The organism is Micromonospora sp. NPDC004551 (genome assembly GCF_040609975.1).
Taxonomy (GTDB): Bacteria; Actinomycetota; Actinomycetes; order Mycobacteriales; family Micromonosporaceae; genus Micromonospora.
The window spans coordinates 1-54,849 of sequence record NZ_JBEXLM010000034.1; the positions used below are offsets into that span (position 1 = coordinate 1).

The 54,849-nt window shown below is 73.7% G+C and carries 57 protein-coding genes (1 of these 57 only partly in view); 36 read left to right on the plus strand and 21 right to left on the minus strand.

The window, feature by feature from the left end; translation table 11 throughout:
- The first annotated feature begins 126 nt into the window (after window positions 1-126).
- The 6 genes from ABZW14_RS28985 to mca are packed head-to-tail and all read left to right on the plus strand — an operon-like array spanning window position 127 to window position 4,853.
- Window positions 127-1,350, plus strand: coding sequence for a sensor domain-containing protein (locus ABZW14_RS28985; RefSeq protein ID WP_355352516.1), 1,224 nt, complete (start codon window positions 127-129; stop codon window positions 1,348-1,350).
- On the plus strand, window positions 1,338-1,982 hold the full coding sequence (locus tag ABZW14_RS28990) for a response regulator transcription factor (protein ID WP_355352519.1): 645 nt from the start codon (window positions 1,338-1,340) through the stop codon (window positions 1,980-1,982). Before ABZW14_RS28985 ends, ABZW14_RS28990 begins: the two co-directional genes overlap by 13 nt.
- Window positions 1,983-2,006: 24 nt before the next feature.
- Entirely contained in the window at window positions 2,007-2,801 is a 795-nt protein-coding gene (locus tag ABZW14_RS28995; RefSeq protein ID WP_355352522.1) for an EI24 domain-containing protein, read from the plus strand.
- A 1-nt stretch (window position 2,802) separates the two neighbouring features.
- On the plus strand, window positions 2,803-3,318 hold the full coding sequence (locus ABZW14_RS29000; protein ID WP_355352525.1) for an O-acetyl-ADP-ribose deacetylase: 516 nt from the start codon (window positions 2,803-2,805) through the stop codon (window positions 3,316-3,318).
- Between the two features lie 49 nt (window positions 3,319-3,367).
- Window positions 3,368-3,985, plus strand: a complete 618-nt coding sequence (locus ABZW14_RS29005; protein WP_355352528.1) for a helix-turn-helix domain-containing protein — start codon at window positions 3,368-3,370, stop codon at window positions 3,983-3,985.
- Window positions 3,986-3,998: 13 nt separating this feature from the next.
- Complete coding sequence (mca, locus tag ABZW14_RS29010) at window positions 3,999-4,853, plus strand: mycothiol conjugate amidase Mca (RefSeq protein ID WP_355352531.1); 855 nt, start codon at window positions 3,999-4,001, stop codon at window positions 4,851-4,853.
- Here mca and ABZW14_RS29015 read toward each other — a convergent pair.
- The 6 genes from ABZW14_RS29015 to ABZW14_RS29040 all read right to left on the minus strand — a co-directional run bounded on the left by ABZW14_RS29015 (window position 4,846) and on the right by ABZW14_RS29040 (window position 11,116).
- A complete protein-coding gene (locus ABZW14_RS29015; protein WP_355352534.1) occupies window positions 4,846-5,745 on the minus strand; it encodes a GNAT family N-acetyltransferase in 900 nt (299 codons plus the stop codon). The two genes, mca and ABZW14_RS29015, sit on opposite strands and share 8 nt — an antisense overlap.
- Window positions 5,746-5,815: 70 nt before the next feature.
- The gene (locus ABZW14_RS29020) at window positions 5,816-6,823 is read right to left on the minus strand and encodes a LacI family DNA-binding transcriptional regulator (protein WP_355352537.1); all 1,008 of its coding nucleotides are present in this window, start codon (window positions 6,821-6,823) and stop codon (window positions 5,816-5,818) included.
- A 130-nt stretch (window positions 6,824-6,953) separates the two neighbouring features.
- Window positions 6,954-7,787: a carbohydrate ABC transporter permease gene (locus tag ABZW14_RS29025; RefSeq protein ID WP_355352540.1), complete on the minus strand. Its 834-nt coding sequence runs from the start codon at window positions 7,785-7,787 to the stop codon at window positions 6,954-6,956.
- Window positions 7,784-8,773 (minus strand): sugar ABC transporter permease, encoded by a 990-nt coding sequence (locus ABZW14_RS29030; protein ID WP_355352543.1) that lies wholly within the window; start codon window positions 8,771-8,773, stop codon window positions 7,784-7,786. The genes ABZW14_RS29025 and ABZW14_RS29030 overlap by 4 nt, the downstream gene beginning before the upstream one ends.
- A gap of 70 nt (window positions 8,774-8,843) precedes the next feature.
- Entirely contained in the window at window positions 8,844-10,154 is a 1,311-nt protein-coding gene (locus ABZW14_RS29035; RefSeq protein WP_355352546.1) for an extracellular solute-binding protein, read from the minus strand.
- A 206-nt stretch (window positions 10,155-10,360) separates the two neighbouring features.
- Window positions 10,361-11,116 carry a maleylpyruvate isomerase family mycothiol-dependent enzyme gene (locus tag ABZW14_RS29040; protein WP_355352548.1) on the minus strand — a complete coding sequence of 252 codons (756 nt, stop codon included), beginning with the start codon at window positions 11,114-11,116 and terminating at the stop codon, window positions 10,361-10,363.
- Window positions 11,117-11,243: 127 nt separating this feature from the next.
- On the opposite strand from ABZW14_RS29040, the gene ABZW14_RS29045 reads away from it, so the two are divergent.
- The gene (locus tag ABZW14_RS29045; protein WP_355352688.1) at window positions 11,244-12,278 is read left to right on the plus strand and encodes a UDP-N-acetylmuramate dehydrogenase; all 1,035 of its coding nucleotides are present in this window, start codon (window positions 11,244-11,246) and stop codon (window positions 12,276-12,278) included.
- Here ABZW14_RS29045 and ABZW14_RS29050 read toward each other — a convergent pair.
- Window positions 12,262-13,059 (minus strand): class I SAM-dependent methyltransferase, encoded by a 798-nt coding sequence (locus tag ABZW14_RS29050; protein ID WP_355352551.1) that lies wholly within the window; start codon window positions 13,057-13,059, stop codon window positions 12,262-12,264. The genes ABZW14_RS29045 and ABZW14_RS29050 overlap by 17 nt on opposite strands.
- Complete coding sequence (locus ABZW14_RS29055; protein ID WP_355352554.1) at window positions 13,059-13,823, minus strand: SDR family NAD(P)-dependent oxidoreductase; 765 nt, start codon at window positions 13,821-13,823, stop codon at window positions 13,059-13,061. Before ABZW14_RS29055 ends, ABZW14_RS29050 begins: the two co-directional genes overlap by 1 nt.
- A gap of 171 nt (window positions 13,824-13,994) precedes the next feature.
- On the opposite strand from ABZW14_RS29055, the gene mshA reads away from it, so the two are divergent.
- The 3 genes from mshA to ABZW14_RS29070 all read left to right on the plus strand — a co-directional run bounded on the left by mshA (window position 13,995) and on the right by ABZW14_RS29070 (window position 17,064).
- Window positions 13,995-15,356: a D-inositol-3-phosphate glycosyltransferase gene (mshA, locus tag ABZW14_RS29060; protein WP_355352557.1), complete on the plus strand. Its 1,362-nt coding sequence runs from the start codon at window positions 13,995-13,997 to the stop codon at window positions 15,354-15,356.
- A 48-nt stretch (window positions 15,357-15,404) separates the two neighbouring features.
- On the plus strand, window positions 15,405-15,938 hold the full coding sequence (locus tag ABZW14_RS29065; protein ID WP_355352560.1) for a YbjN domain-containing protein: 534 nt from the start codon (window positions 15,405-15,407) through the stop codon (window positions 15,936-15,938).
- Window positions 15,939-16,014: 76 nt separating this feature from the next.
- Window positions 16,015-17,064: a hypothetical protein gene (locus ABZW14_RS29070; RefSeq protein ID WP_355352563.1), complete on the plus strand. Its 1,050-nt coding sequence runs from the start codon at window positions 16,015-16,017 to the stop codon at window positions 17,062-17,064.
- A gap of 406 nt (window positions 17,065-17,470) precedes the next feature.
- Here ABZW14_RS29070 and ABZW14_RS29075 read toward each other — a convergent pair whose 3' ends face one another.
- Both ABZW14_RS29075 and ABZW14_RS29080 read right to left on the minus strand, forming a co-directional pair.
- A complete protein-coding gene (locus ABZW14_RS29075) occupies window positions 17,471-18,724 on the minus strand; it encodes an MFS transporter (RefSeq protein WP_355352566.1) in 1,254 nt (417 codons plus the stop codon).
- Window positions 18,725-18,828: 104 nt separating this feature from the next.
- Window positions 18,829-20,154 (minus strand): MFS transporter, encoded by a 1,326-nt coding sequence (locus ABZW14_RS29080; RefSeq protein WP_355352569.1) that lies wholly within the window; start codon window positions 20,152-20,154, stop codon window positions 18,829-18,831.
- A 151-nt stretch (window positions 20,155-20,305) separates the two neighbouring features.
- On the opposite strand from ABZW14_RS29080, the gene ABZW14_RS29085 reads away from it, so the two are divergent.
- Window positions 20,306-21,073: a phosphoglyceromutase gene (locus ABZW14_RS29085; protein ID WP_355352572.1), complete on the plus strand. Its 768-nt coding sequence runs from the start codon at window positions 20,306-20,308 to the stop codon at window positions 21,071-21,073.
- A 49-nt stretch (window positions 21,074-21,122) separates the two neighbouring features.
- Here the strand turns inward: ABZW14_RS29085 and phoU are convergent, their stop codons facing one another.
- A complete protein-coding gene (gene phoU, locus ABZW14_RS29090) occupies window positions 21,123-21,776 on the minus strand; it encodes a phosphate signaling complex protein PhoU (protein WP_355352575.1) in 654 nt (217 codons plus the stop codon).
- A 210-nt stretch (window positions 21,777-21,986) separates the two neighbouring features.
- On the opposite strand from phoU, the gene ABZW14_RS29095 reads away from it, so the two are divergent.
- From ABZW14_RS29095 to ABZW14_RS29105, 3 genes are all read left to right on the plus strand, one after another.
- Window positions 21,987-23,279: an ATP-binding protein gene (locus ABZW14_RS29095; protein ID WP_355352578.1), complete on the plus strand. Its 1,293-nt coding sequence runs from the start codon at window positions 21,987-21,989 to the stop codon at window positions 23,277-23,279.
- A 23-nt stretch (window positions 23,280-23,302) separates the two neighbouring features.
- A complete protein-coding gene (locus tag ABZW14_RS29100) occupies window positions 23,303-23,986 on the plus strand; it encodes a response regulator transcription factor (protein ID WP_355352581.1) in 684 nt (227 codons plus the stop codon).
- 792 nt (window positions 23,987-24,778) lie between these two features.
- Window positions 24,779-25,354: a hypothetical protein gene (locus ABZW14_RS29105; RefSeq protein WP_355352584.1), complete on the plus strand. Its 576-nt coding sequence runs from the start codon at window positions 24,779-24,781 to the stop codon at window positions 25,352-25,354.
- Window positions 25,355-25,425: 71 nt separating this feature from the next.
- Here the strand turns inward: ABZW14_RS29105 and ABZW14_RS29110 are convergent, their stop codons facing one another.
- Both ABZW14_RS29110 and ABZW14_RS29115 read right to left on the minus strand, forming a co-directional pair.
- On the minus strand, window positions 25,426-26,100 hold the full coding sequence (locus ABZW14_RS29110) for a response regulator (protein ID WP_355352587.1): 675 nt from the start codon (window positions 26,098-26,100) through the stop codon (window positions 25,426-25,428).
- Window positions 26,097-27,743, minus strand: a complete 1,647-nt coding sequence (locus ABZW14_RS29115) for an ATP-binding protein (protein WP_355352590.1) — start codon at window positions 27,741-27,743, stop codon at window positions 26,097-26,099. Before ABZW14_RS29115 ends, ABZW14_RS29110 begins: the two co-directional genes overlap by 4 nt.
- A 99-nt stretch (window positions 27,744-27,842) precedes the next feature.
- On the opposite strand from ABZW14_RS29115, the gene ABZW14_RS29120 reads away from it, so the two are divergent.
- From ABZW14_RS29120 to rraA, 6 genes are read left to right on the plus strand one after another with little or no spacing between them, the layout of a single operon-like run.
- Window positions 27,843-28,850: a tripartite tricarboxylate transporter substrate binding protein gene (locus tag ABZW14_RS29120; protein ID WP_355352593.1), complete on the plus strand. Its 1,008-nt coding sequence runs from the start codon at window positions 27,843-27,845 to the stop codon at window positions 28,848-28,850.
- 5 nt (window positions 28,851-28,855) lie between these two features.
- Window positions 28,856-29,557 (plus strand): tripartite tricarboxylate transporter TctB family protein, encoded by a 702-nt coding sequence (locus ABZW14_RS29125; protein ID WP_355352595.1) that lies wholly within the window; start codon window positions 28,856-28,858, stop codon window positions 29,555-29,557.
- Complete coding sequence (locus ABZW14_RS29130; protein ID WP_355352598.1) at window positions 29,558-31,060, plus strand: tripartite tricarboxylate transporter permease; 1,503 nt, start codon at window positions 29,558-29,560, stop codon at window positions 31,058-31,060. It begins immediately after the preceding gene.
- The gene (locus tag ABZW14_RS29135) at window positions 31,057-31,449 is read left to right on the plus strand and encodes a universal stress protein (RefSeq protein ID WP_355352601.1); all 393 of its coding nucleotides are present in this window, start codon (window positions 31,057-31,059) and stop codon (window positions 31,447-31,449) included. Before ABZW14_RS29130 ends, ABZW14_RS29135 begins: the two co-directional genes overlap by 4 nt.
- Window positions 31,450-32,649 (plus strand): MFS transporter, encoded by a 1,200-nt coding sequence (locus ABZW14_RS29140; protein WP_355352604.1) that lies wholly within the window; start codon window positions 31,450-31,452, stop codon window positions 32,647-32,649.
- Window positions 32,650-32,667: 18 nt separating this feature from the next.
- Window positions 32,668-33,153, plus strand: a complete 486-nt coding sequence (rraA, locus tag ABZW14_RS29145; protein WP_355352607.1) for a ribonuclease E activity regulator RraA — start codon at window positions 32,668-32,670, stop codon at window positions 33,151-33,153.
- Here rraA and ABZW14_RS29150 read toward each other — a convergent pair.
- On the minus strand, window positions 33,150-33,959 hold the full coding sequence (locus ABZW14_RS29150; protein ID WP_355352610.1) for a hypothetical protein: 810 nt from the start codon (window positions 33,957-33,959) through the stop codon (window positions 33,150-33,152). The genes rraA and ABZW14_RS29150 overlap by 4 nt on opposite strands.
- Before the next feature lie 74 nt (window positions 33,960-34,033).
- Between ABZW14_RS29150 and ABZW14_RS29155 the strand changes: the two genes are divergently transcribed.
- A complete protein-coding gene (locus ABZW14_RS29155; protein WP_355352613.1) occupies window positions 34,034-34,978 on the plus strand; it encodes a Ppx/GppA phosphatase family protein in 945 nt (314 codons plus the stop codon).
- Between the two features lie 76 nt (window positions 34,979-35,054).
- The gene (locus tag ABZW14_RS29160) at window positions 35,055-35,861 is read left to right on the plus strand and encodes a sugar phosphate isomerase/epimerase (RefSeq protein WP_355352616.1); all 807 of its coding nucleotides are present in this window, start codon (window positions 35,055-35,057) and stop codon (window positions 35,859-35,861) included.
- A gap of 16 nt (window positions 35,862-35,877) precedes the next feature.
- Here the strand turns inward: ABZW14_RS29160 and ABZW14_RS29165 are convergent, their stop codons facing one another.
- The 3 genes from ABZW14_RS29165 to ABZW14_RS29175 are packed head-to-tail and all read right to left on the minus strand — an operon-like array spanning window position 35,878 to window position 37,913.
- On the minus strand, window positions 35,878-36,453 hold the full coding sequence (locus ABZW14_RS29165) for a CGNR zinc finger domain-containing protein (RefSeq protein WP_355352619.1): 576 nt from the start codon (window positions 36,451-36,453) through the stop codon (window positions 35,878-35,880).
- 19 nt (window positions 36,454-36,472) lie between these two features.
- The gene (locus ABZW14_RS29170; protein ID WP_355352622.1) at window positions 36,473-37,639 is read right to left on the minus strand and encodes a glutathionylspermidine synthase family protein; all 1,167 of its coding nucleotides are present in this window, start codon (window positions 37,637-37,639) and stop codon (window positions 36,473-36,475) included.
- A 1-nt stretch (window position 37,640) separates the two neighbouring features.
- Complete coding sequence (locus ABZW14_RS29175) at window positions 37,641-37,913, minus strand: hypothetical protein (protein WP_212831549.1); 273 nt, start codon at window positions 37,911-37,913, stop codon at window positions 37,641-37,643.
- A 118-nt stretch (window positions 37,914-38,031) separates the two neighbouring features.
- Here ABZW14_RS29175 and ABZW14_RS29180 point away from each other — a divergent pair, with 118 nt between their 5' ends.
- Window positions 38,032-38,952 (plus strand): proline dehydrogenase family protein, encoded by a 921-nt coding sequence (locus ABZW14_RS29180; RefSeq protein ID WP_355352625.1) that lies wholly within the window; start codon window positions 38,032-38,034, stop codon window positions 38,950-38,952.
- 1 nt (window position 38,953) lies between these two features.
- Here the strand turns inward: ABZW14_RS29180 and ABZW14_RS29185 are convergent, their stop codons facing one another.
- Window positions 38,954-39,358 (minus strand): VOC family protein, encoded by a 405-nt coding sequence (locus tag ABZW14_RS29185; protein ID WP_355352628.1) that lies wholly within the window; start codon window positions 39,356-39,358, stop codon window positions 38,954-38,956.
- Window positions 39,359-39,435: 77 nt separating this feature from the next.
- On the opposite strand from ABZW14_RS29185, the gene ABZW14_RS29190 reads away from it, so the two are divergent.
- The 11 genes from ABZW14_RS29190 to ABZW14_RS29240 all read left to right on the plus strand — a co-directional run bounded on the left by ABZW14_RS29190 (window position 39,436) and on the right by ABZW14_RS29240 (window position 49,479).
- Window positions 39,436-40,230, plus strand: a complete 795-nt coding sequence (locus tag ABZW14_RS29190; protein ID WP_355352631.1) for an alpha/beta hydrolase — start codon at window positions 39,436-39,438, stop codon at window positions 40,228-40,230.
- A complete protein-coding gene (locus ABZW14_RS29195; RefSeq protein WP_355352634.1) occupies window positions 40,223-40,792 on the plus strand; it encodes a TetR-like C-terminal domain-containing protein in 570 nt (189 codons plus the stop codon). The genes ABZW14_RS29190 and ABZW14_RS29195 overlap by 8 nt, the downstream gene beginning before the upstream one ends.
- Window positions 40,789-41,124, plus strand: coding sequence for a YrdB family protein (locus tag ABZW14_RS29200; protein WP_355352637.1), 336 nt, complete (start codon window positions 40,789-40,791; stop codon window positions 41,122-41,124). Before ABZW14_RS29195 ends, ABZW14_RS29200 begins: the two co-directional genes overlap by 4 nt.
- 142 nt (window positions 41,125-41,266) lie before the next feature.
- Window positions 41,267-42,901: a hypothetical protein gene (locus tag ABZW14_RS29205; RefSeq protein WP_355352640.1), complete on the plus strand. Its 1,635-nt coding sequence runs from the start codon at window positions 41,267-41,269 to the stop codon at window positions 42,899-42,901.
- 29 nt (window positions 42,902-42,930) lie between these two features.
- Window positions 42,931-44,325: an HlyD family efflux transporter periplasmic adaptor subunit gene (locus ABZW14_RS29210; RefSeq protein WP_355352643.1), complete on the plus strand. Its 1,395-nt coding sequence runs from the start codon at window positions 42,931-42,933 to the stop codon at window positions 44,323-44,325.
- On the plus strand, window positions 44,322-45,200 hold the full coding sequence (locus ABZW14_RS29215; RefSeq protein WP_355352646.1) for an ABC transporter ATP-binding protein: 879 nt from the start codon (window positions 44,322-44,324) through the stop codon (window positions 45,198-45,200). Before ABZW14_RS29210 ends, ABZW14_RS29215 begins: the two co-directional genes overlap by 4 nt.
- The gene (locus tag ABZW14_RS29220) at window positions 45,197-46,381 is read left to right on the plus strand and encodes an ABC transporter permease (RefSeq protein WP_355352649.1); all 1,185 of its coding nucleotides are present in this window, start codon (window positions 45,197-45,199) and stop codon (window positions 46,379-46,381) included. The genes ABZW14_RS29215 and ABZW14_RS29220 overlap by 4 nt, the downstream gene beginning before the upstream one ends.
- Window positions 46,382-46,569: 188 nt before the next feature.
- Window positions 46,570-46,779 (plus strand): helix-turn-helix domain-containing protein, encoded by a 210-nt coding sequence (locus ABZW14_RS29225; RefSeq protein WP_046564428.1) that lies wholly within the window; start codon window positions 46,570-46,572, stop codon window positions 46,777-46,779.
- 220 nt (window positions 46,780-46,999) lie between these two features.
- Entirely contained in the window at window positions 47,000-47,101 is a 102-nt protein-coding gene (locus ABZW14_RS29230) for an AURKAIP1/COX24 domain-containing protein (RefSeq protein ID WP_007465623.1), read from the plus strand.
- A 120-nt stretch (window positions 47,102-47,221) separates the two neighbouring features.
- Window positions 47,222-48,295: an NAD-dependent epimerase/dehydratase family protein gene (locus tag ABZW14_RS29235; protein WP_355352691.1), complete on the plus strand. Its 1,074-nt coding sequence runs from the start codon at window positions 47,222-47,224 to the stop codon at window positions 48,293-48,295.
- A gap of 326 nt (window positions 48,296-48,621) precedes the next feature.
- Window positions 48,622-49,479 (plus strand): lysophospholipid acyltransferase family protein, encoded by an 858-nt coding sequence (locus ABZW14_RS29240; RefSeq protein WP_355352694.1) that lies wholly within the window; start codon window positions 48,622-48,624, stop codon window positions 49,477-49,479.
- Between the two features lie 12 nt (window positions 49,480-49,491).
- Here the strand turns inward: ABZW14_RS29240 and ABZW14_RS29245 are convergent, their stop codons facing one another.
- The 3 genes from ABZW14_RS29245 to ABZW14_RS29255 all read right to left on the minus strand — a co-directional run bounded on the left by ABZW14_RS29245 (window position 49,492) and on the right by ABZW14_RS29255 (window position 52,595).
- Window positions 49,492-50,403, minus strand: coding sequence for an HAD-IB family hydrolase (locus tag ABZW14_RS29245; protein ID WP_355352652.1), 912 nt, complete (start codon window positions 50,401-50,403; stop codon window positions 49,492-49,494).
- A 77-nt stretch (window positions 50,404-50,480) separates the two neighbouring features.
- Entirely contained in the window at window positions 50,481-51,326 is an 846-nt protein-coding gene (locus tag ABZW14_RS29250; RefSeq protein ID WP_355352655.1) for a DUF5667 domain-containing protein, read from the minus strand.
- Between the two features lie 291 nt (window positions 51,327-51,617).
- Window positions 51,618-52,595 (minus strand): ECF subfamily RNA polymerase sigma factor, BldN family, encoded by a 978-nt coding sequence (locus tag ABZW14_RS29255; RefSeq protein WP_355352658.1) that lies wholly within the window; start codon window positions 52,593-52,595, stop codon window positions 51,618-51,620.
- Window positions 52,596-53,168: 573 nt separating this feature from the next.
- On the opposite strand from ABZW14_RS29255, the gene ABZW14_RS29260 reads away from it, so the two are divergent.
- Together ABZW14_RS29260 and ABZW14_RS29265 are read left to right on the plus strand one after the other, a co-directional pair.
- The gene (locus ABZW14_RS29260) at window positions 53,169-54,800 is read left to right on the plus strand and encodes an AMP-binding protein (protein ID WP_355352661.1); all 1,632 of its coding nucleotides are present in this window, start codon (window positions 53,169-53,171) and stop codon (window positions 54,798-54,800) included.
- Window positions 54,790-54,849, plus strand: the 5' end (the start) of a protein-coding gene (locus ABZW14_RS29265; RefSeq protein ID WP_355352664.1) for a glutaredoxin family protein. Its footprint extends 195 nt past the window's final position; 60 of the gene's 255 nt are visible here — the first part of the coding sequence; it begins with the start codon at window positions 54,790-54,792; its stop codon lies beyond the right edge, outside the window. Before ABZW14_RS29260 ends, ABZW14_RS29265 begins: the two co-directional genes overlap by 11 nt.

Below are 54,849 nucleotides of genomic sequence, written 5' to 3' on the forward strand. Positions count from 1 at the left end.
CCACCTTCTAATACACCCGAATAATAACACTCTTTCCCACCCCCCCGCACTACCTATCTGGTGATGTTGTGCTCCCGGGCCCCCCCCGGCACGCCGCGGGGGCCCCGGGCCGCTACGATCCGCCGCGTGACGACGGCGACCGCCCGGAGCGTGGCGTACCTGGCGGCCGGGCTCCTGGCCGGCGCCGCCGGATTCGCCTGGACCGTGGCGGCGCTGCTCACCGTCGGCCTGCTCTCGGTGACCCAGCTCGGCGGCCCGGTGTTCCTCGGCGCGGCCTGGGTGACCCGCCGGCTCGCCACCGCCGAGCGCCACCGGGCCGGCTGGGTCCTCGGCCGGCCGTTGGACGAGCCGTACGAGCCGGCCGCGCCCGGCACGGTGCGCGAGCGGGTCGCCGCCGTCGCCCGGCAGCCGGCCACCTGGCGGGACCTGGCGTGGCTGGTGGTGTGCTTTCCCGTCGGGCTGGTCACCGGGGTGGCGGGGACGGTGCTGGCCGTCGTGCCGGTGGCCGCCGTCCTCGCGCCCCTCTGGCTGTGGGCGGTGCCGAACGGGAACGCGCCGTGGCCGCTGCGGCCCCTGCTCACGACCACGCCGGGTCGGTTCGCGCTCACCGCGATCGGACTCCTGCTGCTTCCGGTGGCGGCCTGGCTGCTCCGGGTGCTGGCGCGGGGCGTGGCCTCCGGTGCGCGCGCCCTGCTGGCGCCCGGCGCGCACCTGCGTCTCGTCCGCGAGGCGGCCCGGCTCGCCGAGACCCGCGCGCGGGTCGTCGACGCGCAGGCCGCCGAGCTGCGGCGGATCGAGCGCGACCTGCACGACGGGGCGCAGGCCCGGATCGTGGCGGCCGGCATGACCCTGGCCCTGGCGGCCCGGAAACTGCGGGCCGGCGGCCCCGCCGTGTCTGACGTGGACCTGGCCCGGTCCCAGCTCGACGAGGCGCTGGCCGAACTCCGCCGGCTCGTCCGGGGGATCCACCCGCCGATCCTCACCGACCGGGGCCTGCACGCCGCCCTCGCCGCACTGGCCGCGGACAGCCCGCTCGACGTCCGGCTCAGCGGCGATCCGGACGCGCGCCACCCGGCCGCGGTGGAGTCGGCGGCCTACTTCGTGGTCGCCGAGGGGCTGGCGAACGCCGCCAAGCACGCCGACGCCGCCCGCTGCACGATCGTCCTCGCTCGCGGCACGGACACGCTGACGGTGAGCCTGACCGACGACGGAAAGGGCGGCGCCGACCTCGCCGGCAGCGGTCTGGACGGGCTGCGCCGCCGCGTCGAGGCGCTGGACGGCACGTTGACCCTCACCAGTCCACCGGGCGGTCCCACCGTCCTCCACGCGGAGCTGCCATGCGCATCGTGATCGCCGAAGACCTGCTGCTCCTCCGCGACGGGCTGGTGCGGCTGCTCACCGACACCGGGCACGAGGTGGTGGCCGCTGTCGACAACGCCGACGAACTGCTCGACGCCGTCGAGCGGCACCGGCCCGACCTGTCCCTGGTGGACGTCCGGCTGCCGCCCGGCTTCCGCGACGAGGGGTTGCGCGCCGCGCTCCGGCTGCGGGCCGACGGGCGGGACACCCGGGTGCTGATCCTGTCGCAGTACGTCGAGCGGGCGTACGCCGCCGAGCTCCTCGCCGACGGCCGGGGCGGGGTGGGCTACCTGCTCAAGGACCGGGTGACCGCGCTGGACGACTTCCTGGACGCGGTGGACCGGGTGGCGGCCGGCGGGACGGTGATGGATCCGGAGGTGGTGCGCCAGCTCTTCACGCGCAACAGCCGGCGGTCCGGCGTGGACGCGCTCACCCCGCGGGAACGCGAGGTGCTGGGGCTGATGGCACAGGGGATGTCGAACTCGGCGATCTGCGCGGCCCTCGTGCTCGCCCCGGTGAGCGTCGAGAAGCACATCACCAACATCTTCGCGAAGCTCGACCTGCCGCCCGCCGACGACGCGCACCGCCGGGTCCGGGCCGTGCTCGCGTATCTCAACGGGTGACCCACGGGACTAGGCTCTCCGATCGTGGACGCACCCCGCCTTGCCGCGCCCGTGACCGGCGCCGTCACCCGATTCCTCGGCGGCGCCGGCCTGCTGCTGCGCGGCCTCGGCCTCTACGTCCGCAGCCCCGGCCTGATGCTGCTCGGGATCGTGCCGGCGCTGATCTCCGGCCTGCTCTTCGTGGTCCTGTTCGCCACCCTGCTGTACTTCGTGGACGATCTGGCCGCGCTGGTCACCCCGTTCGCGGACGACTGGTCGGGGACCTGGCGCAGCCTGATCCGGGTGGCGGCCGGGCTGGCCGTCGTCGGACTGGCCGGCCTCCTCGGGGTGCTCACCTTCACGGCGGTCACCCTGGCCGTCGGCGACCCGTTCTACGAGAAGATCTCCGAGCGGGTGGAGGACCGGCTCGGCGGCACGCCCGGCGCGGTCGAGGTGCCGTTCTGGGCCTCGATGCGGCGCAGCATCCTCGACTCGCTGCGCCTGGTGGCCATCTCCGCGCTGGTGGGCGTACCCCTCTTCGTGGCCGGCTTCATCCCGCTGGTCGGGCAGACGGTGGTCCCGGTGGTCGGCGCCCTGGTGGGCGGCTGGTTCCTCGCCCTGGAACTGGTCGGTGCGCCGTTCTACCGGCGTGGCATGCGACTGCCGGAGCGGCGGTCGTTGCTCAGGGCGGACCGGCCGACCACCCTGGGCTTCGGGGTGGCGGTCTTCCTCTGCTTCCTGATCCCGCTGGGCGCGGTGCTGGTCATGCCGGCCGCCGTGGCCGGGGCCACCCTGCTGGCCCGCCGGTCGCTCGGGCAGTCCGTCGTCGAGGAGGGATGACATGGAGACGGTCCTGATCGAGGGGGACATCACCACACAGCAGGTCGACGTGATCGTCAACGCGGCCAACTCCTCGCTGCTCGGCGGCGGGGGTGTGGACGGCGCGATCCACCGCAGGGGCGGGCCGGCCATCCTGGAGGAGTGCCGGGCGCTGCGCGCCTCCCGCTACGGTCGGGGGCTGCCCACCGGCCAGGCGGTCGCCACCACGGGCGGCCACCTGCCGGCCCGCTGGGTGGTGCACACCGTCGGTCCGGTGTACTCCCCGCGCGAGGACCGGTCGGCGCTGCTGCGCGACTGCTACGCCAACAGCCTCCGGATCGCCGACGAGCTCGGCGCGGCGCGGGTGGCCTTCCCGCTGATCTCCGCCGGCATCTACGGCTGGCCGGTCGAGGACGCGGTGGCCCAGGCGCTGGCCGTGCTGCACGCGGCCACCCCGAGGTACGTCGTCGAGGCGCGGCTGGTGCTCTTCGGCGCCGACACCTACGCCGCCGCCGTCCGGGTCGCCGCGGCGGGCTGAGGAAATTTATGCTTGACCTAAACTTGGGTCGAGCACATATAGTGTCCGGGTGAGTGAGGGACTGCGCGACCGCAAGAAGCGGCTGACCCGGCAGGCGATCTCCGACGTGGCGACCCGGCTGTTCCTGGCCCGGGGCTACGAGCGGGTCACCATTGCCGAGATCGCCGAGGCGGCCGGGGTCGCGAAGATGACCGTGACGAACTACTTCCCGCGCAAGGAGGACCTGGCCCTCGACATCGCGGACGACTTCGTCGCGCTGCTGGCGGCGGCGGTCGCCGACCGGCCCGCCGGGGAACAGGTGCTGGCCGCGCTCCACCGGCGGTACGTGGAGGCGGTGGCCCGCCGGGACGCCCTGGTCGGCTTCGCGGGCGAGCCGTTCGTCCGGCTGATCGAGGACAGCCCCGCGCTCACCGCCCGGCTGCGGGAGCTGCACGAGCTGCGCGAACGAGCCCTGGCCGCCCGGCTCGCGGCCGAACGCGGGACCGGCGCGGAGGACCTGCCCGTACGGGTGCTCGCCGCGCAACTCGCCGGTGCCTACCGGGTGCTGTTCGACGAGGCGTTCCGGCTGATCCGGGCCGGGCACGGCGAGGACGAGGTGGCGGCGGTTCTCGCCGAGGCCGGCTGCCGGACGTTCGCGCAACTGGCCGCCGGCCTCGACCGGAGCTGACGAGAGGAGCCACATGTCCACCCCGTTGCGGCTGCTGGCCGTGCACGCCCACCCCGACGACGAATCCAGCAAGGGCGCCGCCACCCTGGCCCGGTACGCCGCCGAGGGGGTGGACGTGCTGGTCGCCACCTGCACCGGCGGGGAGCGCGGCGACATCCTCAACCCGGCCGCGGACCGGCCGGAGGTTCGCGCCGACCTGGGCCGGGCCCGCGCGGCGGAGATGGCCGCCGCCGCGGCCGTGCTCGGGGTGCGGCAGCGGTTCCTGGGCTTCGTCGACTCCGGACTGCCCGGCGACGGGGCCGAGCTGCCCGCCGACGCGTTCGCCCGGCTCCCGGTCGACGTGGCGGCGGCACCCCTGGTGGCGCTGGTCCGCGAGTTCCGCCCCCAGGTGATCGTCAGCTACGACCCCAGCGGCGGCTACCCGCACCCCGACCACCTGCTGACCCATCGGGTTGCCCGGCACACCTTCGCCGCCGCCGCCGATTCCGCCGCCTATCCGGGAAGCGGCCCGGCCTGGGCGGCGGCGAAGCTCTACTACCTGCTCTCGTTCGGCCGATCCTGGTTCCGGGTCCTGCACGACGCCACGCTCGCGGCCGGGCTGCCCTCGGCCATGGAGGAGGTGCTGCGGGAGCTGCCCGAGGACCTGCCCGAGCCCCGGGTGACGACCCGGGTCGAGTGCGCCGGATACTTCGCCACCCGCGACCGGGCGCTGCTGGCGCACACCACCCAGGCCGACCCGGCCCACCCGTTCTTCGCCCACTCCCGGGAGATCGAGCGGCGGGTCTGGCCGACCGAGGACTACGAGCTGGCCGAGGCCCGGGTGCCGGTCTCGCTGCCGGAGGACGACCTCTTCGCCGGCCTCAGGTGAGGTCGCGGACGCAGGACCACTGGCTGGCCACCGGCCGGTAGCCGAGCCGGGCGTTGACCGCCAGCATCGGTGCGTTCGCCTCGTCGTTCGAGGTGTACGCGGTGCGTACCCCGGAGGCCGCCGCCCGGTGCAGTGCGGCCTCCTTCGCCAGCCGGGCCAGTCCGCGCCCACGGTGCTCGGGGATCGTGCCGGTGAAGTCCGACCACATCCGGTCGCCGTCCCGCTTGACCAGACTGATGGCAACCGGCGTGCCGTCGACCTCGACCACCGTGCTGGCGTCCCGGTCCAGCCCCGGGTTGTCCCACACCTCGTGGTGCCAGAGGTCGTAGCCCAGCGCGTCCGTCGGGACGTCGCCCGGCTCGTCGACCGACGCCTCGGCGTCCACCCGGTGGATCCGGCGCGGGTCCACCTCGGTGGCCGTGAGCAGCCGCACGCCGGGCGGCGGCTCGGGCATCGGCGGGGTGGGCCGGAGGTCGAGCGCGGAGTAGCGCAGCTCGCGGCTGGGCGTGAAACCGTGCCGGCGGGCGAACGGCAGTGACTCCGGCTGGGATCCGGTGAGCAGCCGCTTCGTGCCGATGCGGCGCAGGTGGGCGAGCGCGGCGTTCAAGAGGGCCGTGCCGACTCCCCGGAGCCGGTGCTCCGGGTGGACGTGCAGGGTGGAGACCTCGCCGACGTTCGCCGCCGAGGTGTGGCTGTTCCGGTACGCCGACACCCAGCCGACCACCTGCCCGTCCGCCTCCGCCACCCAGGCCGCCCAGTCCTCCTCCGGCGGCGGCTGGGCGATCATGCGGCGGGTCGACTCGACGCCGCGCACCAGGTACGGGTGGACGGCGGTGCGCAGCGCCACCACACCGGGCGCGTCCTCGGGCCGGGCAGATCGGATCACAGTCATCCGGCGACCCTAGAGCCGACGCCCGCGGCCGGCGACGGGATTACCGCGCCCGTGGGGCGGGACCCGCCGCTCAGGCCGAGTCGCGGACGACCAGTTCGGTGGGGAGCAGCAGCGCCAGCTCGACCTGCTCGCCCGCGGCGATCCGGAGCAGCTGCCGGGTCATCGCCCGGCCCAGTTCCACTATCGGCTGCTTCACCGTGGTCAGCGGCGGCTCGGTGTACGCCGCCGTCTCGATGTCGTCGAACCCGATCACCGCGACGTCGTGCGGCACCCGCCGGCCGGCCTCGCGCAGGGTGCGCAGCGCGGCGTGCGCCATCAGGTCGGACGCGGCGAACACCGCGTCCAGCTCGGGATCGGCCGCGAGCAGTTGCCGCATGGCCGCCGTGCCGGACTCCCGGGTGAAGTCGCCGTACGCGATCAGCTCCGGCAGGCCGGCGGCGGCGACCGTCTCCCGGTAACCGATCAGCCGCTCGATGCCGGCGACCATGTCCTGCGGCCCGGCGATGGTGGCGATCCGCCGCCGACCGTTTGCGATCAGGTGGCGGACCGCCTCGGCCACCCCGCCGACATGGTCGACGTCGACGTACGGCACCTCGGCGCCGTCGAGCGGGCGACCGCTGCACACCACCGGGATGCCGAGCCGGGCCAGCCGGCCGGGAAGCGGGTCCTCGCCGTGCAGGGACGCGAACAGCACACCGTCGACGTGCCGCCCGGTCGTGTAGCGCTCGACCCGTTCGTGCCCGGCAGGCGAGCCCGCCAGCATGAGCACGAGCTGCTTGTCGGCCGCCTCCAGCTCCTGGGCCGCACCCCGGATGATCCCCGGGAAGACCTGGTCGTCGGAGAAGACCCGGGTGGCCGCCTCGGGCAGGACCAGCGCGACGGAGTCGGTGCGCTGGGTGACCAGGCTGCGGGCGGCGAGGTTCGGGACGTACCCCAGTTCCTCGACCGCTCGGCGGACCGCCTGCTGGATCGGCTCCGCGACGGTGGTGGAGCCGTTCACCACCCGCGAGACCGTCGCCCGGGACACCCCGGCCAGTCTGGCCACCGCCTCCAGGGTCGGCCGCTGCGCCGTCGTCATCCCCGTCACCACCACCTCGTCACAGCCCGTTCCGGGAGGCCACCTCCTGGTACCAGCCCTCGGCCCATTCGACGTTGTCCAGCAACGACCATACGAGATGGCCGCGCAGGTCGACGGCAGGGCCGCTCCGTCACGCCTTCACCGCGCCCTCCATGATCCCGCCGATGATCTGGCGGCCGAACGCGACGAACACCAGCAGCAGGGGCAGGGTGGCGATCGCGGTCCCGGTGAACACCTGCGACATGTCCTGGTAGTAGCCGTCGGACAGCGCCCGCAGCGACAGCTGCACGGTCGGGTTCTCCGGATCGTTGAGCACCGCGTACGGCCACAGGAAGTCGTTCCAGGTGGTCATGAACGTGAGCAGGCCGAGCACGGCGGCGGCCGGGCGCAGCGCGGGCAGCACCACGTTCCAGTAGATCCGCGCCGTGTTGCAGCCGTCCATCCGGGCCGCCTCGATCAACTCGGTACTGACCGCCTGGCCGGCGTACTGGCGCATCATGAACACGCCGAACCCGGTGACCAGCGCCGGCACGATGACCGCCGGCAGCCGGTCGTTCCAGTTCAGCTTCGTCATCAGCAGGTACAGCGGGATCACGCCGAGCTGGGTGGGCACCATCATGGTTGCCACGATGACCAGCAGCAGCGCGTTGCGCCCACGGAAGCGCAGCTTGGCGAAGGCGAACCCGGCCAGGGTCGAGAAGAAGACCACCGAGACGGTGACCGTGCCGGCCACGATCGCCGAGTTGACCAGGCCGGTGAGGAAGTACGCGTCGGTGTTGTCGAACAGCCGGGCGATGTTGGCGCCGAGGTTGCCGCCGGGGGTGACCGGGGGCGGGACCTGGCCCATGGCGTCGCTGGTCCGGCTGGCCACCACGAACATCCAGTAGATCGGGAAGATCGACATCAGGGCCGTGACGGCCAGCGCCAGGTAGGTAAGCCGGCCGGCCGACCAGAGGCGGTTCATCGGGAGTCCTCCTTGCGCGCGCCGCCGCCCAGCCGGCGGAGGAGCAGGACGTTGACCGCCGCGACCACCGCGATGAGGGCGAAGAGCAGCCAGGCGATGGCCGAGCCGTAGCCGAAGTTGTAGTGCGGCGCGAAGGCGTTCTCGAACATGTACATGGTCACCGTCTGCGACTCGCGCAGCGGCCCGCCGCGGATCGCGTTGGTGCCGGAGTTGAACAGCCGGGGCTCGGTGAAGAGCTGGAGGCCGCCGATGGTGGAGATGATGACCGCGAAGATGATCGTCGGCTTGAGCAGCGGCACGGTGATCGACCAGAACTGCCGGAACCGGTTCGCGCCGTCGATCGCGGCGGACTCGTAGAGGTCGCGCGGGATGGCCTGCATGGCGGCCAGGAAGATCAGCGCGTTGTAGCCGGTCCACCGCCAGTCGACCATGGCGGAGATGGCCACCCAGGAGGCGAGCCGGTTGGCCTTCCAGTCGACGGCGTCGACACCGACGTGGTCGAGCAGCCAGTTGACCATGCCGAAGTCGCGGCCGAAGAGCACCGCGAAGACGATCGCCACGGCGGCGGTCGAGGTGACGTTCGGGATCAGCACCGCCATCCGCCAGGTGGTCCGGGCCCGGAGCTGCCGGTTGAGCAGGTTGGCCAGCCAGAGGGCGAGCAGCAGCTGCGGGACCGTCGAGATGACGAAGATGCCGAGGGTGTTGACCACCGAGTGCCAGAAGTCGGGGTCGGCCAGCAGCTGGCTGTAGTTGTCGAACCCCACGAACGGGTGCTCGGCGCCGAGCAGGTCCCAGTCGTGCAGGGAGACCCAGAAGGTGTACGCCAGCGGGTAGATCCCGAAAACCCCGAAGAGCAGGAAGAACGGGGCGATGTAGAGGTAGGGCGAGTATCTCGTGTCGAACCGGCTGAGCCGGACGCCCCGCGAGGGGCGGTTGGTGCCGGGCGCCGGTGCGACCGGCGGGCGGGCGTCGAGCTGGACTGCCATGGCCCGGGACTCCTTTCCGCAGTGCGGGCGGCACCCGTGGACCGGGGACCGCCCGCACGCCTGGCTCGGGTTACTTGGCAGCGGCCTTCTCGGCGTTCGCGACCGCGTCGGTCCAGCCCTGCTGCGGGCTGCGCTTGCCCAGCTCCACCGTGCGGACGGCGTTCTCCACCTCGGTGCGTACGGCCTGGTTCTTCGGGCCCATGTAGACCGGCTTCAGGCTCTTGGCGCCCTCGGCGAAGATCCTGCCGACCGGGGCGGCCGAGAAGTACGCGTTGGTCGAGTCGACGATCGCGGGGTCCGCCAGCGCCTGCGGGGAGGACGGCAGGGGGCCCTTGGCCTTGAACGCGCCGATCTGGCCCTTGGCGCTGGTGAGGAACTTCGCCAGCTCGATCGCCTCGGCCTGGTGCTTGCTCTGCTTCGGCACCGCCAGGAAGGAGCCGCCCCAGTTGCCGCCGTTGCCGGGCACCTGGGCGATGTCCCACTTGCCCTTGGCGCCCGCACCGGCGTTGCCCTCGATGACGCCGGTCATCCAGGCCGGGCAGGCGATGGTCGCGAACTTCGACTGCTTGAACGCGGAGACCCACTCCTCCGACCACGATCCGTACCTGCCGGACAGGCCGGAGTCGATGATGTCCATGGTGGTGTCGTACGCCTGCCGCACCGCCGGGTTGCTGTCGACGACCAGCTTGTCGCTCGTGTCGTAGTAGCTGTAGCCGGTGGTGTTGCCGGCGGTCTGGAGCAGGATGGTGTTGAACGTGTTGGTCGCCGCGTCGAGGAACGAGGCGCCCGTGTTCTTCGCCTTGAACTGCTCGCCGACCCGGATGTAGTCCGCCCAGGTGGGCCAGAGCTTCGAGACCGCCTCGCGGTCGGTGGGCAGCCCGGCCTTGGCGAACAGGTCCTTGCGGTAGCACATGGCCATGCCGCCGACGTCGGTGCCGAGGCCGATGAGCTGCTTGCCGTCGGCGGTGAGCCCCTGGTTCCACTTCCAGTCCAGGAAGTTGCCCTTCAGGTCGGCGGCGCCGTGGTCGAGCAGGTTGACGAAGTTCTGCGGGTTGGCCTTGTACTCGACCAGCAGGCCCTCCTCGATGGCGACGATGTCGCCCGCACCCTTGCCCGCGGCGAGCCACTGGGTGAGCTTCGGCGAGTACTCGTCCAGGTTGCTGCCGGTGCCCCGCTCGACGATCTTCACGTCGGGGTGGGCGGCCATGTACTCCTTGTAGAGCTGCTCGTAGCCGAACTGGCCGAAGACATCGACGGTGAGCGTGACCGGGCCACCGGCGGCGGCCTCGTCGTCACCGCCCCCGCAGGCGGTGGCGCCCAGCAGCGCGGTGGTGGCGACCAGGGCCACCGCGGCCAGGCGGCGGCGCGTGAAGGTGACCATCTCTTATCTGACCCCTCTAGGTGTATCGGGTGGTGGCGGGCGGTTCCGGTACTCAGAGAGCGCTCTCACGACAGGGTGGTGGTAACCCCGGGCCATGTCAAGAGAGCGCTCTCACGGCGTCCGGAAAAGGGCGGAGAGTGCGTTCCGGTGGGAAACGCCGCTCTCCGCCCGATGTCCGCACGACCCCCCGGCGGGGTCAGCCCGGTTCAGCCCACGCGCAGCCCGTCGAGCAGGCGACGGTCGCCGGCCACCCCGAGGGCGTCGAAGCTGATCCGGCCCATCACCGCCAGCAGCAGATCACTGGCGGTGCCGGTGACCTGCGCGCGGGCGCGGTGCTCGTCGTGGTCGAGGATCGTCGCGGTGTCCAGCAGGGCGATGCCCTCGCCGCGCAGCCGCAGGTACCACTCCTGGGCGGCGTCGGTGGCGGTCAGCTGGACCACCCCGTGCCACTGGCCGGGCTGGATCCGCCGGCCCGCCGGCAGCCAGGTGTCCAGCACCTCGCTCACCCCGTCGGCCGCGAGCTTGGCCTCGATCGGCTCACCCGCGCCGATGGCGAGCTGGGCGTCCCAGCGGTGCACCGCGGTCTCGTGCGCCATCCGGCGCGGCCAGAAGGCCGCCTTCTTCGGCTGCGGGGCGAAGTTCCAGGCCGGGGCCTCCGGGTCGAGCGCCTCGAAGAGCGCCATGAGCCGCTCGTACTCCTGGCCGTACCACTGGGCCGGGGTCAGGCCGGCCGGCGGCTCCGGATCGTGCCGCTCTGGGCGGCTGGCCGTCCCGGCGGTCACCACCGTGCGCACCCACACGTAGACCCGGGCGAGGTGGTGGGCGAGGTCGGAGACCGTCCAGCCGGGACAGGACAGCACCGGTGTCTCGGGAGGCGCCTCCGCGACGGCGGCGGCGAAGGCGGGACCCTCCGTCCGCAACGCGCCGATCCAGAAGTCCTTCGTGCCGTGCAGTCTGCTCATCGCAATCCTCCCGGGGGTGACCGGGCCACCAGTGGGTGCCGCGGCTACCCCTCAGCCTAGGGTGAGAGGCGTGTCAGACGTCTACGCCGAACCGACGACCGGAGCCGACCCGATCGACCCGGCCACCCTGGCGCGCTACACCACGCTGCGCCTCGGCGGCCCGGCCGGTCGGCTGGAGATCGCCAGCAGCGCCGACGAGATCGTCCGGGCCGTCCAGGAGGCGGAGGCGCGGGAACAGGCCGTCCTGCTGCTGGCCGGCGGCAGCAACGTGGTGATCGGCGACCAGGGCTTCCCCGGCGCCGTCGTGCTGATCCGCTCCCGGGGCTTCCAGGTGGTCGCCGAGGACGCCGGGACGGTCACCGTACGCGTCGAGGCCGGCGAGCCCTGGGACGACCTGGTCGCGGCCACCGTCGAGCGCGGCTGGTCGGGGCTGGAGTGCCTCTCCGGCATCCCCGGCTCGGCCGGTGCCACCCCGATCCAGAACGTCGGCGCGTACGGGCAGGAGGTGGCCGAGACGATCACGGCCGTGGAGGCGTACGACCGGACCGAGGGAACCGTGGTCCGGATCCCGGCCGCCGACTGCGGGTTCGCCTACCGGGGCAGCATCTTCAAGTACAGCGACCGCTGGGTGGTGCTCTCGGTCGACTTCCGGCTCACCCGCTCCCCGCTCTCCGGCCCGGTGCGCTACGCCGAGTTGGCCCGGGCGCTCGGTGTCGAGGTGGGCGACCGGGTGCCGCTCGCGGAGGCGCGGGCCACCGTGCGGCGGCTGCGCGCCGGCAAGGGCATGGTGCTCGACGCGCAGGACCCGGACACCTGGTCGGTGGGCTCGTTCTTCACCAACCCGGTGCTGGAGCGGGAGGCGTATGAGGTGCTGCGGGAGCGCGCCGCCGACGTGGGCGAACCGCCGTCCTGGCCGTGCCCCGGGGACCGGGTCAAGGTGAGCGCCGCCTGGCTGATCGACAAGGCCGGCTTCGGCAAGGGCCACGCCGGCCCCGAGGGCGTAGCCATCTCCACCAAACACACCCTGGCCCTCACAAACCGGACCGGTAACGCCAGCACGGCAGCCCTGCTCGCCCTGGCCCGAGAGATCCGCACCGGCGTGGAAACCCGCTTCGCGGTAACCCTCCACCCCGAACCCGTCCTGATCAACTGCGCGATCTGACGGTGGGGGCGATCGCCGGCCAGGGGAGGGTCAGTTCGCCCAGGCGCCAGCGGCGGGGTCGGTCCTGGACCGGCCAGCCTGCCGCCTTCACCGCGGCCACGGTTCGCGTCCAGCGGTCGCGGGGGCCGAACGGGGCGTAGCCGGCCGTCGACTGCCAGGCGCCCTCCAGGGCCCGGATGAGGTCGTGGATCGGTTCGCCGGGAACGTTGCGGTGGATTAGCGCCTTGGGCAGCCGCTCGGCGAGCTGGGCCGGGCTCTCCAGGGTGGTGAGCTTCGCGGCCAGGGTCAGCGTGCGCGGGCCGGCCGCGTCGAGCAGCACCCAGCCGCCGAGCCGCCCCAGCTCGTCGCAGGTCCCCTCGACCAGCAGGCCACCCGGGGCGAGCCGGTCAGTGACCGTGCGCCAGGCGTCGGCCACCTCGCCCTCGTCGTACTGACGCAGCACGTTGAACGCGCGGACCAGGGCGGGACGCAGCCCGGCCAGCTCGAAGCCGCCCCGGGCGAAGGTGAGCCCGGGCGGGTCGGCGGCCGGCTGGGCGGCGGCCACGCGTACCGGATCGATCTCCAGCCCGACCACCCGGACGTCGGCGCGGACCGCGGCGGCGAGCCGGGCCCGCAGTTCGACGGCGGTGACCGGGGTGGCGCCGTAGCCGAGATCGACCACGAGGGGGTCGGCGGCGTCGCGCAGGGCGTCACCACAGGTCGCGGCGATCCAGTTGTCCACCCGCCGGAGCCGGTTCGGATTCGTCGTGCCCCGGGTGACGACCCCGAGCGGCCGGACCATCAGGAGGTCCGGTGCACCTTGTGCTGAGCGGCCTGGGCCAGCGGGCGGACCACGAGCTGGTCGATGTTGACGTGGTGCGGGCGGGTGGCGCACCAGGCGACGCAGTCGGCCACGTCCTCGGCGACCAGCGGCTCGGCCACGCCGGCGTAGACCGCGGCGGCCCGGTCGGCGTCGCCGCCGAACCGCACGAGGCCGAACTCCTCGGTCCTGACCATGCCCGGGTCGATCTCGATCACCCGGACCGGTCGGCCGCACAACTCCAGCCGGAGCGTGCCGGCCATCGCGGTCTGCGCGTGCTTGGCCGCCGTGTAGCCGCCGCCGCCCTCGTAGACGACGTGCCCGGCGGTGGAGCTGACGATCACGACGGTGCCGGCGCCGGAGGATTCCAGGGCAGGCAGCAGCGCCTTGGTGACCCGGAGGGTGCCGAGCACGTTAACGTCGTACATCCACTGCCAGTCGCCGAGGTCGGCGGACTCCACCGGGTCCAGGCCGCGCGCCCCGCCGGCGTTGTTCACGAGCAGGGTTACCGGACCCGGCGTGGCGGCGGCCGCGGCGGCCAGTCCGGCGACCGACTCGTCGGAGGTGACGTCGCACTCCACCGCCGTGGCCGCGCCGCCGGCCGCCTCGATCTCGGCGACCAGGCCGGCCAGCCGGTCGGTACGCCGCGCGGCGGCGAGCACGTGGAAACCCTCGGCGGCCAGCCGGCGGGCGGTGGCCGCGCCGATCCCGCTGGACGCCCCGGTGACGATGGCGACTGAGGTCATCCGGTCATTCTCACCCGGCGCCCCGCTCCGCGCGGTGATGAGGTCCGTCACGCCCGGGACCCGCCGAGACGCATTTCCGAAGCCCGATGGGGAAGATGACATCCGGCGCGGAGGTTGACCGAGAAGCGCCGGTCGTGCGGGACGGCATCAACCGTGACAGAGGGAGCGGACGTGGCGGAGTTGCACACCGGTGTCGGTCGTCAGCGAGGTGCCCTGCCGTGGCCGCGGCCACGCCGGATCGCCACCCTCTCCGTGCACACCTCGCCGCTGCACCAGCCCGGCACGGGCGACGCGGGCGGCATGAACGTCTACATCCTGGAGGTCGCCCGGCGGCTGGCCGAGGCCGACGTCGAGGTGGAGATCTTCACCCGGGCCACCTCCGGCGACCTGCCGCCGGTGGTCGAGATGGCGCCCGGGGTGAGCGTCCGGCACGTCACCGCCGGCCCCCTGGAGGGGCTGACCAAGGAGGAACTGCCCGGCCAGCTCTGCGCCTTCACGGCCGGGGTGCTCCGCGCCGAGGCGGCCCGCCCGCCGGGCCACTACGACCTGATCCACTCGCACTACTGGCTCTCCGGTCAGGTGGGCTGGCTGGCCAAGGAACGCTGGGGCGTGCCGCTGGTGCACACCGCGCACACGCTCGCCAAGGTCAAGAACGCCCAGCTCGCCGCTGGGGACCGGCCCGAGCCCAAGGCGCGCGTCATCGGCGAGGAACAGGTGGTCGCCGAGTCGGACCGGCTGGTAGCCAACACGCGGGCCGAGGCCCGCGACCTGATCGACCGGTACGACGCCGACCCGGCCCGGGTGGCCGTGGTGGAGCCCGGCGTGGACCTGGACCGGTTCCGCCCGGCCCGCGGCGACCGGGACGCCGCGATGCTGTCGGCCCGCCGCCGCCTCGGCCTGCCGGCCCACGGCTACGTGGTGGCCTTCGTCGGCCGGATCCAGCCGCTCAAGGCCCCGGACGTGCTGATCCGGGCGGTCGCCGCGCTGCGCGAGCGGGAGCCCGCGCTCGCCGACGAGGTGACCGTGGTGATCTGCGGTGGCCCGAGCGGCACCGGGCTGGACCGTCCCACCGCCCTCATCGAGCTGGCCGGCTCGCTCGGCGTCGCCGACCGGGTGCGGTTCCTCCCGCCGCAGACCGGCGACGACCTGCCCGCCCTGTACCGGGCGGCCGACCTGGTCGCGGTGCCCTCGCACAACGAGTCGTTCGGGCTGGTCGCGCTGGAGGCCCAGGCGTGCGGGACGCCGGTGCTGGCGGCCGCCGTGGGCGGGCTGGTCACCGCGGTCCGGGACGGCGTCAGCGGGGTGCTCATCGACGGCCACGACCCGGTCGACTGGGCCCGTACGCTCGCCCGCCTGCTGCCCGACCGGCTGCGCCGGGCCGCGCTGGGCCGGGGCGCCCAGCGGCACGCCCTCGACTTCTCCTGGCACCGCACCGTCTCCGGCCTGCTCGCCATCTACGGCGAGGCGATCGCCGAGCACCGGGTCCGGCTGGCCGGCCGGCTCGGTGACCCCGCGCTCACCTGCTCCTGGTGAGCCTCGCCGGCCCGGCGGCCTCCGCCGGGCGGCCGTAGAGTGGGTGCGATGAGCCGCAGGAGTGAGGTCGCCGCGCTGATCGAGGCCGTCTGCGCCGAGCGTGAGCTGGAGTGGGAGTCCACCGGCGAGACGTCGTACGCGGTCACCCTGCCGGGCACCCACAAGCTCAAGACGATCTGCAACCTGATCGTCGGCGAGCACGCCCTGCGGGTCGAGGCGTTCGTGATGCGCCAGCCCGACGAGCGCCGCGAGGAGCTGTGGGCCTGGCTGCTCCAGCGCAACGCCCGGATGTACGGGGTGTCCTTCTCCATCGACGCCGTCGGCGACGTCTACCTGACCGGGCGGGTCAACCTGGCCGGTGTGGACGAGGACGAACTGGACCGCCTGCTCGGGGCCGTGCTGACCTACGCCGACGAGTCCTTCGACAGCATGCTGGAGATCGGCTTCGGCACCGCCATCCGCCGGGAGTGGGAGTGGCGGGTCAAGCGGGGCGAGTCGACGGCCAATCTGGCGGCGTTCGCGCATCTCTTCGAGCCCTCGACCCCGGCCCGGTCGGCCGCCGGAGGTTCGGACCCGTCCTGACGGGTATGCCGCACCGCGCGGTGCGGCACTTGGGACCCACCGCGTGCCGAGGACGGACTGTCGAGGAGCGTGTCCCATGGCTCAGCGAAACAGCTCAAGTCGCGGCACGACTGCGACGAGGACCAAACGCCAGCCCGGCAACCAGACGGCGAACACGCCGGGCGTTTCCGAATCCGAGATCTCCCGGATGAAGGTCGACGACATCCGGGGCCAGTTGCGCCGGCGCGGGGTCTCCGGACTCTCCGCCATGCGCAAGCCGGACCTGGTGAAGACCCTGGTCCGGAGGCTGCGGTCGGAGCAGGGCGGGGCGGCTCGGAAGAGCACGGGCCCGGCCGGCCGGCCGTCGGCGACGAAGAAGACGGCTGCGGCGAAGAAGACGACCGCGGCGCGCAAGACCGCGCCGTCGCGGGCCAAGGCCGCGCCGTCCGCGAAGGCCACCGGCGCCCGCGCGAAGGCGGCCCCGACGAAGAAGGCGGCGGGCACCCGGGCCAAGGCGGCCCCCGCGAAGAAGGCGGCGGGCACCCGGGCAAAGGCGGCCCCCGCGAAGAAGGCGGCGGGCACCCGGGCGAAGGCCGCGCCCGCGAAGAAGACCGTGGGCGCGAGAGCCGCCCCGGCGAAGAAGGCCGCGGGCACCCGGGCGAAGGCGGCGCCGGCGAAGAAGACCACAAGCGCTCGGGCCAAGGTGGTGCCGGCGAAGAAGGCGGCCACCGTTCCCGGGCCGGCCCTGGCACGGGCCACGGCCGCGACGGCCACCCAGGTCCGCAGCGGCCGGTCGGCCTCGCGTTCGGTGAGTTCGTCCCAGCAGATCACGTCGCTGGACGATCGTCCGGAGCGTCCGGGGCGGAGCCTGGTGACGACCAATCACGAGGTCATCCAGCGCTGGGCCCGGGCCCGGGGGGCCAAGCCGGCCACGATCGCGGGGACCGAGAAGGGTGACCGCCCCGGCGTCCTGACGTTCAACATCCCCGGATACCGGGAGAGCAGCCGGATCCGCGAGGTGACCTGGGACGACTGGTTCCGGACCTTCGACCTGCGCGGCCTCAACCTGATCTACCAGGAGCAGATGCGGGACGGGCGGCAGAGCAACTTCTTCCGCACCGAGAACCCGAATCGCGAGGACGCCTGAGGTTTAGGGGAATGGCCGGCGGGGATTCGCTTGTTGGCCAGGGAAGAGACCGGAGCAGGGGACAGCCGGATTTGCGACACGGGTGCTGTGACGGGCAAGACAGCAATCGAGGTTGAATCCGGAATCCGGGCGAACTAACTTTATTGCACCGCGCCACGCTTGGAATCGTTCGGGGGAGCGGCGGATCGATCAGATCCGCGCAAGCGAGGCGCGAGGGATCGGGTGGATCCCACCGTTGGGGGACGGTGCCACCCGAGGAACCGGCGGCGCGAGCGGGCGACGCTTACGGGGGTGAGGGTCGCCCGCCGCCGCCGGGCGTACGGTGCGAGCGCCCATCACGACGGGGGTCGTGGTGGGCGCTCGAGCCGTTTCCGGGGACGTTCAGCGCCCGCCGGGACCTCGCCGCTCAACGCGCCGCCGGCACCGTCCGCGCCTGCTCGGCCGCCGCTTGCAGCGCCGCGACCCGGCGCTCCCGGGCCGGCCCGGCCAGCAGGTGACCGGCCGCCGCGACCAGGCCCAGGGCACCGACCACGAGCCAGTGCCGCTCGCCGAGGTGCTGGAGGCTGAGCCCGCCCAGCGCCGGCGCCACGAAGGACGCCGCCGGGAAGGTCAGGTAGAACACCGACTGGTAGCGGGCGCGCAGCTCGGGTGGGGCGAGGTCCGCGTTGATCTGCGCGTTCGGCGGCGCGGCGAGCATCTGCCCGACCGTCCACACCACGGCCGCGCCCAGGTAGAGCGGCAGGCCGTCGGCGAGGGTCAGCGCCCCGAAGCCGAGCGCCATGAGCCCGGTGGAGACCGCCAGCACGGTCGACTTCCGGTAGGGCTCGATGAGCCGGGGCACGAACAGCTGGCCGGCCACGATCAGCGCGCCGCCGAGGGCCACCACCAGCCCGTACGCCGTGGGGCGCAGGCCGTCGTCGCGCATCGCGAGCGGCATGATCGTCGAGGTCTGCATGGTGAGCACGGCCAGCAGGAAGGTCAGCCCCACGAAGGTCAGGAAGGTGCGGTCGGTCAGCGCGGTGTGCAGTCCGGGCCGCCGGCCCGCCACCGCGCGCAGGGTGACCGGCCGGCGGGTCAGCGTCTCCGGGACCTTCAGCGCGATGACCACGGCCGCCGCCAGGGTCGCCGCGGCGTCGACCAGGAACAGCGCCAGGAAGCTCGCCTCGGCGAGCACCCCGGCCAGCAGCGAGGCCACCGCCATCCCCAGGTTGAACGCCCAGAACTGGAGGTTGAACGCGCGCGAGCGGCGGGCCTCCGGCACCACGTCCACGATGGCGGCGACGAAGGCCGGGCTGGGCATCGAGTGCACCACTCCGACCAGCGCGGCCAGCACGGCGATCACCACGAGATGCTCACTGAACGCCAGCGCCACCATCAGCCCGGCCGCCGCCAGGTGGGCGGCGAGCAGGGTGGACCGCCGCCCCCACCGGTCGGCCAGGACCCCGCCGAGCAGCGTGCCGGCCGCGCCGCCGGCGCCGTACGCCCCGACGACCAGGCCGGCGAGCGACGCCGAGGCGCCCCGCGCGGCGGTCAGGTAGAGCGACAGGAAGAGCATGGCGAACGCGCCGGCCCGGTTGATCAGCAGGCCGGACCAGAGGTACCAGAAGGTGGCGGGGAGCCCGCCCGCCGTGTCGTTCCACCAGCGCCGCAGGCCGCGCACCCGTCCTCCTGGAAAAGTTTGTTAACCGATCCGCCCCGCTGACCGTAGTGGCCCGCCCCGGCGTTTTCCCGGTGGCGCTGGTCACCCCCGCCGGAAGGCGTACCTCAGGAGCCGGCGCGGACCGGCTCGGCGGGTGCGGTGGCCGCGGCCTCGGCCGCCTCCGGCACCGGGGTCCGGGCCACGGTGACCGGCTCGACCGCGGTGCCCGGCGTGCGGAGCCGGGCCGCGCGGCGCTCCCGGGCCGGGCCGGAGACGAGGTGGGCCACCGCCATCACGGCGCCGATCACGGCGCAGCCGAGCCAGAGTGCGGTGTTGCCGGCGTGCTCCCGGACCAGGCCGCCCAGGACCGGCGCGGTGGCGCCGGCGAGCTGCCAGGAGAGCGAGAAGGCGCCCTGGTAGCGGCCGCGCAGCGCGGCGGGGGACAGCTCGGCGATGAGGGTGGCGTTGGACGGCGAGTTGAGCATCTCGCCGACCGTCCAGATCAGCACGGTCAGGCCGTAGAGCCAGGCGGTGTCGGCGAGCGCGGTCAGCCCGAACCCGACGCCCGTCACCAGGGCGGCGAGCGCGAGCACGTGCGAGCGGCTGCGACCCTTGATCAGCTTCGGCACGAAGAGTTGGCCGACCACGATGAGCACGCCGTTGAGCGCGATCACCGAGCCGTAGGTGGCCGGGCTCAGCCCGGAGTCGCCCATGGCGATGGGCAGCATCGAGATGTGCTGGAGGAAGACCAGCGCGCCGAACAGGTTGAGCGCCACGAAGCCCAGGAAGACGCGGTCGGAGAGGATCGTCCGCAGGGCGCCCGCGGGGGCCGCCGCGCCCTTGCTCACCGGGCCGGGGTGCGCCGACCGGGTCTCGCCGACCCGGGTGAAGATGATCAGCGCGGTGACCAGCGTGGTCGCCGCGTCGACCAGGAAGAGCAGCAGGTAGCCGGCCTGGGCGGCCACGCCGGCCAGCACCGCGGCACAGGCGAAGCCCAGGTTGATTGCCCAGTAGTTCAGCGAGAAGGCGCGCAGCCGGTCCTTCTCCGGCACCACGTCGACCATCATGGCGCCGAACGCGGGCCGGGCCGCCTCGGCGAAGGTCCCGAGCAGCAGCGCGCCCAGCGCCACCGCCCAGAGCGGCCGGGCCAGGCCGAGCGCGACCATCATGCTGGCCGCGCCGAGGTGCGCGGTGAGCAGGGTGGGCCGGCGTCCCCACCGGTCGGTCAGGGTGCCGCCGACCGTGGTGCCCACCGCGCCGCCGACCCCCCAGAGCCCGATGACCAGGCCGGCCTGCGAGGCGGAGAAGTCGCGCTCCTGGGTGAGGTAGATGGCCAGGAAGACCAGGACGAACGACCCGAGCCGGTTGATCAGGGTGCCGGTCCAGAGGTACCAGAAGGTCCTCGGTAGCCCGCCTGTGGTGTCCCGGAACCAGCCCTGCACCGTCCGCATCCCCGCGCCCCCGTTATGGTAATGACCGACCTATCCGCAGCGCCTTACAACCTAGTGGTGCGCGGGAACGCCGGTCATCAGCTTTTCCACGTGGTGGTCGTCACGACCCGTCCCCGCGTGTCCGTCGGCGAGGTACGGCAGGATGATCCGCATGACTGCGAGCGAGGGGCCCACCGTCGGGACGCTGGTCCTGCTGCGGCACGGCGAGAGCGACTGGAACGCCAAGAACCTCTTCACCGGCTGGGTCGACGTCGACCTGACCGCCAAGGGCGAGACCGAGGCGCGGCGCGGCGGTGAGCTGCTCCGCGAGCACAACCTGCTGCCCGACGTGGTGCACACGAGCGTGCTGCGCCGGGCGATCCGCACGGCCGAGCTGGCGCTGAACGCCGCCGACCGGCACTGGATCGCGGTGCGCCGGTCGTGGCGGCTCAACGAGCGGCACTACGGCGCCCTGCAGGGCAAGAACAAGAAGCAGACCCTGGACGAGTACGGCGAGGACCAGTTCATGCTCTGGCGCCGGTCCTACGACACGCCCCCGCCGCCGATCGACGACGCGGACGAGTGGTCGCAGGTCGGGGACCCCCGCTACGCGCTGCTGCCGACCGAGCTGATGCCGCGCACCGAGTGCCTCAAGGACGTCGTCGAGCGGATGCTGCCCTACTGGTACGACTCGATCGTGCCAGACATCCTGGCCGGGCGGACGGTCCTGGTGGCGGCGCACGGCAACTCGCTGCGCGCACTGGTCAAGCACCTCGACCAGATCTCCGACGAAGCCATCGCCAAGCTGAACATCCCCACCGGCATCCCGCTGCGCTACGACCTGGACGCGAACCTGCGCCCGCAGGTCCTCGGCGGGACCTACCTGGACCCGGAGGCGGCGAAGGAGGCCGCCGCCGCAGTCGCCAACCAGGGCCGCTGACCCGACGACGAAGGCCCCCGGGTGACCGGGGGCCTTCGACGTGTCCGGGTCAGCTTGCCGAGGGCGCGGTCTCGCCGGTGATCAGGTAGACCACGTGCTCGCCGGCGTTCACCGCGTGGTCGGCGAAGCGCTCGTAGAAGCGGCCCAGCAGGGTCGCGTCGATCGCCGTTTCCACCCCGTACGGCCAGTCGTCGCCGAGCAGCACGCCGAAGAGGCTCTTGTGCAGGTCGTCCATGGTGTCGTCGTCGCGGTCCAGCTCGGCCGCGAGGTCGGCGTCGGGCTTCGCCAGCACCGAGGCGATCTTCTCGGCCATCCGGTCGGCGATGGCCGCCATGTCGGTGAAGACCGGGCGCAGCTCGGCCGGCACCGCCGGCGAGGGGTGCCGGCGCAGCGCGGTCTTGGCGACGTGGTCGGCCAGGTCACCCATGCGCTCCAGGTCGGCGGCCACGTGCAGGGCGGTGATCATGGCGCGCAGGTCGGAGGCGACCGGCGCCTGCCGGGCCAGCAGGTCGCAGACCCGCTCCTCCACGTGCCGGTACAGCTCGTCGATCTCGGCGTCCCGCGCGATCACCGTCTCGGACGCGGCGCGGTCCGCGGTGAGCAGGCCCTTGGTGGCCTGCCGCATGGCCGCCCGTACCCCCTCGGCCATGTCCACCAGCAGCTGGCTGACAATCTGCAGGTCGGCCCGGAACTCGTCGCGCATCGTCACTTCCTGGGGTCGGTGTTCGCCGCCGCGGCCGGACGGCCGGGTACGGCGTGAGCAGGTGCGCGACCCACGGTAGGCCCGGGGAACCGGCGTCAAGATGAACGCGGGTGAACGACGCGGGACCCGCGAGTGAACATTCCCGGAAGTGAGAGTGATTCGTCCCGTTCTGACCGATCGCCGGGTTAACAATGACCCTACGATCGCCAGGTGGAATGGGCGGTGGCGGTCGTGGTGGCCGTGGCGCTGGCGACCGGACTGGTCGCCGGCCTTCTGCTGTCCGGACCCGTCCAGCAGTGGCGGCGCCGGTCGGTGTCGCCGGGAGGCGAGGCCTCCCGCCGCAGCTCAGGGAGGCCCGCGATTCCCGACGACCAGCAGGGCGGGCTCTCCGGGCTCGGCCGCAAGACGGTCGACGCGCTGCGCGCCGGCGTGGTGGTGCTCGATCCGGACGACGTGCCGGTGCTGGTGAACCCGGCAGCCCGGGCGATGGGCCTGCTCCGCACCGGCGCGACACCCGGCTCCATGGCCGCGCACCCGTTGATCCGTACCCTCGCCGGCCAGGTCCGCCGCACGGGCGTGCGCCGCGAGATCGAGCTGGACCTGCCCCGCGGCCGCGACAGCGCGGGCGACAACCCGCTCGGCGTGCACCTGCGCGCCATGGGGCTGGGCGCCGGCTACATCTCGATCGAGGCGGCCGACGTCACCGAGTCGCACCGGCTGGCCCGGGTACGGCGCGACTTCGTGGCCAACGTGAGCCACGAGCTGAAGACCCCGATCGGCGCTCTCCAACTGCTTGCCGAGGCGCTGGTGGACGCCACCGAGCCGGCCGGTGACGGCTCCGCCGAGCTGTCCGAGGACATGGTGGCCGCCCGGCGGTTCGCCGAGCGGATCCAGCACGAGTCGACCCGGCTCGGCCGTCTGGTACAGGAGTTGCTGGAGCTGACCCGGCTCCAGGGCGCCGAGCCGCAGCCCGCCCCCGAGCCCGTGTCGCTGGACTGGGTGATCGCCGAGGTGATCGACCGGACCCGCACGGCGGCCACCGCCCGGCACGTGGAGATCGTCGTCGACGGCGCGCGCGGGCTCACCGCGTACGGCAGCGACAGCCAGCTCGCCACCGCGGTGGCCAACCTGGTGGAGAACGCGATCAACTACTCGGCTGAGGACACCGCGGTCCGGGTGACCGCGCGGGCCACCGACGAGCACGTCGAGATCGCCGTCGCCGACCAGGGCATCGGCATCGCTCCGAACGAGGTCGACCGGATCTTCGAGCGGTTCTACCGGGCCGACCAGGCCCGCTCCCGGGCCACCGGGGGCACGGGCCTGGGGCTGGCCATCGTCAAACACATCGCCAGCAACCATGGCGGCCGGGTGGATGTGTCGAGCACTCTTGGTGGGGGGTCGACGTTCACCCTCCGGCTGCCCGCCCGCCCCCCGGACGACCTGGAGGCGACACTCTCCTCCGCTGGGATCGAGGCCGGCCCGGCCGAGCTCCGGCAGGTCTGACCGACAGGAAAGGAAACACCCCGTTGAGCCGCGTACTGGTGGTGGAGGACGAGGAATCGTTCTCCGACGCCCTGTCCTACATGCTCCGCAAGGAGGGCTTCGAGGTCTCCGTCGCCGCGACGGGCCCCTCCGCCCTCACCGAGTTCGACCGGACCGGCGCCGACATCGTGCTGCTCGACCTGATGCTGCCCGAGATGTCGGGCACCGAGGTCTGCCGGCAGCTCCGGCAGCGGTCCCACGTGCCGATCATCATGGTCACCGCCCGGGACAGTGAGATCGACAAGGTGGTCGGCCTGGAGATCGGGGCCGACGACTACGTCACCAAGCCGTACTCGCCGCGTGAGCTGGTGGCCCGCATCCGGGCCGTGCTGCGCCGGCAGAGCGCCGACGCGGCCGAGTCGGGCGCGCCGACCCTGGCCGCGGGGCCGGTCCGGATGGACATCGAGCGGCACGTGGTGACCGTCGACGGCGCCGCCGTGCAGCTGCCGCTCAAGGAGTTCGAGCTGCTGGAGCTGCTGCTGCGCAACGCCGGCCGGGTGCTCACCCGCGGGCAGCTCATCGACCGGGTCTGGGGCGCCGACTACGTGGGCGACACCAAGACGCTGGACGTGCACGTCAAGCGGCTGCGCTCGAAGGTCGAGCCGGAGCCGTCGGCCCCGCGCTTCATCGTCACCGTCCGCGGCCTGGGCTACAAGTTCGAGCCGTGACGGGCCTTTATCCCGCGTGGTCCTTCGTCCCGCTTCGTGGGGGCCCGCGGCCTTCACCCGGCATCGTGGGGGCTGCGGCCTTCGCCTGACTCCCTGTCCGGGCCACCTCCGGCAACCCTGGGGATACGCGGACGGCCGACTCCACCGGGCTTCGCCCGGCTGCCGGGTGTCCGATCAGCCCGATCCCGCACCCGGGCCGATTCGTGGCTTGGGGCGAATGTCCGGTTCGCGCCCGACCTCGCCTGCTGAGTGGAACGCTATGTGTGTCTCCCGGGGCCCGGATACACACATAGCGTTCCACTGACGGGTTCTTTGCCCCTGCGGGGCCAGGACACTCCGGCGGAAGTGTGTCCGTCCCGGCCGGAAGGCGGGCCGAGGCTTCAGGGGGCTGTTGACTCGTTTCGGTCATCAAGTTTGTAGCGGCGTTCAGGGGCACTGCACCCGGCTGGGTTCCGGGGTGTGTGTGGGGTGGTGTGTCCGTTTCGCGGGCGCCCTGGTGGCGGAATGGCTGGTGGGCGGGGGTCGTTATACCCGGTGCACGGCCGAGGACCACGCCCCGCCCTGCGGGGTGGCCGGTCACCCCGCCGATCGAGGTGGGTGTGCCGGGCCCGGGAATGATGGCGGGCCTCCGGTCGTTGTCCATGGTCCCGGCGCTGCGAAGTGGCCTTCGCCCCGCGCGCTGGATGATCCCCCTTGAGACTTTCCCCCCTTTGAGCGCCTGACGGTGCTTGCGCACATCACCCCAGCCGGCCCCCGTCGGTGTGTGTGCGCCAACCCCCGAGGAGCTTTCTCATGAACACGATGCTGCGTAAGAGTGTGCTGGGTATTGCTGGTCTGGCTTTCACCGGTGGTGTCTTCGCCGGTCCGGTCGCCGCTCACGCCGACGCCCGCCCGGTCGAGGGCAAGCCGGCCGCGGTCGCGGTGCAGGGTGACAAGCTGATCCCGCATGGTGTGCAGGGCGCGCAGTCGAAGATCGACCTGAACGGCGAGCAGCTGGCCAACGCGAAGGCGATCATCGCGGCGACGAAGAAGGCCGGTCTGCCGGAGCGGGCCGCGGTGATCTCGATCGCCACGAGCCTGCAGGAGTCGAAGCTGGAGAACCTGGGTCACCTGGGCGACAAGAACGATCATGACTCGCTGGGCCTGTTCCAGCAGCGGCCCTCCTCGGGTTGGGGCACGCCGGAGCAGATCACCGACCCCGAGTACTCCACGCTCGCGTTCCTCAAGGGCCTGAAGCAGGTCGACGGCTGGCAGGACATGCCGCTGACCGAGGCCGCCCAGACCGTGCAGGTCTCGGCCTACCCGGACGCCTACGCCCAGTGGGAGCAGCAGGCCGCCGACATCGTCGCCCACAACTGGAACAGCTGAGCCCAAGAACGAACCACTGGCCGGCACCCCGAACACGGGGTGCCGGCCAGTGGCGTATCCAGCGGACGAGGTCAGGTCAGCCAGGTGTAGCGGCGCTCGGGGCGCCCGGCGGCGCCGTACTTCAGGGTCACCTCGGCCCGGCCCGTACCGGAGAAGTGCTCCAGGTAGCGGCGGGCGCTGACCCGGGAGATGCCGACCCGGTCGGCGCATTCGCTGGCCGAGAGCGTCCCCTCGTGCTCGCGCAGGGCGCGCTCGACCAGCTCGGCGGTCTCCGGGCTGAGGCCCCGCGGGAGGGTCGCGGTGGCGGCCGGCGAGCCGCTGCGCGACAGCACCCGGTCGACGTCGGCCTGGTCGGCGACGACCGTCGCGCGGAGCACGGTGCGGCGGGCGGCGTACTGCTCCAGCCGGGTACGCAGCTCGTCGAAGCCGAACGGCTTGAGCAGGTAGTTGACCGCGCCGTAGCGGACCGCGCGGCGGACCGCCTCGGCCTCCCGGGCGGCGCTGATCACGAGCACGTCGCAGTCGTGCCGGGCGGCCCGGATCCGGGTCACCACGTCGAGGCCGAACATGTCGGGCAGGTAGAGGTCGAGCAGGACCAGGTCGGGGCGGAGCCGGTCGACCGCGGCCACCGCCTCCTCGCCGGTGCTGGCGGTGCCGACCACCCGGAAGCCGTCGATCCGCTCGACGAAGCCGCGGTGGATCCGGGCCACCATGAAGTCGTCGTCGACGACGAGTACGTCGATCATCGCGCCCCCTCCGGCACGCCGGCCCGCACCGACATCCGGGCCGTGAACATCGCGCCCTCATCGGTGTTGGTCACCCCGACCTCGCCACCGCGACGGTGGCAGACCAGCCGGGTGAGCGCCAGGCCGATGCCGCGCTCGCCGCCCTCGGCCGCCTTGGTGGTGAAGCCGTGGGTGAACACCTCCTGTGCCAGCTCCGGTGCCACGCCGGGGCCGGAGTCGCGGACCACGATCTCCACCGAGGCGGCGTCCTGGCGCAGCTCGGCCTCGACCCAGGCGGGACGGTCGGACGGGTGGCCGGCCACCGCCTCGACCGCGTTGTCCAGCAGGTTGCCGAGCACGGTGGCCACGTCCGCGGCGAGCTCCGGCGGCAGCCGGTCAAGTCCGGTCCGTTCGGAGATCCGCAGCTCCACCCGGCGCTCGGCGGCCACCGCCGACTTCGCCATGAGCAGCGCCGCCACCGCCGTGTCGTGGATCCGGCTGGTCACCGTGAGGTCGAGCGAGGCGCGGTGCCGGCTCAGCGCGTCGACGTACCGGACCACCTCGTCGTGCTCGCCGATCTGGATCAGCCCGGAGATGGTGTGCAACTGGTTGGCGAACTCGTGGGTCTGGGCCCGGAGCAGCTCTGTCGTGCTGCGGAACCCGCCGATCTCCTGCTCCAGCCGGGCCAGCTCGGTCCGGTCCCGCAGGGTGGTGACGGAGCCGAGCCGGCGGCCGTCCTTGCGGACCGTCATCCGGTTCATCACCAGCACCCGGCCACCCCGGACCACCACCTGGTCCCGGGCCTCCGGCCCGCTGCCCGCGCCGGCCAGCACGTCCCGCAGCCGGCCGTTGATGCGCAGCTCGGCGAGGCTGCGGCCGAGGCAGTGTTCGGGCAGGTCGAGCAGCCGCCGGCCGACCGCGTTGACCAGGGTGACCCGGTGCTGCGGGTCCAGCGCGATCACCCCCTCGGCGATGCCGTGCAGCAGCGCCTCCCGGTGCTCGGCCAGCCCAGCGATCTCGCGGGGCTCCAGGCCGAGGGTCTGCCGCTTGATCCGGCGGGCCAGCAGCCACGACCCGATCACCCCGAGGCCGCAGGCGATGCCCAGGTAGGTGAGCAGGTACGACGACGCCCCGACCAGCCGCTGCGACCAGGTCGGCGACGCCTCGCCGACCACCACGACGCCGAGGTACCGGCCGAGGTTCTTCTTCGTCTTCGGGTCGTCGCCGAGCACCGGCACCTGGGCCACCAGCTCCCGCGACCCGTCGATCTCCAGCTCACCGAACCAGCTACGGCCCTGCGCCACCCCGGGGTCGCCGAGCCGCACCGGGCTGCCCACCAGCGTCGGGTTCGTCGAGGCGACCACCCGGCCCCGGGCGTTCGCGACGGTCACCGAGGTGACGCCGTACTGGTCGGGGATGGTCTGCACCAGCGGGGCGATCGCCTCGCCGGGTGCGGGCTGGTCGAGCTGGTCGCGGAGCAGGGGGCTGCCGCCGAGCCGTTCGCCCAGGGCGGCGACGCGGCGCCCCTCGACCCGGTTGAAGGTCGCCGCCGACTGCGCCAGCGAGACGGCGGCCACCGCCACCAGCACCACGACGATGATCGCGAGCTGGAGGATCAGCAGCTGCCCGGCGAGCGTACGGCGCCGGGACGTGACCGCGACCACAAAGACCTCAACTTCCGCTGGTGACACAACGCAGACAAGCTGCCCGGGTGGAGGCCACCATCTTGCCGCTGGACTCATTCGAAACGGAAGAGAAACAAGATGGCAACTAGGAGAAACGTGCTGGTCATGGGGGTCGCCGCCGCCACGGCGCTGGCCCTGGCTGCCTGTGGCGCCACCGCCGACAAGAACGAGGGCGGCTCCGGCAACGACGGCAAACCGGTCAGCGGATTGCGGATCATGGTGCCGAACACCCCCGGTGGCGGATACGACACCACGGCCCGGACCGCCGCGAAGGTGATGGAGGACGCCAAGATCGCCACGGGCGTCCAGGTGTTCAACCTGCCCGGCGCGGGCGGCACGGTCGGCCTCCAGCGGACCGTGAACGAGAAGGGCAACGGCAAGCTGGCCATGCAGATGGGCCTGGGCGTCGTCGGTGCCTCGTACACCTCCAAGTCGGCGGCGACGCTGACCCAGACCACCCCGCTGGCCAAGATGATCGAGGAGGCCGGCGCCATCGTGGTGCCGAAGAACTCCCCGTACAAGACCATCAACGACCTGGTCGCGGCGTGGAAGGCCAACCCGAAGGGCATCGCGGTCGGCGGCGGCTCCTCGCCCGGCGGCCCGGACCACCTGCTGCCCATGCAGCTCGCCAAGACCGTCGGCATCGACCCCCGCCAGGTCAACTTCGTCTCCTACGACGGCGGCGGCGAGCTCCTGCCCGCCGTCCTCGGCGGCAAGGTGGCCTTCGGCGCCAGCGGCTTCGGCGAGTTCCTCGACCAGGTCGAGGCCGGCCAGATCCGGGTCCTCGCGGTCACCAGTGAGGCGCCGATCGACGCGCTCAAGGACGTGCCGACCCTGAAGTCCGCCGGCATCGACCTGGTCTTCACCAACTGGCGGGGCATCGTCGCGCCGCCCGGCATCAGCGACGCCGACAAGAAGGTCTGGATCGACGTGCTGACGAAGATGCACGAGTCCGCGGAGTGGAAGGCCGAGCTGACGAAGCGCGGCTGGACCGACGCGTTCGTCACCGGCGACGAGTTCGGCACCTTCCTGACCGAGCAGGACAAGGCCGTGGCCGACGTGCTCAAGCAGCTCGGGTTGGCATGAGCGGCATGACGACGCGACCGGACCGGGGCGGCGAGCAGCCGTCCCGGCCCCCGGCCGTGCCGGACATCCCGGCGCAGCCGGGCCCGCAGTCCGCCGAGGCCGGACCGGCCCCGGCGGCACCGGGAGCGGCCGGCACGGCGGCGGCAGGCGCGGAGCGTACGCCCGCGGAGCCGGCGGCCGGGACCGACCCGACGGCGGACGCCGTGGTGGAGCCGGCCCCGAGGCCCGACCGGGCGCAGTACGGCGTGTGTGCGTTCCTCGCCCTGGTCGGCGGGCTGGTCATCTTCGACGCCACGACCCGGATCGGCAGCGCGATCAACACGGCCGACCCAATCGGCCCCAAGCCCGTGCCGATCCTGCTCGGCGTGCTGCTGCTCGTCATCGCGGTGATCTACGGGGTGGACGTGGCCCGCGGCGGCGCCGGCGAGCCGGAGGCCGGCGAGGACGTCGACCTGAGCCTGCCCGTCGACTGGCGCACCGTGCTGCTGCTGATCGGCGCATTCCTGGTCAACGCCGTGCTCATCGACCGGCTCGGCTGGGTGATCAGCGGGACGATCCTCTTCTGGGGATCCGCGTACGCGCTGGGCAACCGGCACTACGTGCGCAACCTGCTGATCGCCGTCGCGCTGTCGCTGATCACGTTCTACACGTTCGCCATCGGGCTCGGTGTCGACCTCCCCGCCGGCGTGCTGCAAGGGATTCTGTAGATGGACAACCTCGCCAATCTGCTCGACGGGTTCGCCAACGTGCTGACCCCGATGAACCTGCTGTTCGCGCTGATCGGGGTGACCGTCGGCACCGCCGTCGGCGTGCTGCCCGGCATCGGCCCGGCGATGACCGTGGCGCTGCTGCTGCCGGTCACCTACGGCATGGAGCCGGCGCAGGCCTTCATCATGTTCGCCGGCATCTTCTACGGCGGCATGTACGGCGGCTCGACCACCTCGATCCTGCTGAACACCCCCGGCGAGTCGTCGTCGGTGGTGACCGCGATCGAGGGCAACAAGATGGCGAAGGCGGGCCGGGCCGCCCAGGCACTGGCCACCGCCGCGATCGGCTCGTTCGTCGCCGGCACCATCGCCACCGTGCTGCTGGTGGTGGTCACCCCGCCGGTGGTGCAGTTCGCGATCAGCCTCGGCGCACCCGACTACTTCGCGCTGATGCTGCTGGCGTTCGTGTCCGTGACCGCGGTGCTCGGGGCGTCCCGGGTACGCGGCTTCGCCTCGCTGCTGCTCGGCCTGGTGATCGGTGTGATCGGCATCGACCAGTCCGGCCAGCAGCGGCTCACCTTCGGGCTGCCGCAGCTCGCCGACGGCATCGACGTGGTCGTGGTGGCGGTCGGCATCTTCGCCGTGGGCGAGGCGCTCTGGATCGCCGCGCACCTGCGCCGCAAGTCCGGCGAGGTGATCCCGGTGGGCCAGCCGTGGATGGGGAAGCAGGACTGGAAGCGGTCCTGGAAGCCGTGGCTGCGCGGGACGGCGTTCGGGTTCCCGTTCGGCGCGGTGCCGGCGGGCGGGGCGGAGATCCCGACCTTCCTGTCGTACGTCACCGAGAAGAAGCTCACGAAGCACCCGGAGGAGTTCGGCCGGGGCGCGATCGAGGGCGTCGCCGGGCCGGAGGCCGCGAACAACGCCTCGGCCGCCGGCACCCTGGTGCCGATGCTGGCGATCGGCCTGCCGACCAACGCCACCGCCGCGGTGATGCTGGCCGCCTTCGAGGGGTACGGCATCCAGCCCGGACCGCTGCTCTTCACCCGCGAGTCCAGCCTGGTCTGGACGCTGATCGCCAGCCTCTTCGTGGGCAACCTGCTGCTGCTCGTGCTCAACCTGCCGCTCGCCCCGGCCTGGGCGCGGCTGCTGCGGATCCCGCGCCCCTACCTCTACGCCGGGATCCTCTTCTTCGCCTCGATGGGCGCGTACGCGGTCAACGCGCAGCCGTTCGACCTGTACCTGCTGCTCGCCCTCGGCCTGCTCGGCTTCGGCATGCGCCGGTTCGGGCTGCCGATCCTGCCGCTGATCGTCGGCATCATCCTCGGCCCGCGCGCCGAGTTGCAGGGCCGGCGCGCGTTGCAGCTCTCCGGCGGTGAGCTGCACGGGCTGGTCGGCGGCTGGGTGTCCTGGCTGATCTACGCCACGATCGCCGTGGTGCTCCTCTGGCCGCTGATCGGCCGGTTCGTGGTCCGTCCGCTGCGCGGAAGGTTGGTGACGGCATGACCGTGCTGGTGGGGTACGTCCCCTCGCCGCTGGGCGAGGCGGCCCTGGCCGCCGCGATCGAGCAGGCCCGATTCCGCGACGAGCCGGTGCTGGTGGTGAACACCTCGCGCGGCGACGCGTACGCCGACCCGCGGCTCGCTCAGGAGCCGGACCTGGACCGGGTGGTCCGCGAGCTGGTCGCGGCCGGGGTGCCACACAACGTCCGGCAGCTCATGCGGGGGCGGGATGCGGCGGAGGAGATCGCCGAGATCGCGGAGACGGAGGACGTGTCGCTGGTCGTGATCGGCATCCGGCACCGCACCCCGGTCGGCAAGCTGATCATGGGCTCGACCGCACAGGAGATCCTGCTCCGGGTGCCCTGCCCGGTCCTCGCCGTGAAGGCCGGCTGAGTGGCGCCCGGGGGCTCCGAAGTCCCCGGGCGCGCCCAGACCGGCCTGCTGCTCGCGCACACCGTCGCCGTGCAGGCGGTCACCTTCATGCTCCGGCCGGCGTCCGCCTACCGGGCGCTGGAGCTGGACGTGCCGGGGGCGTGGCTGGGCGTGCTCGGTGCCAGCTTCGCCGTCGTACCCCTGGTGCTGGCCGTGCCCTCCGGGCACGCCGTGGACCGGCTCGGCGAGCGCCGCGTCGCGCTCGCCGGGTCGGCCCTGCTGGTCGCCGCCGGCCTCGGCTTCGTGCTGCTCGCCGGCTCGGTGGCCGGCCTGGTCCTGGCCAGCATGGCGCTCGGCACCGCGCACCTCTGCGCGGTGGTCGCCCAGCAGGCGCTGGTCGCCAACCGCACGCCGGCCGACCGGTACGACGCGGCGTTCGGCTACTACACCTTCGCGGCCTCGCTGGGGCAGGCGCTCGGCCCCGGCCTGATCGTGCTCTTCGGCGGGGACCGCACGATCCCCGACACCCGGGCCATCTTCCTCGGCGCGACGGTGGTGGCGCTGCCGCTGCTGGTCGTGGCGCTGTTCCTGCGCCCGTCGGGGCATCACCGGCAGGCCGCCGACGGTCCCGGCGCCGGTGGGCTGCGCGACCTGCTCCGCCAGCCCGGCCTGGTCCGCGCCCTCACGGTGAGCTGCGTCGTCCTGGCGGCGGTCGACATCACCCTGGTCTACCTGCCCGCGCTCGGCGCGGAACGCGGCATCGCCGCCGGCTCGATCGGCATCCTGCTCGGGGTCCGGGCGGTCGCCTCGATGGCGTCCCGGCTGCTGCTCGGCCGGCTGGTGGCGGCCCTCGGCCGGCGGGTCGTGCTGGTCGGCACCGTGGTGCTCTCCGCTGTCGGGCTGGCCCTGCTGCTGCCACCGCTGCCGTTCGCGGTCCTGCTGGTCGTGGTCGCGGTGGCCGGGCTCGGGCTGGGCGCCGGCCAGCCGCTGACCATGTCGTTCCTGGCCGAGGTGGCCCCGCCCGGGCTGCGCGGCCGGGCCATGTCGCTGCGGCTCACCGGCAACCGGCTCGGTCAGGTGCTCATCCCCAGCGCGGCCGGCGCGCTCGCCGCCGGCACCGGTGCGGCCGGCGTCCTCGGCTGCACCGCGGCCGGCCTGGCCGGCGCGGCCGTCGCCGCCACCCGCCTGCACCGGTCACCGCCCACGGAACCGAATCCCTGAGTGAGAGAGGGTACGACCATGGAGACCCCCACGACCGCCGACCTCTACGACCGGCACGGCGACGCCCTGGGCTCGTGCGACACCCAGCTGCGCCAGTTCGGCGGTGTCCGGGCCTTCGGCGGGCGGGCCGTCACGGTGCGCTGCTTCCAGGACAACGCCCTGATCAAGTCGATCGTGGCCGAACCGGGCGAGGGGCGGGTGCTGGTGGTGGACGGCGGCGGCTCGCTGCACACCGCCCTCATGGGCGACCTCATCGCCGGCACCGCCGCGGAGAACGGCTGGGCCGGCGTGGTGATCAACGGCGCGGTCCGCGACGCCGTCGCCCTCGGCGCCCTGCCGATCGGCATCAAGGCGCTCGGCACCAACCCGCGCAAGAGCGCCAAGACCGGCGCCGGCGAACGGGACGTGCCGGTGTCGTTCGGCAACTGCGTCTTCCCGCCCGGAGCCGAGGTGCACAGCGACGACGACGGCGTCGTGGTGCTGCCGGTCGCCGGGCGGGACTAGCCCTCGGTGGCCGGGTGCGGGGCGACCTGGCCCTGGCGGAGCCGGGCCGCGCAGAGCTCGGCCAGCTTCGCGTAGGCGGGGGCGCCGATCAGCGCGGTCAGCTCCGGGCCGTAGGAGATGTACATGGGCTCGGCGCCGACGTGCGCGTCCGTGGAGGAGGTGCACCACCAGTCCAGGTCGTGACCGCCCGCGCCCCAGCCGCGCCGGTCGAACTCGGCGAGCGTGGAGATCAGCACCTTGGTGTTGTCCGGCCGCTTGTGCCAGTCCTGGTCGCGGCGGATCGGCAGCTGCCAGCAGACGTCCGGCTTGTATTCCAGCGGGTGCACCCCGTCGCGCAGCGCCTGGGCGTGCAGCGCGCAGCCGCCCCCGCCGGGGAAGTCGGCGTCGTTGAGGAAGACGCAGGGCGCGTCGGCGGCACGGGTGGCCGTCCGCCGGGCCGGGTTCTTCCCGTCGATGGTGTCGTTCTCGGTCCAGTTCTTGAAGCCCCGGCGGAAGTGCTGCCAGGTCTCCGGGGTGAGCCGCTTGACCGCCGCCCGGACCCGCTTCTCGTCGTCGCCGTCGGTGAAGAACGCGCCGTGCGAGCAGCAGCCGTCCGCGGCCCGGCCGGCGACGATGCCGTGGCAGCCCCGGCCGAAGATGCACGTCCAGCGGGAGAGCAGCCAGGTCAGGTCGGCGCGCACCACGTGCTTGGCGTCGGCCGGGTCGACGAACTCGATCCATTCCCGGGGGAAGTCCAGCCCGACCTCCCGGCTGCGCGGGTCGTCGGGGTCGTCCACCAGCACGTGAAGTTCGATCTGCCCTGTCACCCGGACCAGCGTACGCGGGGTGACCCCGCCCGGCCGGCGAGCCGACGAAACGTGTTGGCCCTAGGGTCGTCACCATGCGACTGGGTGTCCTCGACGTCGGTTCCAACACGGTGCACCTGCTGGTGGTCGACGCCCATCACGGCGCCCACCCGTGGCCGGCGCACTCGGAGAAGGTGGTGCTCCGGCTGGCCGAGCAGATCGGCCCGGACGGCGCGCTGACCGACGCGGGCGCGGACGGGCTGGTCAAGGCCGTCAGCATGGCCCGCGCGGCGGCGGACGGGCTGGAGGCCGACGACCTGCTGGCCTTCGCCACCAGCGCGGTCCGCGAAGCCACCAACGCGGGCGAGGTGCTGGCCCGGGTCCGGGACGAGACCGGCGTACGGCTGGAGGTGCTCTCGGGCGCGGACGAGGCGCGGATGACCTTCCTGGCGGTGCGGCGCTGGTTCGGGTGGTCCGCGGGCCGGCTGCTCGTGATGGACATCGGCGGCGGCTCGCTGGAGCTGGCCGCCGGCATCGACGAGGGCCCGGACGTGGCGGTCTCGCTGCCGCTGGGCGCGGGGCGGCTGAGCCGGGAGCGGCTCAAGGTCGACGCGTCCGGCACCGTCCCGCCGTCGCACGAGGCCGTGGAGGAGCTGCGGGAGTACGTCGACGCCCAGCTCGATCCGGTGGTCGAGCAGCTCACCGAGGTCGGTTGGGAGCGTCCGGTGGCCACCTCGAAGACGTTCCGGACGCTGGCCCGGCTGGCCGGCGCGGCACCCTCGGGTGCGGGCCTCTGGGCCCGGCGCAGCCTGACCCGCACCGGGCTGCGGCAGGTGCTCGGCTTCATCCGGCACATCCCGCCCGCCCAGTTGCCCGAGCTGGAGGGCGTCAGCGCGCAGCGGGCCCACCAGCTCCTCGCCGGGGCCGTGGTGGCCGAGGCGGTGCTGCGCCGCCTCGACGTGGACTGCCTGGACATCTGCCCCTGGGCGCTGCGCGAGGGGGTCATCCTGCGCCGGCTGGATCAGCTGGCGCCGATGTGATCCCGGTCTGCCGTTTTACGCCCTTTGCGGATGCTCGTCCCGATGCTCTGTGGCGGGTACGGCTACCCTGAGGGGTGTGACTTCCCGCGTTCCGGTGCTCCTGTCCACGTCCTCGGTCTTCCCTGAGCGGACCGCGGCGGCGTTCCAGCTGGCCTCGACGCTCGGATACGACGGCGTCGAGGTGATGGTCTGGACCGACCCGGTCAGTCAGGACCCGGGCGCCCTGCGGGGCCTCGCCGAGCACTACGGCGTCCCGGTCCTCTCGGTGCACGCGCCCTGCCTGCTGGTCACCCAGCGGGTGTGGAGCCCCGACCCGTGGGAGCGGCTGCGCAAGGCCGCCGAGCTGGCCGAGACGCTGGAGGCGCCGACCGTGGTGGTGCACCCGCCGTTCACCTGGCAGCGCGACTACGCCCGCAACTTCGCCGACGGCCTCGACCGGATCGCCGGCCGGTTCGGTGGGCTGCGCTTCGCCGTGGAGAACATGTACCCGGTGCGGATGGCCGGTCGGCAGTTCGTCCCGTACGTCCCGGGCTGGGACCCGACCGACACGGGCTACGCCGCGTACACGCTGGACCTGTCGCACTGCGCGGCCTCGCACACCGACGCCCTGGCCATGGCCGACCGGATGGGGGCCGGGCTGGCCCACGTGCACCTGGGCGACGGCACCGGCGAGGGGCGCGACGAGCACCTGGTGCCCGGGCGCGGCGGCCAGCCCTGCGCGGAGCTGCTCCGCTCGCTGGCCGGCCGGGGCTTCACCGGCTCGGTCGCGGTCGAGGTGACCACCCGGGGCGCGAAGAGCCGCGCGGTCCGCGAGGCGGACCTGCGCGAGTCGCTCGAATTCGCCCGGGCCAACCTGACCGCGCCCTCCCCGGTCGACGCCTGACCGCGGAACGCGCGGGTCAGCTGACCGGGGCGAGCGGTTCGGGCTGGGCCGGGACGGTCACCTGGTCGCCCACGGCGGCCCGCTTGCGGGCCCGGTGCGCGGCCACGTGCGAGCGGGTGGCGCAGCGCTCCGAGCAGAATCGCCGGCAGCAGTTCGACGAGGTGTCCAGGTAGACGTTGCCACAGCGCTCGTCGGCGCAGACCCCGAAGCGGGCGCTGCCGTACTCGCAGAGCCAGACCGACAGCCCCCAGACCGCGCCGGCCAGGTATTCGGAGCTGACCGAGGCGCCCCGGCTGGTCACGTGCATGTGCCAGTCGGAGGAGTCGTGGCCGGAGATGCGCGGCTGCACGGGGAACGCCTCCAGCAGCGTGTTCAGCTCCGTCACCGCCTCCGCGTCCCGGCCCGAGGTGCCGTACTCGAAGACGTCACGCAGGCGCTTCTGCGCCCGCCGGAAGACCGCCAGGTCCCGATCGGCGACCTCGTCGCGCATCCACGCGTTGTCGTCCGGGAAGAGGGCCCGCAGGTCGTCGAGGTCGTCCAGGCGGGCGTTGACGAGATCAACGCCGGTCCGGGCGTACGCGTCGAAGTTCACGACCCCAACGGTAGACGACTCACGGCGTACGCGGCGCGTCGATGTAGTGGGGCAGGAACCGCGCGTAACCGTCCGTGATGAGGCTCTCGCTCTCCCGGAGGCCGGCGCCGGCCGACTCGCCGTCCACGATCCAGCTGCCCAGCACCAGCCGGTTGCCCGCGAACTCGGGCAACGCCCGGAACTCCTGGAAGCAGAAGCCCTCGTCGCCGTAGATCCCCGGATTGGTGATCTCGGTGCCGCCGGTGACGATGCGCACCGAGCCGCCCTCCCGGCCGAGGAGCGGCTTGGCCACGTACTCGGGCATCCCGCGCGGCGAGTCCAGGTACGCGGGCAGCAGGTACTCGTGGCCCGGGTAGAGCTCCCAGAGCACCGCCAGCAGCGCCTTGTTCGACAGCAGGAGCTTCCAGGCCGGCTCGATCCAGGTGGTCGGGGTGCCCGGGTCCAGCGCCGGCGGCCCGTACGGCTCGGCCAGCATCCACTCCCACGGGTAGAGCTTGAAGCAGGTGGTGACCGGCCGGTCGTCGGCGTCGACGAAGCGCCGCCCGTCCCAACCGATCCGCTGGATCGGCAGCAGCGTGACGTCCAGCCCCGCCTGGCGGGCGGTCTCGGCCAGGTAGCCGGCGGTGATCTGGTCCTCGCCCGACTCCTCCTCCTCGGACCAGAGCACGTGCACCCGCGGGTCGTGCAGGCCGGCGCCGATCTTGGCCCAGGCGCCCACCAGCCGCTCGTGCAGGCTGTTCCACTGGTCCGCGTCGGGCCGGGTGTGCTCCAGCCAGTACCACTGCACGATGCTCGCCTCGACCAGCGCGGTCGGGGTGTCGGCGTTGTACTCCAGCAGCTTGGGCGGCCAGGTGCCGTCGTACCAGAGGTCGAAGCGGCCGTAGAGGGTCGGCGGGGCCTCCCGCAGGGAACGGGCGACCGCCTCGGCGGCCCACTGCGGGATGCCGAACTCGGCGTACCGGCGGCGGGCCACCACGTGCTCGGCGGCGGCCACCGACATCCGGTGCAGCTCCTCGGTCGCCTCCTCCAGCCGGAGCACCTCGTCCAGCTCGAAGGCGTACGCGGCGGTCTCGTCCCAGTACGACATGATCCCGCCGTCGGGCAGCTCGGTGTCGACGTACACCAGGCCCTGGGCCCGGATGGTCGCGTCCCAGTCGGGGCGCGGCGTGCTGGCCTCGCGCCGCACCTCAGCCCCCGCAGGAGGCGAGGTGGGTGCCGAAGCCGCCGCGCTCGGGCAGCGCCGCGGCGACCGGCGCCGGGGTGTCCCGGGCGGTGGCCGGCGCGGGGACCCGCAGGGCCACGGCGACGGTGTCGCCGCCCCCGCCGGCCGGACCCAGCGCGCAGTCGTCATCGTCGTCGTCGTAACCGTTGTTGCAGCCGGACAGGGCGAGGGCCAGGGCGGTCAGGGCGCCGAGCTGCACGGTGGCCGACCGGAGCCGGCGTCGGGGGCGTCGTTCCACGTGATCGTTGTAGCGGATCCCCGCCAGCCGGGCCGCCCCGCGGTCCCCGCCGGAACGCTGCGTGACGTTGCCCGCCGCCCCCCGGCGCGGGCCCACCGCCGGGCGTTACGCTCGGCTCATGCTCCGTTCCGTCATCCTCGCCGCCTCCCGGTCATCCCAGGTCGAGCGGCTCGTCGCGACGGCCCCCTTCACGCGGGACGTCGTCCGCCGGTTCGTCGCCGGCGCCGGCACCGACGACGCGCTGCGCGCGACCCGCGCACTCGTCGCCGACGGCCAAGCGGTCACCCTCGACAACCTCGGCGAGGACACCGTCACCCCGGAGCAGGCGAACGCCACCCGGGACGAATACCTCAAGCTGCTGCGACTGCTGGGCGCCGCCGGGCTCACCCCGGCCGCCGAGGTCAGCGTGAAGCTCTCCGCGCTCGGGCAGATGTTCGACGAGCAGCTCGCGTACGACAACGCGCGGGCGATCTGCGCGGCGGCCGACGGGGTGGGCACCACGGTCACCCTGGACATGGAGGACCACACCACCACCGACTCGACCCTGGACATCCTCGCCAAGCTGCGCAAGGACTACCCGTCGACCGGTGCGGTGCTGCAGGCGTACCTGCGGCGGACCGAGTCGGACTGCCGTGAGCTGTCCGGCGCCGGCTCCCGCGTGCGGCTCTGCAAGGGCGCGTACAAGGAGCCCGAGTCGGTGGCGTACCAGTCGCCCCGCGAGGTCGACAAGTCGTACGTGCGCTGCATGAACGTGCTCATGTCCGGGGACGGCTACCCGATGCTGGCCACCCACGACCCGCGCCTCATCGCCATCGGCGAGGACCGGGCCCGCTGGTTCGACCGCGGCCCGGAGCGGTTCGAGTTCCAGATGCTCTTCGGCATCCGCCCGGAGGAGCAGAAGCGCCTCGTCGGCGACGGCTACACGGTGCGCACCTACGTCCCCTACGGCGACCAGTGGTACGGCTACCTCATGCGCCGGCTGGCCGAGCGCCCGGCCAACATGATGTTCTTCGGCCGCGCCCTGATGTCGAAGAAGTGAGTCAGTCGTTCGACCAGGTCCGGGTGCAGAGCACCAACCGGTAGCCATCCGGATCGGCGAACGTCACCCCCCAGCGGTCCCAGTACGGGCCGGCGGAGACCCTGGTCCCGCCGGCCCGTTCCAGTCGGTCGGTCAGGTCGTCGTCGACCGGCCCGTCGAGATAGAGCACGAACAGGTCCTCCGCGGTGGGTCGCGGTGCGACGCTCAGCTGGGCGCCGCCGACCAGTTCCAGGTGCCAGCTCGAACCCGGCCAGCCGAGCATCACGAGGTCGTGCTCGCCGGGCCCGGCGGCGGCGCCCCGGTAGAGCACGTCCAGGCCGAGGCCGTCGGCCCAGAACAGCTCGGCGGCGGCCAGGTCGCGGCTGGGTCGGGCCAGGCGTACGTGGGTGTCTGCGGTGAGCGGCATGCGCGCGATCCTCCGACCTCCACCCGACTTCAGGTCAACCCTTGACGGATAAAGCTAATGGCATTAGCTTTACGGCTATGACAGTTAGCCAGGTGGCGCGGGACGGCGGAACGATCGCGTACGAGGTGCACGGGGAGGGGCCGCTCGTCGTCCTCTCGCACGGCATGGGGGAGAACCGGGCGGCCTTCCGCCACCTGGTGCCGCGGCTGGTGTCGGCCGGCTACCGGGTCGCCTCGGTCGACGTACGCGGCCACGGCGACTCCAGCCCGCGCTGGCCCGGCTACGCCCCGGCCGAGGTGGGCGGCGACCTGCTCGCCGTGGTCCGGGCGCTCGGCGGCGGCCCGGCCACCCTGGTCGGCAGCTCGTCCAGCGCCGCCGCCGTGGTCTTCGCCGCCGCCGACGCGCCCACGCTGGTCAACGGCATCGTGCAGGTCAGCCCGTTCGTCGCCATGCCCAAGCCGAACCCGGTGCTGCGGGCGGCCCAGGCGGCCGTGCTGCGCAGCCCGCGGCTGTTCGGGATGTTCCACCGCACCCTCTTCCCGTGCGGCCGGCCGGCCGACGACGCCGCGTACCGGAAGGAGATGGTCGCCAAGCTGCGCGGCCGGATGGACGCGGTACGCGGCGTGGTGGCGCCCGTCGAGCCGCACTGGACCGCGCGGGCCCGGGAGGTGCGGCAGCCGGTGCTGGTGCTGATGGGCACGAAGGACCCGGACTTCCCCGACCCGGGCGCCGAGGCGCGGGCCGCCCGCCGCCTCTTCGCCACCGCCGAGGCGCGCATGATCGCCGACTCCGGCCACTACCCGCACGCCGACCAGCCCGACGCCACCGCCGCCGACCTGGTCGAGTTCCTGGCGGTGGTCGCCCGTGCCTAGGGCCGGCCTCACCCCGCAGACCGTGGTCCGCGAGGCGGCCGTGCTCGCCGACGAGGTCGGCCACGACCGGCTCACCCTGGCCGCGCTCGCGGCCCGGCTCGGTGTCGCGCTGCCCAGCCTCTACAAGCACGTCCGGGGTGCGGACGCGCTGCACCAGAAGCTGGCCGTGCTGGCCACCGCGGAGGTCGCCACCGAGCTGACCACCGCCGCCGCGGGCCGGGCCGGGGGCGACGCGCTGCGCGCCGCCGCCACCGCCTTCCGGGAGTACGCGCGCCGGCACCCCGGCCGCTACCCGGCCACCCAGCGGGCGCCGGACCCCGACGACCCCGAGCACCTCGCCGCCGCCGAGCGGGCCGTCGGCGCCATCTACGCGATCCTGCGGGGGTACGACCTCAGCGGCGACGCGGCGGTCGACGCCACCAGGATGTTCCGGGCCTCCGTGCACGGCTTCATCACCATCGAGGCGGCCGGCGGGTTCGGGCTGCCCCGCGACATCGACCGTTCCTTCGACGAGATGGTGGCCGCGCTGGACACCGCGTACCGCAACTGGAGGTCCCGGTGAAGGCTCTGCTGCTCACGCTCATCTTCCTGCTGGAACTGGCCCTGCTCGCGGCGGCCGGCTGGTGGGGTTTCACCCTCGACGCCGGCTGGCCGGTGCGCCTGCTCGCCGGCCTCGGCGCGCCGCTGGTGATCGCCGTGGTCTGGGGCGTGTTCTGCTCGCCCCGGGCCAGCGTGACGCTGCCCGCGCCGGCCAAGCTGGGCGTGCAGGCGGCCTGCTTCGTCACCGGCGGGGTGCTGCTCGCGCTGGCCGGGCGGCCGGTGCCGGGCGCGGTGCTGGTGGCGCTGTGGGCGCTCGACAAGACCCTGCTCACCCTGTCCGGCGAAAAGATCTGACCCGAGCCGTCCCGAAGCGTCAGCCCTTCTGGATCTTGGACGATTCTGACTTCAGCTCGACAGGTGCCGCGACAGGGAGAGTCGGCTCCGGCGACGCGCGGGGAGCCTTCCCGGAACGCCCGATCGGTCGTACCCTTCGCCGGTGACCGACGGTGACCAGCAGCCCGCCGGCGCGGCGTCGAACGGCGACGAGCCGCCGGCGGCCGCGCCACGGGACGGCGACGGTCCGCTCGGCCGGCCAACTCCTGCCGCCGACAATGGTCCGGGCCGGACGGCCGCGCCGACTGGCACCTCGCCAACCAACGGGGACGACCGCACCGAGGGCAACCAACAAGCCGAAGACGACAAGCGGGCCGAGGACGACGAAGCCGGCGACACCGTCCGGGCCGGTCACGCGGCGCTGGCCCGTGTCGAGGACCCGTCGGCCGGTCCGGCCGTACACCTGACCACCGTGCTCTCGGCGGGCGCCGCCCAGCGTACGGTCGCCGGCGGCGGGCCGCCGCCCTCGGGTGCGCCGCAGCTCCCGGCACCGCGGCGGCGGTGGCGGCTCTGGAGCGTGGTCGGGTTGGTGCTCGTGCTGGTGGCGTGCGGCGTGTCCGGCGTACTCCTGCTCGGGCTCGTGCGCGACGCGGCCGGGCGGCCGGCGGCGGAGCGGGACGACCGCGGCACGGCGGCCGAGCGGCAGCTGCGCGAGCGGATGTCGGCCCAGCTCGACCGGCAGGCCGCCGCGCTGCTCGACGGTGACCGGGCCGCCTTCCTCGCCGTCGCCGAGCCCGCCGCGCGACCGGCGCTCACCCGGCGGTACGCCGCGTTGCGCGCGCTCCGCGTCACCGCCTGGCGGCCCGCGGCGGACGGGGTGCCCTCGGAGGTCGACGGGCGGCCGGGGGAGTGGCGGCTGACGGTGACGGTCGGCTACTGCTTCGTGGTGCCGGGCTGCACGCCGAGCAGCGTCGAGCTCGGCACCCGGTGGCGGGTGGCGGGTGACGCCGAGCCCCGGCTGACCGCGGTCGAGGAGTCCCGGGCGACGCCGGCCGGCGCGCGGCCGTGGGAGCTGAGCGACCTGGCCGTGGCGGTCGGCAGGCGGGCCGTGGTCGCCACCACGCCGGCGCTGCGGGCCAAGCTGCCCGGCCTGCTCGCCCAGGCCGAGGCCGCCGCCAAGGTCGCCGACCTGTACGCGGTGGCTGGCGCGCCGCCGGACCGCTACCTCGTCTACTACGCGGGGCGGGCCGAGTGGCAGCGCTGGTACGGCGGCGGGCGGCCGAAGTGGACCGCCGGGTACGCGGTCGGCGTCGGCGGCGGGCACCACGACGTCGTGCTCAACGCGCAGAGCCTGACCCCGACCGGCGTCGACGACCTGCTCCGGCACGAGCTGACCCACGCCGCGTCGCTGCCCGACCGGGGCTACACGGACCGGTCGAGCTGGTGGCTGGTGGAGGGCCTGGCCGAGTACGCGGGCGCGGACGGCCAGCCGGTCGACCGTTACGAGGGCCTGGCCGAGGTGTCGAAGCTCGTCCGGGGCGGGTGGAACGGCCGGCTCGACGCGCTGGCCCCGGCCGACGACGCGGCCGACGACCGGGTCGGCGGGGCGTACGGCATCGGTTACCTGGCCGTGCGCCACCTGGTCGACCGGTTCGGCGAGCAGCGGGTGCTGGACTTCTTCCGGGCCGTGGTCCACGAGCGCCGGTCGCTGGCCGAGGCCGCCGACGCGGTGTTCGGCGAGCCCTGGCCGGGGCTGCACGACGACTGCGTGGCCTACCTCCGCGCGGTCGCCGGCTGAGACGTCGACGCTGGTCGACGGGTCGTAGCATGGGCCGGGTGGCCCGCACCCCCTCGCCGCGGCTGCCCGCGGCCCGCCGCCCGCGCCTCCGCACCGCCCTGCTCGCCGTCGTCGCGCTGACCGGCGCCACCGCCGCCTCGTGCGGGGACGACCCGCCCGCCGTCACCGTGGCCGAGGTGGGGCACTCCCCGGTGGCCGAGGTGATCGACGCGCCGGCCACGGTGACCGCCCGGGCCGCCGCGACCCTCACCGCCCCCGCCGACGGCACCCTGGCCAGCCTGCGCGTCCAGCCCGGGCAGCGGGTCGCTCGGGGGCAGGTGCTCGCGGTGATCGACTCGCCGTCCGCGCAGGCCCGGCTGAAGCAGGCCCGGGAGGCGCTCCGGGCCGCGAAGCGGGCGGGTCGCGGTGTCGGTGCCGGTGACCTGGGCGGCAGCCGGCGGGAGACCGACCGGGCCGCCGACGAGGCGTTCGCCGCCGCCCGCAAGGCCGCCGGGAAGATCGGCGACCCGCAGTTGCGGTCCGCGCTGCTGCTCCAGGTCGAGTCGGCCCAGCGGCAGTACGCGTCGGCCGCCCGCGCCGCCGACCGTGCGGTCAGCGCCGTGCAGCGCGGCGTGGCCGGGTTGAACAGCGCCGTCGGCGCGCTGTCGACCGCGCAGCGCCTCCAGGCCCAGCAGGCGTACGACCTGGCGAAGGCGACCGTGGACGCACTGACCCTGCGCGCCCCGGTCCCGGGCGTGGTGCAGCCGGGCGGGACCCGGGCCGCCACCTCGGCCGACCTCGGCGGGCTGCTCGGCGCGGCCGGGGGCGCGGTGCCCGGTCTCGACCCGTCGGCCCTCGGCTCGGCCGGGCAGGGCGGCCCACCGGCCGGGGTGGACGACGCCGTGCCGGCCGGTGGCCGGGTGACCGCCGGCACGGCGGTGCTGACCGTGGTGGACACCGGCCAACTGGGCCTGCTCGCCGAGGTGGACGAGACCGACGTGCTGCTGGTCCGGGCCGGGCTGACCGCCGCCGTCGAGCTGGACGCGGTGACCGGCGCGACGTACGACGCCACGGTCCGCTCGGTGGACGTGCTGCCGACCAGTTCGGCCCGGGGCGGGGTCACCTACCGGGTGCGCCTCGGCCTCGGCGCCGGGCGGCTCGGCGAGGGGGAGCCCGCCCCGGCGCCCCGCCCCGGCATGAACGCCGTGGTCCACCTCCGGGTCCGCGAGGCGGCCGACGCGGTGGCCGTGCCCGCCTCGGCGGTCTTCTCCGCCGACGGGCGCGACGCGGTGTGGCTGCTGCGGGACGGGAGGGCCGACCGGGTGCCGGTGACCGTTGGCGTGCAGGGGCAGGACCTCGTGCAGATCGTCAGCGGGGTGCGCGCCGGCGACCGGATCGTGGTGCGTGGCGCCGACCAGGTCCACGACGGCCAGGAACTCCGGTGACCGTCGCCGCGATCGAGGCGGTCGACGTGTCCCGCACGTACGAGCTGGACGGGGTGTCGGTGCCCGCGCTGCGCGGTGTGTCGCTCACCATCGCGCAGGGCGAGTACGTGGCGGTGATCGGGCCCTCCGGTTCGGGCAAGTCCACGCTCATGCACCTGCTGGGCGGGCTGGACCGGCCGACCGGCGGCCGGCTGGTGATCGGTGGCCGGGACGTGGCCACCCTGACCGCGCCGGAGCTGGCCACGCTGCGCAACGGGACCATCGGCTTCGTCTTCCAGGCGTTCCACCTGCTGCCCCGGACGTCCGCCGTGGACAACGTGGCGCTGCCGCTGGTCTACCGGGGCGTCGGTGCACGGCAGCGGCGGGAACGCGCCGCGGCGATGCTCGGCCGGGTCGGGCTGGGGCACCGGCTGGGTCACCGCCCCAACCAGCTCTCCGGCGGCGAGCAGCAGCGGGTGGCGATCGCCCGGGCCCTGGTCACCGACCCGGCGGTGCTGCTCGCCGACGAGCCCACCGGCAACCTGGACAGCGCCACCGGCGAGGCGGTGCTGGAGCTGCTCGAACGGCTCAACGCCGAGTCCGGGGTGGCCCTGGTGATGGTGACCCACGACCCGGAGGTGGCGGCCCGGGCCCGCCGCCGGATCGCCGTCCGGGACGGGCTGATCCGGTCCGACACCGTTCATGATCGACCGCTGTCGGGCGGTGACGGCCGACCTGAGACACTGGACGCCGCTCCCAGCGCGGAGCCCCGGTCCGCGTCCGGAAGCGGCCCGGGGCACCCGTCCGGTGGCTCCGGTGGCGCCACCGGAGCCACCGGACGCCTTCCGCGCGACGGCGGGAGCGGCGTGCGGGACGCGCCCGGGGGTGCCGGGTGAGGCTGGCCGAGGCCTGGCGCGTGGCGCTGGACGCCCTGCGGGCCAACCGGATGCGCAGCGCGCTGACCATGCTCGGCGTGATCATCGGGGTCGCCTCGGTGGTGCTCCTGGTGGCCATCGGCACCGGCACCAAGCAGAAGGTCGAACAGCAGGTCGAAGGGCTCGGCTCCAACCTGCTCCTCGTGGTGCCCGGCAAGCTCGACGTCGGCACCGCGCCGGTGGTCTCACCGCTGGACCTCAAGGACGTGGACGCCGTCTCCCGCGTGGTGGGCGACCCCGGCCGGGTGGCCGTCACCATCGCCTCCGGCGCGACCGCCCGGGCCGGCACCCGGTCCGACTTCACCACGGTCCAGGGGGTGCTGGAGACCACCCCGGCGGTCTTCACCCGCTCGCTGGCCCGGGGCCGCTACCTGACCGGTGCCGACGTCGACACCAGCCGCCGGGTCGCGGTGCTCGGCGCGTCCGTGGCCCGGGCGCTGTTCCCCGATCGGGACCCGCTCGGCCAGCAGGTAACCCTGGCCGGGGTCCGGTTCCGGGTGATCGGCGTCTTCACCCCGCTCGGCCAGAGCCTCGGCGTGGACCGGGACGACGAGGTGCACATCCCGGTGACCGCCGCGCAGCGGCTCTGGGGCACCCAGCGGATCGACGGCATCGCGGTCAAGGCGCCCGACCGGGAGCGGATCGACCAGCTCGGCGGGCGCATCGTCGCCGAGCTGTCCCGCCGGCACCCCGACACCGAGTTCAGTGCGGTCACCCAGCAGCAGATCCTCGGCGTGCTCGGCGACATCCTCGGTGTGCTCACCGGTGTGCTGGCCGCCATCGCGGGCATCTCGCTGCTGGTCGGCGGCGTCGGCGTCTCCAACATCATGCTGGTCTCGGTACGCGAGCGGACCCGCGAGATCGGCCTGCGCAAGGCGGTCGGGGCGCGGCCCCGGGACATCGGCGTGCAGTTCCTGCTGGAGGCGGTACTGCTCACCTCGATCGGCGGGCTGACCGGGATGGCGCTCGGGGTGGGCACCGCACTGCTGGTCGACGCGGTCTCGCCGATCCCGGCGGCGATCACCTGGTGGTCGCTGGCGCTCGCCTTCGGGGTGTCGGCCGCCGTCGGCATCGTCTTCGGGGTGGTGCCCGCCCAGCGCGCCGGCCGGCTCGACCCCGTGGTGGCCCTGCGCGCCGAATGAACGGGACGGGCCACCCGTCCGGGCGAAAAACACCAGCTCAGTGGGGAGCCTTCCATGATCAAAGGAAGGAAGGGATCGCGCCGGTCACAGCCGCCCCGCTACCGTACTGGTAACACGCGCGTCGCTCGTCGTGGCGGAAACAACCTGCCCGGCGGCACGCGCCGGGCATGGGAATGGGTCGGTGAGCCATGGCCGGGTCGCAGTCCGACGCTCGACTGTCGGATGTCAGGTTCCTGACCGTCGCCGAGGTGGCGACGGTCATGCGGGTGTCCAAGATGACGGTCTACCGTCTCGTGCACAGCGGTGAGCTGACCGCGGTGCGGGTCGGCCGGTCGTTCCGGGTGCCCGAGCACGCCGTGCACGAATACCTCCGGGGCGCCTTCCAGGAGACCGCCTGACACGTCGCCGGCCAGGCCGGCGAGTGCGACGTAACGGGCATCGACGGGGGCGCGTTGGTCCTGCTGACGCTCTCCGGCTACCCTGGACCCCGACCGTGACCGCACCCTGGTGTGCCCTGCCCACCACGCTGGTCCGGTCCGTTGTCCGCAAGCGGTCACCGACACCACCCCCCGTGGTGTCTGCCGGTCCGCCCCGCACGTTGCATCGAAAGGCTGTCGTATGGGCTCGGTGGTCAAGAAGCGCCGCAAGCGCATGGCTAAGAAGAAGCACCGCAAGCTGCTGCGCAAGACCCGCGTCCAGCGTCGCCGTCTCGGCAAGTGACCGGGGCCGGGCTCCGGCCCGGCACCCGGCACCACTTGCCTTCTGTCGACCCCCGGAGGCTCAGGTGATCAGGCCGTGGATGTCCCGGCTCGATCCCGCCTGCCGGACGAGGCGCACGGCATGACCCCCGGTGGCACCCCAGGTGCTCCGGGGGTCGTCGTCGTGACCGGGGTCGGCCGCTATCTCGGCGCGCACGTCGCCGCCCGGCTCGCCGCCGATCCGCGTATCGACCGCGTCATCGGGGTCGACCCGGCGAGCCCCAATCCCGAACTCGCCGACCTGCTGTCCGGCGTCGAGCGGGTCCGTCTCGATCTCGACTCCCTCGGCGGCCTCCTCGTCGACCTCGACGTCGACGCCGTGGTGCACCTGGCGCTGGTCACCGCCCCCGACCCTCAGCAGGGCGGCCGAGCGGCGATGAAGGAACAGAACGTCATCGGCACCATGCAGCTCCTCGCCGCCTGTCAGCGGGCGCCCCGGCTGCGCAAGCTCGTGGTCCGCTCGTCCACCGCCGCCTACGGGGTGTCGTTCCGGGACCCGGCCGTCTTCACCGAGGAGACCGAGCCGCGCGAGGTGCCGCGCGGCGGTTTCGGCCGCGACATCCTCGACATCGAGGGGTACGTCCGCGGGTTCCGCCGCCGCCGGCCCGACGTCACCGCGACCGTGCTGCGCTTCGCGCCGTTCATCGGTTCGACCGCCGACACCACGCTCACCCGCTACTTCGCCCAGCCGGTGGTGCCCACCGTCTTCGGGCGCGACCCACGCTTGCAGTTCGTCCACTTCGACGACGCCCTCGAGGTGCTGCACCGGTCGGTCGCCGAGGAGCACGCCGGGACCTACAACGTCGCCGGGCCGGGGGTGCTCTCGCTGTCCCAGGCCATCCGCCGGGCCGGCCGGGTCGCCGTGCCGGTGCTGGAGCCGGGCCTCGCCGGGGTGGCCGCCGTCGCCCGCAGCATGGGCTTCGGCCGCTACGGGTTGGACCAGGTCGACCTCTTCGTGCACGGTCGGGTGGTGGACACCACCCGGCTGGAGCACGAGTACGGCTTCACGCCCCGCTCGACCGCGGCCGCCTTCGACGACTTCATCCGCGCCCACCACGGCGGCGTGGTGGTGACCCGGGACCAGCTCGCCACGGCCGAGCAGTTGGTGCTGGAGGGCATCCGGCAGGTCCGGGCCGCCGTGCGGGAGCGCTCGTGAGCGGGGCCGACGAGCGGGGCGAGGCGCGCTACGACGTACCGCTGACCGTGCCCGGGCCGGACGCGGAGCCGGCGCGGCGCAACGGGCACCGGCGGGCCGCGGCGGCCGCCGCCGAGCCGACGATGAAGGCGGCGCCGGCGGTCGGCGACGAGCCGGACACCTCGACGGACGAGCCGGCGCCCGCCCCGCGGACGGAGGCGCCGGGCGAGGCTCCGAAGAAGCCCATGGCGAAGAAGGCCGTCGCGAAGAAGGCGGTCGCGAAGAAGGCGGCCGAGCCGGCCGGCGCCGGCGAGCGCCCTGGCGACGCGACCGCGCCCGGGCCGGCGGTGGCGGACCGGCCGGGGGACCACTGGGACCGGAAGGTCGCGAAGGGGCTCGCCTTCCTGCGGCGGCGGCTGGCCGGCGACTACGAGGTGGACGAGTTCGGCTTCGACCCGGACCTCACCGACGCCGTCTTCCACCCGCTGGTCCGGCTGCTCTACCGCGACTGGTTCCGCACCGAGGTCAGCGGCGTCGAGCACATCCCCGCCGAGGGGGCCGGCCTGGTGGTGGGCAACCACTCCGGCACGGTGGCGCTGGACGCGCTGGTGCTCGCCACCGCGCTGCACGACCGCCACCCGGCCCGCCGCTACCTGCGGCTGCTCGGCGCGGACCTGGTCTTCCGGATGCCCGTGGTCTCCGAGATCGCCCGCAAGACCGGCGGTACGGTGGCCTGCAATCCCGACGCGGAACGGCTGCTCGGCAACGGTGAGCTGGTCGGCGTCTTCCCCGAGGGCTTCAAGGGGGTCGGCAAGCTCTACGCCGACCGCTACAAGCTCCAGCGCTTCGGGCGGGGCGGCTTCGTCTCGGCGGCGTTGCGCACCGGCACGCCGATCGTGCCGGTGGCGATCGTCGGCGGCGAGGAGATCTATCCGATGCTCGCCGACATCAAGCCGCTGGCGCGGCTGCTCAAGCTGCCCTACTTCCCGGTCACGCCGACCTTCCCCTGGCTGGGGCCGCTGGGCATGGTGCCGCTGCCGAGCAAGTGGCTGATCGAGTTCTGCCCGCCGATCCCCACGGCGCACCTGCGTGATTCGGCCGACGATCCGCTGGTCGTGTTCAACCTCGCCGACCAGGTGCGGGAGACCATCCAGCAGACCCTGCACCGGCTTCTCGAACGCCGCCCGGACCCGTTCGGCCCCTGACCCGGCGCGGCGTCAGTCGACGCGCTGGCGGCGGCGGTGCAGGGCCAGCCCGGCCGTGACCGCGCCGGCGAGCAGCCCCGCGGCGGCCGTGGACGGCACGGCGATCTTCACGGCCCGCCGCCCGGTGCGGAAGTCGCGGACGTCCCAGCCTCGCTCGCGCGCCCGCCGGAGCAGCGCCGGATCCGGGTTGACGGCAACCGGGCGCCCCACCGTGGAGAGCATCGGCAGGTCGTTGGCGGAGTCGCTGTAGGCCGCGCAGCGGCTCAGCTCCAGCCCCTCCACCGCGGCGAGCTGGGTGATCGCCTCGGCCTTGGCCGGCCCGTGCATCAGCTCGCCGACCAGCCGCCCGGTGTAGGCCCCGTCGACCACCTCGGCCACCGTGCCGATCGCCCCGGTCAGGCCGAGCCGGGTCGCGATGACCCGGCCGATCTCGACGGGGGCGGCGCTGACCAGCCAGACCCGCTCGCCCGCGTCGAGGTGCCGCTGGGCCAGCTTGCGGGTGCCCGCCCAGATGCGTGGCGCCATCAGCTCGTCGAAGATCTCCTCGGTCAGGCGTTCGACGTCGTCGACCCGCCAGCCCTGGATGAAGGCGAGCGCCGCCTCCTTGGCCTGCGACATGTCCCCGGCGTGCTCGGTGGCGAGCAGCCGGAACCTCGCCTGCTGCCAGGCGAACCGGGCCAGGTCACCGGTGGTGAAGTATTTCCGGGCGGCCAGTCCGCGGGCGAACCAGTAGATCGAGGCGCCCTGCATCATCGTGTTGTCCACGTCGAAGAAGGCGGCGGCCGTCGGATCCGGCGTGGTGGTGGCCGGGGGTGCCTCCGGGGTCTCCGACCAGCCGGCGGTGTGCCCGTGGACGTCGGTGCTGACCGTCACCTTCCGGCTCCGGGTCACGACGACCTCCCCTCGACAACCGCGTACGCCCATCCGAGCCTATCCGGGGGGATGTGACGGACGGGTGTCCGGCGGGAGAAGTGTGGCGAGGACGGCTCTTCCGCCCGAGTTCAGCGGTCGCCGGGGCAGGTGGTCGGCGCGGGCCCGAGCGCGTCGCTGGCCGCCGGGGCGGGCAGCCCGCAGGCGATCGCCTCGCGGAGCGCGTCGGCGCGCCGGCCGGCCGCGTCGAGCAGGGCCAGCGAGCGGCGGGTGCGGTCCCGGTCGGCGTGGTCCGACCGGTCGAGCAGCCCGCTCACCGCGCGGCGCTGGCCGCCGAGGAACGTGTCGACGGCGTCCAGCGCCGCCGGGTCGGAGCGCTGCGCGGCCACCGTCGTCAGCAGGCGTACGCCCTGGCGGGTGTCGGCGTCCATGTCGTCGAGCACGGCGCTGAAGCCCAGCCGGTCGTCGCGGACCGTGGCGGCCTCGTCGAGCCGGGTGCGGGCGAAGTCGAGGAAGAGCTGGCCCCGGCTGATGTCGGAGCTGGCCAGGGCGAGCTGGGCGCGCTCGGTCGAGCGCTTCATGCCGTAGAGGGCGTCGCCGGGCAGCGCGTTCTCGCTGGCGGCGGAGATGCCGGAGAGGGCGACCGCGCCGGCGGCCACGCCGACCAGGATCGCGCCCCGTGCCCGGGCCCGCCGGCCGGTCATCGCCGGCAGCAGGGAGCTGCGGCCGGTCTTCGCCGGGGCGGCGACGCCCTCGCGCTCGGCCGTGGCGACGAGCATGGCCCGCAGCCCGGTGCGGAACTCGCCGTCCACCTCGACGTCGGGCCGGTCGGCGGTGAGTCGCCGGCTCACCGCGACGAGCGCCGTGAGTTCGTCGTCGGACCGGGACCGCACGTGGTGCCGCCGGCCGCCGTTGGCCTCGTCGAGGAGTTGCGCGAAGCGCTCGGCACGCCGGCGGGAGAAGAGGTCGCTGTCCACCGCGGGCACCCCCTCTCGCTGGTCACGGCCGCGCTGGCCGTCGTCGTCACCGGCGACCGGTGGCAGCGTGACGTCGAGGATCGACCGGGACGGCCGACCTGACCCGCCGGACCGGGTGGCCCGGGGGACGCCGGGACAACCACTGGTCGCACCCGGAGAAACGGTTCGCGCCGGTCGCCGGTTACGGCCCGGTCGGTGTCGAAATTACCAAGAGTGATCGCGGTCACGGGGTGCGGAGGGTGCGTTCACCCGCGCCCGGACGAGGTCGCCGGGCGGGTGGGACAGGTCGGGTCAGGGCTGGAAACCGTCGGGCAGCAGCCGGGCCAACGCCCGGACGGCCCGGTACTGCAAGGCCTTGATGGCACCCTCGTTCTTGCCCATGGCGCGGGCCGTCTCGGCCACCGAGAAGCCCTGGAGGAAGCGGAGCACGATGCACTCCTGCTGTTCCGGGTTGAGCTGCTTCACGGCGGTGAGCAGGGCGACGTTGGTGATGTGCTCGACCACCGCGGCCTCCGGGCTGCCCTCGGGCCCCCGGTCCTCCCGATCGGCGTCGAGCACGTCGCCGGTGGTCACCTCCAGCCGGTAGCGGCCGGACTTGAAGTGGTCGGCGACCAGGTTGCGGGCGATGGTGACCAGCCAGGCGCCAAGGTCGCGGCCCTGCCAGGTGAAGCTGCCGATCCGCTTGAGCGCCCGCAGGAACGTGTCCGAGGTGAGGTCCTCGGCGAGTTGGCGGTTGCCGACCCGGAAGTAGACGAACCGGAAGACGGTGTCGACGTACCGGTCGTAGATCAGGCCGAACGCCTCGGCCTCGCCGGCCTGCGCCCGCTCGACCAGCGCCCAGACCTCGGTGGCCGGGTCGGACGGGTCGGGGCGGCTCGGGAAGCCGGTGGCCGGGGCGGCGGTGGCCGGGACGGCCGGCAACACCGCCGTGTCGCCGGCGCCCACTGCGGGCAGCACGGCGGTCTCGGCGGCCGAGGGCTCGCTGTTGGCGGCGGCGTCGCCGCGCCGCCCCTGGGCCGGCATGGTCGGCCGGGACGGGGCGCCGAGCCGGCCGGTGGCCGACTTCGCGTTGCCGCCCGGCACCGCCGGGCGCGCCGGCGCCTCGTTGTGGTGCGTGCGGTTGCGGACGCGCCGCCCCTCACCGCGCACGGCGAGACCACGCATCCCGTCGGCGGCTCGTGGAGCGGGCTCCAGGCGCTCGTTGACGGGTGTGCGCTGGGTCGGGCCGGCCACCCCGGCCGGCCGCTCCGCGTAGCCGAAGGTGGTCACCGCACCTCCCCGATCCAGGCGGGGCAGGGCCGCACCGGTCGCCGCGGCGTCGCGGCGGGACCGGGTACGCCCCGGCCGGGCGCGGCGGTTCCGGGACGGGCCGACGGGCGGCACGTCCGCTTGAGGTGCTGGTCCAATGCGCTCACAGGCACGGGGGCCTCCTCGGGCTGAGGGGTGTCGACTCACGGCAAATGGGGTGAGCCGACCCGAGTGATGATAGGGCCAACGTCACCCGCGCGTGGCAAGTCCGTTACACAGAGCGGAAGTATTTCCGCTCGCGTCGCACACATGGCGGACCCCTTGTCCGTCGCCTGTGGTTGACTTTCGCGCCGCTACCTGGTCCGGAGTGGAAAGTCCTGGTCGGAGCCAATTTCCTTGCGTCACCGGCGTGTCGCGGCGGCGGCCCGGCCGGGACGGTTCCGGCTGCCCGGAGGACCCCCTCCGCCGACCGGTGGAGGTCGCCGTCCCACCTTCGGGAGTCGCGAGTGGCGGGGTGGACAGTCCCATCCAGGGGACGCTGCTCCGGCGTTCGGGCGTGGCCGGGCGGACGCGGCTGTGCCAGACTCAGCCACCGTGCAGGACGCAGCCCACAGCTCCGCGCCGAACCTCGCCGACCGGCTCCGCCGGGCGGCCGCCGTCCACGGTGACCGTCCCGCGCTGCACTGGCGCGACCGGACGCTGACCTGGTCGGCTCTGGACACCTCGGTGACCGCGACCGCCCGGGCCCTGGCCGCGGCGGCGCCACCGCCCGCCCCGGACGACTCGCCGGCCCGCGTGGCGATCGCCTTCGGCAACACCCCGGACTTCGTGGTCACCTACCTGGCCGTGCTCCGGGCCGGCCTGGTGGCCGTGCCGGTCAACCCGGGCTTCACGGCCCGCGAGATGCGGCACGTGCTCACCGACTCCGGGGCCGCCCTGCTGGTCGCCGCGCCGGAGGTCGCCGGCCGGGTGGACACTGGCGACCTGCCCGCGCTCACCGCGGTGCACACGGCCCCGCCGGTCACCGACGGTGACGAGGCGACCGGGTTCCCGGCGCGGGGCGGCGACGACCTCGCCGTCCTGCTCTACACCTCCGGCACCGAGGGCCGGCCCAAGGGCGCCATGCTGTCGCACCGGGCCCTGGCCGCCAACCACGCCCAGGTCGACCGGATCGACCCGTCGGTGGTCGGCCCCGACGACACCGTGCTGCTCGCCCTGCCGCTGTTCCACGCGTACGGGCTGAACTCCGGGCTCGGTGCCGTCGTGCACCACGGCGCCACCGGGGTGCTGGTCGACGAGCCGGGCCCGAGGGGGGCGCTGGACGAGATCGCCCGGCACCGGGTCAGCGTGCTGGTGGGCGTACCGTCGATGTTCCTGGCCTGGGCCGACGCGGCGAGCGACCGGCCCGGGGCGCTGGATTCGGTGCGGATCGCGGTGTGCGGCGCGGCACCGCTGCCGCCGGCCGCCGGGGCACGCTTCACCGAGGTGACCGGGCACCCGGTGCACGTCGGGTACGGGCTCACCGAGACCGCCCCGGTGCTCACCTCCACCCTGGTCGGCGGCGAGCCGAAGCCGGGTTCGATCGGCCGCCCGCTGCCCGGCGTCGAGCTGCGCCTGGTCGGGGCGGACGGCACGGAGCTGTGGCGCGACGGGGTGCCCGCCGTCGAGGAGGACGACGACGAGCTGGACCTCTCCGACGACCCGGCCGGCACCGACCCGGGGCAGATCGTGGTGCGCGGCGAGAACCTGTTCGGCGGCTACTGGCCGGACGGGCGGGGCGGACCGGACCCGGACGGCTGGTGGGCCACCGGCGACGTGGCGTACGCCGACTCCGACGGCGACCTCTTCCTGGTCGACCGTCTCGGTGAGCTGATCCTGGTCAACGGCTTCAACGTCTACCCGCACGAGGTGGAGCAGGTGCTCCAGGCGCATCCCGGCGTGGCCGAGTCGGCCGTCCTGGGGGTGCCGCACCCGCGGACCGGCGAGACTGTCGGGGCGTACGTGGTGCGGGCGGCCGGCTCGACCGTGACGGCGGAGGAACTGCTCGGGCACTGCGCGCGTAACCTGGCCCGGTTCAAGTGCCCGACCGTCGTGGAGTTCGTGGACGATCTGCCCCACTCGGCGATCGGCAAGGTACGCAAGACCGAGCTCCGCCCGGCGGCGCGCCCGCTGCCCGCACCCGCGCCGCCGACCGAGATCCGCACGGAGGTTCCCGATGTCCAGTGACGCCCGCCTCACCCTGATCACCCGGCCCGGCTGCCACCTCTGCGAGGAC

Bases quoted from the DNA above. Each gene is read 5' to 3' on its own strand.
- ABZW14_RS29040 (WP_355352548.1), bottom strand. From the start codon at position 11,116: ATGAGCAGACTGCACGGCACGAAGGACTTCTGGATCGGCGCGTTGCGG.
- ABZW14_RS29120 (WP_355352593.1), top strand. From the start codon at position 27,843: ATGGCAACTAGGAGAAACGTGCTGGTCATGGGGGTCGCCGCCGCCACG.
- ABZW14_RS29190 (WP_355352631.1), top strand. From the start codon at position 39,436: ATGACAGTTAGCCAGGTGGCGCGGGACGGCGGAACGATCGCGTACGAG.
- ABZW14_RS29070 (WP_355352563.1), top strand. From the start codon at position 16,015: ATGGCTCAGCGAAACAGCTCAAGTCGCGGCACGACTGCGACGAGGACC.
- ABZW14_RS29085 (WP_355352572.1), top strand. From the start codon at position 20,306: ATGACTGCGAGCGAGGGGCCCACCGTCGGGACGCTGGTCCTGCTGCGG.
- phoU (WP_355352575.1), bottom strand. From the start codon at position 21,776: ATGCGCGACGAGTTCCGGGCCGACCTGCAGATTGTCAGCCAGCTGCTG.
- ABZW14_RS29015 (WP_355352534.1), bottom strand. From the start codon at position 5,745: ATGACTGTGATCCGATCTGCCCGGCCCGAGGACGCGCCCGGTGTGGTG.
- ABZW14_RS29155 (WP_355352613.1), top strand. From the start codon at position 34,034: ATGCGACTGGGTGTCCTCGACGTCGGTTCCAACACGGTGCACCTGCTG.
- ABZW14_RS29245 (WP_355352652.1), bottom strand. From the start codon at position 50,403: ATGGGCGTACGCGGTTGTCGAGGGGAGGTCGTCGTGACCCGGAGCCGG.
- ABZW14_RS29080 (WP_355352569.1), bottom strand. From the start codon at position 20,154: ATGCGGACGGTGCAGGGCTGGTTCCGGGACACCACAGGCGGGCTACCG.
- ABZW14_RS29050 (WP_355352551.1), bottom strand. From the start codon at position 13,059: ATGGTCCGGCCGCTCGGGGTCGTCACCCGGGGCACGACGAATCCGAAC.
- ABZW14_RS29225 (WP_046564428.1), top strand. From the start codon at position 46,570: ATGGCCGGGTCGCAGTCCGACGCTCGACTGTCGGATGTCAGGTTCCTG.
- ABZW14_RS29000 (WP_355352525.1), top strand. From the start codon at position 2,803: ATGGAGACGGTCCTGATCGAGGGGGACATCACCACACAGCAGGTCGAC.
- ABZW14_RS29125 (WP_355352595.1), top strand. From the start codon at position 28,856: ATGACGACGCGACCGGACCGGGGCGGCGAGCAGCCGTCCCGGCCCCCG.
- ABZW14_RS29230 (WP_007465623.1), top strand. From the start codon at position 47,000: ATGGGCTCGGTGGTCAAGAAGCGCCGCAAGCGCATGGCTAAGAAGAAG.
- rraA (WP_355352607.1), top strand. From the start codon at position 32,668: ATGGAGACCCCCACGACCGCCGACCTCTACGACCGGCACGGCGACGCC.
- ABZW14_RS29055 (WP_355352554.1), bottom strand. From the start codon at position 13,823: ATGACCTCAGTCGCCATCGTCACCGGGGCGTCCAGCGGGATCGGCGCG.
- ABZW14_RS29110 (WP_355352587.1), bottom strand. From the start codon at position 26,100: ATGATCGACGTACTCGTCGTCGACGACGACTTCATGGTGGCCCGGATC.
- ABZW14_RS29185 (WP_355352628.1), bottom strand. From the start codon at position 39,358: ATGCCGCTCACCGCAGACACCCACGTACGCCTGGCCCGACCCAGCCGC.
- ABZW14_RS29180 (WP_355352625.1), top strand. From the start codon at position 38,032: ATGCTCCGTTCCGTCATCCTCGCCGCCTCCCGGTCATCCCAGGTCGAG.
- ABZW14_RS29135 (WP_355352601.1), top strand. From the start codon at position 31,057: ATGACCGTGCTGGTGGGGTACGTCCCCTCGCCGCTGGGCGAGGCGGCC.
- ABZW14_RS29025 (WP_355352540.1), bottom strand. From the start codon at position 7,787: ATGAACCGCCTCTGGTCGGCCGGCCGGCTTACCTACCTGGCGCTGGCC.
- ABZW14_RS29030 (WP_355352543.1), bottom strand. From the start codon at position 8,773: ATGGCAGTCCAGCTCGACGCCCGCCCGCCGGTCGCACCGGCGCCCGGC.
- ABZW14_RS29210 (WP_355352643.1), top strand. From the start codon at position 42,931: ATGGGCCGGGTGGCCCGCACCCCCTCGCCGCGGCTGCCCGCGGCCCGC.
- ABZW14_RS28990 (WP_355352519.1), top strand. From the start codon at position 1,338: ATGCGCATCGTGATCGCCGAAGACCTGCTGCTCCTCCGCGACGGGCTG.
- ABZW14_RS29105 (WP_355352584.1), top strand. From the start codon at position 24,779: ATGAACACGATGCTGCGTAAGAGTGTGCTGGGTATTGCTGGTCTGGCT.
- ABZW14_RS29020 (WP_355352537.1), bottom strand. From the start codon at position 6,823: ATGACGACGGCGCAGCGGCCGACCCTGGAGGCGGTGGCCAGACTGGCC.
- ABZW14_RS29035 (WP_355352546.1), bottom strand. From the start codon at position 10,154: ATGGTCACCTTCACGCGCCGCCGCCTGGCCGCGGTGGCCCTGGTCGCC.
- ABZW14_RS29235 (WP_355352691.1), top strand. From the start codon at position 47,222: ATGACCCCCGGTGGCACCCCAGGTGCTCCGGGGGTCGTCGTCGTGACC.
- ABZW14_RS29130 (WP_355352598.1), top strand. From the start codon at position 29,558: ATGGACAACCTCGCCAATCTGCTCGACGGGTTCGCCAACGTGCTGACC.
- ABZW14_RS29065 (WP_355352560.1), top strand. From the start codon at position 15,405: ATGAGCCGCAGGAGTGAGGTCGCCGCGCTGATCGAGGCCGTCTGCGCC.
- mca (WP_355352531.1), top strand. From the start codon at position 3,999: ATGTCCACCCCGTTGCGGCTGCTGGCCGTGCACGCCCACCCCGACGAC.